The following is a 57,501-nucleotide window of genomic DNA, read 5'->3' as shown; positions in this document are numbered from 1 at the left end:
GGTGCCGGCCCAGGCGGCAAAGCCCTGGAACGGCAGGACCGGCTGGCCGGGCAGGACAAGCTGGCCGTCGACGTACGTGCTGGTCCGGTCGCCGTACGCGCTGGCGGCCACCCAGGGACCGTGGCTGCTGTAGCTGGCCGGTACCGGGCCTTTGCCGCCCGCCTCGACCGCCGCCACGGCGAGCACCCGGTCGAGCGCCGCCGGCCAGGACGGACGGCTGGTGCCGGCGTTGCCGGCGGCGGCGACCACCGCCGTCGTCGCGGGCAGCGCGGCGAGCGCGTTGGCCAGGGGCAGCGGCGGCTGGTCGTCCTGGGTGAAGTAGCCGAGGGAGAGGTTGACGATGGTGACCTCCGGGCTGAGCCGACCGATCGCGGCGACCAGGCCCTCCTCGTCGCCGATGCCGTTGGCGTCCAGGGCGGCCTCCGGGTCGACCCGTACCCCAGGTGCGGCCTGGCGCACGACACCGGCGACGAACGTGCCGTGCCCGCCCTGCATCGCCAGTTGGGTGCCGCTGAGGTAGAGCGGGTCCTCGTCGTCCGGCTCGGGCAGGTAGCTGCCGCCGAGCCACACCGGGTGCACGCTGCCGGCCTGCCGCCAGATGCCGGTGTCGCAGACGCCGACGGTGACACCGGCTCCTTCGCCGAGCCGGGCCGGGTCCGGCGGCGGCAGGGCCGGGGCGCTGCGGGGCGGCCCGCCCGGGTTGCCCATGATGTTGCCGAACCCGAGCAGTACGTGGTGTGGCTGCACCTGCGGCACCCGCCCGTCCGGCCACTGGCGCGGGTCGCGCAGCTTGTCGACCACGGCCGGGATGGCGGTCTCCTGCTGGAAACGCAGCCGGCTGACCCGGGCGAACCCGGCGTCCACGGTGAACCGGTGGCCGTCGGCGCGCAGCCGTGCCGCCACCCGGTCGACGTCGGCCGGGGCGACCAGCAACTGTCGGGGGCGGTAGAGGAACTCGGTGCCGGCGACGGTGTGCCGGCGTACGGCCGGGTGGGCGGCCACGATCTCCTGGAACGCGCGTTGGTAGCTCTCGTCGAGGCCCCGGTCGCCCTGACCACCGGCGCGGCCGTCGACCGGATCGAGCGACCCGGTGGGCCCGGTCGGATCGGTGGGCCCGGACGACCCGAACGCGCCGAGTGGCAGCGCTGCGGCGGCCAGCGCGGACCACCCCATCAGACGCCGGCGGGAAACCTGCCCGGGCGAACCCGGCACGACGGGGTGGTGGTCGGGCGACACCTGACCTCCAGGCGGTGGGAGACGGGGTCGACACCACGGAGGGCGACCACTGAAGGTTACGGGTCCGACACGATTATTTCAAAGCATAGTTAGAAGTCAATTAAGTGACCGACCCCAGGAGGCCGGGATTGACCCGGGGTGCACAGGTGGGGAATTCTCTCTGTCATGGCCGAACGCACCGATTCCGGTGTCGACTTGGCGCAGCGGGCCCTGGACACCGTCCAGCGCTACCCGCACGAGGCCATCTCGATCGCCCACCAGGTGCTCGCCGACACACCGGACGCCCGCGCCCGGTCCACCGCGGAACGCGCCATCGGCCTGGCCCTGCGCGAGCTGGGCGACCTGCCGGGCGCGGCACGCCACCTGCGCCGGGCGGTCCGCGCCGGAGACGACGCGCGGCTACGGGCACTCGCCCGGATGAGTCTCGGGTACGTCCTGGCCAGCGCCGGTCGGACCACCGCCGCGCTGCGGGCGGTCACCCTCGCCCTACCTCAGCTGACCGGAGCGGACGCCGGCCGGGCCCGGATGCAGCGCGGCGTGGTGCTGCACTACCGGGGCCGGTTCGACGAGGCGGTCCGCGACTACGACCTGGCCGTGGAGATCGCCCAACGGGAGGGCGACCCGCTGCTGGAGGCACGCGCCCGCAACAACCGGGGGCTGCTCAACGTCCACCTCGACGTGCCCGCCAACAGCCGTACCGGCAGCCCGCCGAACGGGCACTCCGGTGGACGGCCCGACCGGGACCGGCGGACCGATCAGGGCCACGACGACGACCTGCACCGCGCCGCCGCCATCTTCAGCCAGCTCGGGCTGGACCTGGCCGCCGCCGACGCCCGGTGGAACAGCGGCATCGCCGCCGGCCAACGCGGCGACGTGGCCGGCGCGCTGCACTGCTTCGCCACCGTGGACGCCGAGTACCGCCGGCTCGCCGTACCCCGCCCGGCGCTGCTGCTGGACCGCTTCGAGCTGCTGCTGTCCGTACCGCTGATCGACGAGGCGGTGGCGGTCGCCGGCACCGCCGTGACCGAGCTGCGCCGGCTCGGGATGGCCTCCGACCTGGCCGAGGCACTGCTCGCCCAGGCCCGGGCCGCGCTGCTCGCCGGTGACCCGGCCACCGCGGCCGACACCGCCGCCGCGGCCCGCAGCCGGTTCCGCCGGCAGGGCCGACGCGCCTGGGCGACGCTCGCCCGACACGTCGAGCTGCGGGCCGGGTACGCCCAGGGCAACCGGTCGGCGGCGCTGCTCGCCGCGATGGTGCGCACCGCCGACCAGCTCGACGCCACCGGCTGGCCCGGGCCGGCGCTGACCAGCCGGATCGAAGCCGCCCGGCTGGCCGTCGCGCTGGGCCGGCACAGTCGGGCCGGCGAGTTGCTCACCGTCGCCTCGGAGGCCCGCCGACGCGGCACCGCACCCCGGCGCGCCCAGGGCTGGTACGCCCTGGCGCTGCGCCACCGGCTGGCCGGTGACGAGTCCGGCGCGGCCCGGGCGTTGCGCAGCGGCCTCGCCGTGCTGGACGGGCACCGCACCTCGCTCGGCGCCACCGAGCTACGGGCGCACAGCGCCACCTTCGGCGAGGAGTTGGCCGCCGAAGGGCTGGACATCGCGATCCGGCGGGGCGCGCCGGCGCAGGTCCTGGTCTGGGCGGAGCGGTGGCGGGCCAACGCGCTGCGGATGCGGCGGGTCTCCCCGCCGCCCGACCCGGAACTGGCCACCGCACTGACCGAACTACGGATGGTCAGCACCGCGCTGGAGGACGCCCTGCTGGCCGGCAACCCGGTGCAGGCGCTGCGCGGCAGCCAGGCCCGCCTGGAGCAACGGATCCGGGAACTCGCCAGAGGGGTCAACGGCGGCGGTGAACTGTCCGCACCACCGGCGGTGGCCGAGATCGCCACCGCGCTCGGCGACGCCGTACTGCTCGAACTGGTCGCGCACGGCGAGCGGCTGCTCGCCGTAGCGGTCCGCGACGGCCAGCCGACGCTGCACGACCTCGGGCCGCTGACCGAGGCGATCCGGGTGGCCCGGCTGCACCGGTTCGGGCTGCGCCGGCTGGTCACCCCCGGCGACGGTGGCGACCCACGGGCTGGGGTCGGGGCCGAGGCACGGGCCGGAGCCGACGCGCGGGCCGGGGTCGCGCACACCGCCGCCGCGTTGGACCGACAACTGTTCGATCCGGTACGCGACCGGATCACCGACCGGCCGCTGGTGATCGTGCCGATCGGCGAACTGCACGCCGTACCGTGGTCGGGCCTGTCCACCTGCGCGGGCCGCGCGGTGACCGTGGCACCGTCGGCGACGGCCTGGCTGCGGGCCGCCGGTCGGCAGACCGGCGCAGCGCACACCCCGGCAGCCGACGGGCCGGCGGTGCTGGTGGCCGGGCCGCGGTTGCCGGCCGCCGAGACCGAGGTGCGGCAACTCGCCGCGGCGCTGCCCGGCTCCCGTCTGCTGACCGGAGCCGCCGCCACCGCCGACACGGTGACCGGCGCGCTCAACGGCGCGGCCCTGGCGCACATCGCCGCGCACGGACGGTTCCGGGCGGACAACCCGCTCTTTTCGACGCTGGACCTGGCCGACGGGCCGTTGACCGCCTACGAACTGGAGCGGCTGACCAGCCCACCCGGCGTCGTCGTACTGTCGGCCTGCGACTCAGGACTGGCCGGGGTCCGCCCCGGCAACGAGGTGATGGGCTTCACCGCGGTGCTGCTGGCGCTGGGCACCCGCTGCCTGATCGCGACGGTGCTGCCGGTGCCGGCCGACCTGACCACCGAGTTGATGCTGGAACTGCACCGCCGGATGCGGGCCGGGGACGGGCCGGCGGTGGCGCTCGCCGGCGCGCAGCGGGCCTTCCAGGCCGGCCGGTACGCCGACGACGGTGCGGTGCACGCCACCGCCGCTGCCTTCGTCTGTTTCGGAGCGGGCTGACGTTGCGGAGCGAGCTGACGACCGGCGGCACCGGCGGCGTCAGCCGGTGCCGCCCGCAGACCCGTCAGCCGGTGCCGGTCAGGTCGAAGTCGATGACGATCGGGTTGCGGCCCACCGGCACCGGTGCCGCGTCGCTGAACGCCGTTCCCGTCGGGTGCCACTTGCCCGGTCCGTGGCCGCAGTGACAGCGCAGCTTGACCACCTGTCCGGGCACCACCAGCAGCTGGTACGTGTCACCGGGGTACTCGACGCCCACGAGGTCGCCGGTGACCACGTTGAAGGCGAGCAGCGGACTGTAGTTGCCGAGTTCGTCGATGATGACCTTGCCACTGATCGTCGTCGCTGCCCGCAGGGTCTGGTCGAAGGTGACGGTCTGGCCCGCCCGTACCTGCACGGTCTGCGCCCGTCGGACGTTGCCGACGCCTCCGGACCACTGGACCGCATAGAACGGCGACCCGAAGAACTGCAGGGGCCAGCGGTACGGGCCGAGTCCGGTGACCGTGTACCGGCCGGCGTTGTCGGTGGCCGGCTCGTCCGGGGTGTACTTGGGGTGCGGCACCAACGGGACCACCGTCACGTGCACGCGGGCGGCCGGCGCTGCGGTGACGGAGTCGGTGAGCGTGCCCGTGACGCTGCCCGGCGGGTCGAGCCGGATCTGCGGCGCGGTGGCGGTGGCCCCGGCGGCGACGCGGACCACGGCGGCGTGCTGGCGTTGCCCGGTGCCGCCGAACCGGCCCACCCACTGCAGGCCGTGCAGCTGCTGGTCGTACGGCCTGGCGAAGAGCTGGTAGCGACCCGGTTCCACCCCCTCGACGACGATGTCGCCCTGCTCACCGCTGCAGCCGGAGTGCCGGCCGAGCTGGGTGCCGCCGAGGGTCACCCCGGTGTAGCGGTCCCGGTCCAGCGGTACGAGGTTGACGCAGGCCCGCACCGGCGCGCCGGTGGCGGCGTCGCGGACGGTCGTGGTCAGTGACCCGGTGTCGGCGGCGGCGACCGTGCCGGCCGACGTGACGGGTACGGCGGATGTGGTAGGTACGGCCGACGCGGCGGGCGCCGGGGCGGCGACGAGCAGCAGTGCTGCCAGCAGACCTGCTGCCAGCCAGGGGCGGGCCGAAGCGACGAAACTGTGCATCGTGGACTCCCGGAGGCTGAGGGGAGGTCGACGCTACCGCTCGGCTGGCCGCCGTACTGTCGGATCGAGGACCGTGCGGCCGGTCCGGACCGCCGGGGTCAGGACCCGAAGGGCTTGGACTCCGGCAGCGGCAGGGCCGGATAGCCGTGGTCGGCGGCGTAGTGGTTGAGCCACTTCTCCACGGGGAAGCCCGAGTTCGCGACCCAGACGTCGCTGCCGTCCTTGTTCACCACGATCGGGCCGGAGGCGACCATCGAGCCGAACTCGCCGGAGTCCAGGAAGCGTTGTGAGTTGAACGGAAACAGCCAGCACCAGTCACGGTCGACGGGTGCGTCCGGGTCGACCAGCCGCAGCGGCACCTGGGGATCCTGCACCTCGCCCAGCTTGGCCTCCGCGCGCTCCCGGGCCTGTCGTACGTCCATGAACCTCGTCCTCGTCTGCGGGGGCGGCTTGCCCGGCTGTCCACGTGGCCGCCGGGTCAATGTGTCTGCATGAAATGCAACTCGTCCTTGGGGCCGAGCTGAGGAACGAGGCCGAGGCCGCCGCTCTGACCGTCGACGATCACGATCCTACCGGCGTTGTCCTTGACCACGTTCATCACGTGACCGCTGCCGTTGTGCACGATCCCGACGATGCCCCGGGAACCGGCCGGCAGGTTGTCGACGTGGGCGAGCATGTGCTCGACCGACTGGTGCTGCTGGAAGCCCGGCATGTGCGGATAGTTGGCTTCGATGTCGGACAGCGGTCGGGTGGTGGGAATCTTCGGCACCGGGGTGACCGCCGCACCGCCGGTGTCGAACGCCTTGTCCACGCTCTGTACGCAGAGCGTGCAGTTGACGTCGGCATGGGTGAAGTTCGGGTTGACCTGATCGACCCATCCGAAGTTCCGTTGGACGTAGGTGCCCAGGTCGGCAGCGTTGCCGCTGTTCGAGAAGATGAGATCGACGGTCTTGTTGGTGGGCAGGTTGACGGTCATCGAGGAGGCGTTGGCCAACTGGGTGTCCAGGGCCGCGACCTGCTGGTCGAAGCTGTTGTTCACCTGCTGGGTGACCTGCGCGATCTCCGCCGACTCGGCGGCCTGCACGCTCTGCTGCAAATTGGACAGGTCGGTGGCCTTGGCGGCGTCGAGCTGACTCGTGACGACGTTGATCTCGGCGAGCCGGTCCGCCTCCACCCGCGCCGGCAGGTCCTTCTCGGCCTTGGTGAACTCGTTGTTCAGCCGTAGTTCCTCGGCGTTCTGCTGTTGCACGAGGTTGGGCCGTTCGATGTTGTGGTAGTTGTCGATGAACTCCTGCCGCTGGGCGACCATCTGCTGGTGGCCGTTCTCCAGCTCGATCTTCTTGAGGTCGACCTCCTGGGTGTACCGGGCCGTCGCGGTCGCATCGTCCAGCCGGCCGGCGTTGAACTCCTGTTGGTAGAACGCGAACCGGTCGTTCCTGAAGCGGTCCAGCTCCCCGGGGGCCTCGGCGGCGTACTCGTCGATCTTGCGCTGCGCGTCGTCGGCGATTTTCAGCCCGTTCTGATCCGCCTGGGCGAGGGGCTGACGGGCGGCGGCCAGATCCTGGTTGAGCTTGTCGGTCAACGCCGTGCGCTCAGCAGTCAGCCGTTTGGCGGCGTCCGCGTCGATCCGGGCGGTCTCGACCTTGATCTTCTGGGCATGGTCCGCGTCGATCTTCGCGGTGCCGGTCTGCAGCTGGTTCGCGTACTTGGACCGCACCTGGGCGATGTCGGTGGTCAGTTGCTGGTGACGGGCGACGTCGAGGTCGGTGAACCGGTCCGCGAAGGTCTTCGGTGCGGCGGCGGTGCTGCCGCCGGGGGCCGGGGCGCCGTACCGGGGGACCGACCGGGGCGGCGGGATGATCGGCGGGGCGAGGATCGGGCCGTCGGCGGCCAGCCTCGGCCCGGGCGTCGGCATCAGCTCACCGAGGCGGGCCAGCCCTTGCCGGACCGCGTCGTCGACGGCGACCGCGCCGGACTTGATCGTGCCGATGACGGTGGCCGCCCCGTGGCCGATCTGCTTGGAGATGGTGACCGCGCCCATGCCGGCGGTCTTGACCAGGGTGACCATGCCGGTCAGCAGGTTCTTCATCCCGGTGAGCGTCGCCTTGGCGATCTCCTTGACCCCGCCGGCCTTGTAGAGGGCGGTGAGTTTGGAGATGCTGGTCAGGCCCTTCACCCCCGGGATGACCCCGAGGATGCCGAAGACCAGATCCAGCACGGATCCGTTCCCCTGGGTGAAGTCGATTATCGCCTTGACCAGCAGAATCGCGCCGGCCGCCAGGGCGACCCAGGCAAGCGGCCCACCAATGATCATCGCGATCACGCCGGCCACCAGCGCCACCCACTTGGCGATCTCGCAGATGATGTCCCAGAGTTTCTTGAACGCGTCGCGCAGCTTCTCCCAGAACGAGCGCGGCTGGATCCCCACATCGGACGCTTCGTGGATCTCCCGTTGGCACTGCCGGGCTGCGCCGTCGCGCAGCTGACGGGCCTGCTCGGCCAGCGACCTGGCCAGGTCGAGTTCCTGCGCGGCGGCGTTGGCCTGACCGCGTACGGCGGCGAGCCGCTGCTGCGCCGCCTCGGCGTCGCGCACCGCCTGCCGGACCTGGTCCGGGTCGGGTGCCTCCGGGGCCTCGCTCTCCCGCTGCAGCCGGTCCGCGACACCGGTGGCGGCGGTGAACCCGGACTCGGCGGTGACGAGCTGCCCGCTCAGTGAATCGACCCGGTCGCGGGCCTGCCGGCCGTCGGCCAGCGCCCGGTCCGCCATCGCCTGGGCCCGCTCCAACTGCGGCGCGTACGCGTCGAGCGCGTCGCCGACCATGAGATGCGACTGGTAGAGCTTGTGCACCTGGCCGGGGAACTCACCGAACTGCTCACGGAACGCGTCGCCCGACAGACCGACCCAGGTGAGCACTGCCCCGTCACCCTGCAGCGACTCGACGGCCCGCTTCGCCCGGTAGGCCGTCTCGGCGAAGTCGTGGAACCGCGTGGCGAGCATCCGCAACCGGGCGGGATCGCCGGGGGTGGGGTCACCGTCGAGGTCCAGCACCCACCAGTCCGTGGGTCTCGCCATGTCGCCTCCCCGGGGCACCGTCGACGTCCAGTGTCGCGTGTGTCGGCTCCAGACGACCACCAGTGACCGCACATTGACGACGATTGGGTCCGGACGGTACACGACGACAGGCCTTCGACCGGCAGACTACCGGGCAGGCGTTGCCGACCGGCGGCACCTGGGCCTTGGCCGACGGCGGTGAAACAGCGGTACCCTGGCCTCGTCAATCCTCCGGGCGTACCCGGAGGGCGTACCCGTGGAGATGCTCCCGGAGGGACGCACCCGACGGTCGGAACGGAGGCCCGTGTGAGCGCCGACCGGCTCACCGTCGACCTGCAGGGGTTGGACGAGTTCGCCACGAACCTGGAGACCATCCGGGCCGGCATGGACAGTGCCCGCTCCTGGATGCGCGAGTTCGAAGGCGAGCTGGGTGGACCGGACGTCGACGGCGCACTCGCCCACTTCGAGTCACACTGGCGCGACGGCCGGGGCCGGGTCGACAAGAACTGTGAGCGTCTGATCAAGGCGACCCGGCAGGCGGTCGAGAACCTGCGCGGGGTCGACGACGACCTGGCGCGCGAGCTACGGGAGAGCACGGGCTGATGACCGGAGTCCGCACCGACGAGGCCACCGCGCCGGCCACCCCGACCGGCTTCGCGATCACCGTGCCAGCCAACTGGTACGAGCTGGAGCTGCATCCCGACGTCCGCAACAACGCCATCAACGACCTGGTCACCGCCCGGCTGCGCGAGGTGCCGGAGCTATTCGCGCACCGCGCCGCGCTGTCCCGCGCGCTGCGCGAGGCGGCCCGTGCGGCGTACGACGGCGGGGCCCGGTTCTGCGCCACCATGGTGGAGGGCCTCGGCGGGGCGGTGCTGACAGCGACCGTCACCGTCTCGATCGTGACCGTGCCCGACGAGCAGGCCGGCGCCGACGCGGTAGCCGCCCACCTGACCGGCATCCCCCGCCGGGGCGGTGACGGCATCTGGCGTGACGTGGAGCAGGTGCAGCTGCCCGGCCTCGGTCGGGTCCCCCGGACCCGGGGGGTGGAGGACATCACCGCGCCCGAGGGCGCCGGCTGGGTCCGGTCGATCGTCATGCAGACCTTCGTGCCGTTGCCGGGCCCCTCCCCCGAACAGGTCGCCCTGATCACCGGCACCTCCCCGGTGCTGGCGCTGGAGGCCGAACTGTTCGACCTCTTCGACGCCGTCACCGGCACGTTCCAGTTCACCGGCCGACCGGCCGTCTCCTAGGTGCCACCGGTGGAGCCCGAGGTGGGCCACCGGCGACAGACAGAAGGGATCCGACATGGCGAACGTCAACGTCACGTATCAGGAGATGCGCGACGCGGCCAACCGGCTCACCCGCGGCAAGGAAGAGATCATGAGCAAGCTCGTCGAGCTGCGCAGCATGGTCAACAACCTGGTCAACGGCGGGTACGTGACCGACTCCTCCAGCAAGCAGTTCGACGAGTCGTACACCGAGTTCAACGAGGGCGCGACCAAGATGGCCGAAGGGTTGGAGGGGATGGGCAAGTACCTGACCGCCGCCGCCGACACCTTCCAGCAGGCCGACGAGGAGCTGGCCAAGGCGCTGCGCAAGTAGGACCGAGGATCGGCTGTCCTGCCTGCCCACCCGATGAGGGCGGGCAGGCAGGACCGCCGACCGGTCGGCGCGGCGTCGGCACGCGAGGAGTCACAGCGGCACCTGGACCAGGATCGGCTCGCCGTCGCCCAGGTGCAGCAGTGCCCGGCCGGGCCGCACCGGTTGCCCGACCGCGGTCCGGGGCAGCTTCAGTCCGACCAGATCACCATCGGTACGGTTCTGCGGCGACAGCAGAGCGCCCCGGCGGCTGCGCCGGGCGTCCACCAGCCAGCCGCTGAACCCGGCGCCGAGGTCCTCCGGGTCGCCCGCGTAGATCAGGCCCAGGTGGCGGCTCTCCCCGTTGCGGATCAGGTCCCGCAGTTCCCCGGAGGCACCGCAGTCACGCAACGTCGCCGCGTCGTCGACCACCACCAGACCCCGACCGCCGAGCCCGGCCAGCGCACCGGTGAACTCCTGCTCACTGACGTCGCTGCCAGTGAGCACGGCGACCACGCCCGGCGTGCCGGCGAGCTCACGCACCGGTGAGGTCCGGGGCGCCAGCACGATCACCTGCTGGCCGCCGTCGATCGCGGCGCGGGCCATCGTCATCAGCATGGTGCTACGCCCGGACCGGGCCGGTCCGCCGATCCCGAACGCGGGTACGCCGGTCGCCAGGTCCGGTCCGTACGCGGTCAACTGGTCCCCGCCGACGCCGGCGAGCAGCCAACCGGCGCCGGTGCCGGCCCTCGGCAGGGTCACCGCCCGGGCGTACTCGATCTGGCCCGGCAGCTCGCCGAGCCGGAACGGCCGCAGCGACGCCGGGACGTCGGCGTCCCGTTCGGAGCTGTTGCGGGCGATCTCGGCCAGCGCCGCCGCCTGCGCCGCACCGCTGGGGTCCGGGGCGAGCAGCGCCACCTGGGTCTCGATCCCGGTCTCCGCCCGGAACGCCCGGCCGGGCGGGATCTCCTCCGGCAGGTTGCGCGGATGCAGCCCGATCAGCCCCAGGTCGGCCCGGTCGGCCAGCCGGAACGACAGCTTCTCCTCGGTCAACGTGGCGATCCGTCCGGTCAGCACGGACCGGTCCCCGGTGATCACCAGGTGCACGCCGACGCTGGCCCCCTCGCGCAGGAACCCGAAGATCTCGTCGGTGAGGGTGCCGGCGTCCAGCTCCCCCAGGGAGGTCAGGAAACCTTCCCAGCGGTCGATCAGCAGCACCAGGTGGGCGAGCCGGTCGGCGGCCGGTACGGCGGCCCGCTGCTCGGAGATGTCGGCGTACCCGCCAGCGGACAGCACCGACTGCCGGCGGCGGATCTCCTCGGCGATCCGGCGGATCATCCGGACCGCCCGCTCCACCTCGGTACGGACCACCACGCCGCCGCAGTGCGGCAGCGCCGCCAGCGGCAGCAGCGCCCCGTTGCCGCAGTCCAGACCGTACAGGTGCAGGTCGGCGCAGCTGTGGGTGCTGGCCAGCGAGCCGGCGACAGTACGCAGCAGCTGGGATCGACCGGTCCGGGGGGCACCGGCGGCGAGCAGATGTCCGAAGTGGGCCAGCTCCACCACGGCGGTACGCCGGCGCTGCTGGGCCGGGTGGTCCTCCACCCCGTACGGGGCAGGTGCCGGTCGGCCGGCGGTGCCCGGCGGCGGGTTTAGCTCGGCCAGCTGGACCGAGGTGGGCAGCGCCGGCAGCCACGGACTGTGCTGCGGCGGCACGCCAGCCGTGACGGCCGCCTGCCGCAGCGCCTCGACCAGGACCTGCAGATCGGTGATCTCGTCCTGCCCCTCCGCCCGGGCGGTCGGTGCCGTCTCGATCGGCCGGTCCAGGTCGCCCCAGCGCAGGACGCGCAGCTCGGGCGGGGGTGGGCCGTCGCTCTCGGCCGCACCGGGTCGGCGGCCACCGACCCGGGCGGCCTGGAACGGCACCAGCGACGAGTGGCCCAGCCGGACGTACGCCCGGCCGGGGGTGCTCTTGGCGATCCGGGCGGCGTCGGGGGCGTTGAGCACGTCCTGGCTCTCCCCGGCGTCGGTGACCCGCAACGCGATCCGCAGGTTGGTGTTCGCCCGGATCTCCGGGGAGACCACCCCGCTGGGCCGTTGGGTGGCCAGCAGCAGGTGGATGCCGAGGGAACGGCCACGCTGCGCGATGTTGACCAGGCCGGTGACGAAGTCCGGCAACTCCCGGGCCATCGAGGCGAACTCGTCGATGACGATCAGCAGGCGCGGCAGCGGTGCGGCGTCCGGTTGCCGGTCGGCCGCCCGCGTGTAGTCCTCGATGTCCTTCGCGCCGGCGGCGGCCAGCAGGTGCTCGCGGCGGCGCAGCTCCGCCGAGAGTGACTCCAGGGCCCGACGGACCAGATGTTCGTCGAGGTCGGTGACCATGCCGACGGTGTGCGGCAACCGTACGCAGTCACCGAAGGCGCTTCCGCCCTTGTAGTCGACCAGGACGAAGGTCATCGCGTCCGGCCGGTTCGCCACGGCGAGGGCGGCGACGACGGTCTGCAACAGTTCCGACTTGCCGGCGCCGGTCGTCCCGGCGATCAGGCCGTGTGGCCCGTCGCGACGCAGGTCGATCTCGAACGGACCGTCGAACGACTCGCCGACCACGGCGGCGGTGCTACGTGGCCGCACACTCCACCGGGCGGCGACGGCACCCGCGTCCGGCGGGTCCAGACCGAGCACCTCCAGCAGCCGGCTGCTGGCGGGCAGCGCCGCGTCGTCCTCGTCGTCGCTGACGTCGCGGACCGGCGCCAGGTGACGGGCCAGCCAGCCGCACCAGGCAGCGGAGAGCAGTTCCGGGCGTACCCCGACCAGGTTGTCGGCGCCGGAGCGGGAGACCCGCAGGCCCTCTGCCTCGACGACGGCCACCGCCTGGCACTCCGCCGGCAGCAGCCGCTCGTCGGCGTCGAGGCAGAGGGCGTAGACGCCGACCTCGGGACCGGTGCGCAGCAGCTGCACCACGCCGGGCAGCGACCGTAGCCGGCGGGAACCGTCGAGCACCACCAGCATGTCGGGCTCCCGGAACCCGGCGGCACCGGTCTCGTTGCGCACGGTGCGCCGCTGCTCGATGAGTTCGAGCAGGCCGGCGACCCGTCGGCCCACCGAGTCGGCGTCGATGCCGACGGCGACGGCTGGTCCGCCCGACCCCGCCGGTCGGGCGTGCGGCAGCCAGCGGATCCAGTCCCAGCTCGGGCCGGCCTGCGGGTCGGTGAGGACGGTGATCTGCACGTCGAGCGGGCTGTGCAGGACGGCGGTCTGGATGACCGCCCAGCGGCCGAGCGCCCGCGCGGTGTCCCCCGGGCCGGCGTAGCCGACCACGCCGTGTTCGCGCAGCGCAAGCGCGACCGGTGCGTCGGCGACGGTCCAGTGCACCGTACGCCGGTGTTCGTCCTGTTCCGGATCGTCGAGCGCCACCTCGGCGGGCAGGTCGGCGATGCCGACCCGCAGCAGCAGGTGGTCCTCGTCGCGGCGGCGCCGTTCCCACAGCCGCCGCCGGGGGCCGGTGGCGGTGACCGCGATCAGCGCCGGGTCGGGGCAGCCGGTACGCCGTTCGATCCGCTCCAGGGCGAAGGCCTCCCGCGCGTCCCGTTCGATCCGCTCCTTCCGTTCGCGGTACTCCCGCAGCTGCTCGGCGTGCGACCGGCGGCCCTGCCGGCGGGACATGACATGGTTCGCGACGATGGACAGCGGGCTGAGCAGGGCGAGCAGCAGCAGGGTCCGGCTGCCGGTGAGCAGCATCAGAACCACGGCGGCGACCAGCGGCAGCAGGGCCAGCAGCCAGGGCAGCGGGGACCGGGGCGGCTCCTTGGGCAACGCCGGGAGCCGGAACCGGGTCTGCCGCCGGGGCGGCCGGATCCTCGGCGGACGGTTGTAGTCCAGCCCGATGCCGTCGGCGGACGGGACGAGCGCCGCGTCAGGGCGGGTGTACTCGGCCAGCTCCAGCAACGACTCGCCGACCGCGAGCTGCTGGCCGGGCCGCCACTCGGTCCGCTCGGCGACCGGCTCCCCGTCGAGGTGCAACGGGGTGTCACCGGCCGGGTCCAGCCAGCACCGGCCGCGAATGTCGACGCCGAGGTTCGCCGCGACCGGAGCCAGGTTCCGGTCCGGTACGGTGACCCAGCAGCCGGGGTCGCTGCCGAGTTCCCCACCGCCGACCCCGATGCGGAAGAAGCCGCCGACTCCCGGGCCGGCGACCATCCTGATCTCCAGCAGGCCGGCGCGCTCCGCCGGTGGGCTGCCGGCCGGCGTGTCCAGGCTGACCACGGCACCGTCGCGCAGGCCGGACTCGACCAACGTCGCATTCGGATCCAGCGACGTGCCGTCCACGTAGAGTGGTGGTGTTCCGGCCGGCCCGCCGCTGCGGTCCCGGGCGTCACGCAGCAGGGTCTGTGCCGCCTGCCCGATCTGGGCCACCCGGGTCTGGCCGTCGGCGGTCAGCACCGCGTCGACCGTGTCCCCGTACGGGTCGACGATGGTCAGGAACAAGCGCACGGGGGTCCTCCGGCCGCCGATGACCGACTCGGGCGGGGACCGGAGTCGGGGGTGTACCACAGCTGGTCCGCGCCGGCATCGATAATGGTTCGATCGCGGACCAACCGTAGCGCAGCGGCCCGTCCCCGCCGCGTCCCGCATCCGACGACCAGTCACAGGGAAGACCTCACGATGAATCTATTCCCCCCGCACCCCACGGCCATCGGCGGAGTACGCCGCGAGCGGCGACGCGAACCGGGCCACGGTGCGGGGCTGCCTGACTGCACTGCCGGCAGGCCGGGCAACGGTGCGCGACGGCCAGGTGACGCCGTGGTCCGGCTGATCGGCGTTGGTCTGCTGCTTGCCGCCCTGGGGATCGGTGTACCGACCGTGACCGGCGGGCCGGCGGTGGCGGCCGGGCCGGCATCGGTCACCGTCGCCGCGCCACCGCTCGCGCAGCAGACCCCGTCGGATGAACCGGGCCCGTCGGGTGAGCCGGCACCGCCGACCGGGCCGGTCAAGTACTACCGGGTCCAGCTCAGCTTCAACGGAGAGCCGGAGTTCCTGTTCGCGATCGCGGAGCGATTCCTCGGTGACGGCAACCGCGCCGTGGAGATCTTCGAACTGAACGAGGGTCGGCTCCAGCCCGACGGCAACCGGCTGACCGATCCGGCGGTGATCTCACCGAACTGGATCCTGCAACTGCCCGAGGACGCCGAGGGCGAGGGGGTCGAGTTCGGTGCGCTGCCGACGGTGGCGGCACCGCCGGCCGGCGGGCCCCAGGTCGGGTCGCCGTCGGCCAGCACCGCGCCGACGACCGACGCCCGGCAGGAGGACAGCGGCGGCCTGCCGGTGCTGCCGGTCACACTCGCGGCCGTCGTACTGCTGCTGGCCGCTGGCGTCGGCTTCTGGTGGTGGCGACGTACCCGGGTCCCGGCCGCTGCCGGAAGGTCCGCAGGTGCGGCCGCGACCAGCTCCGGTGGATCGGCGGCGGGCGGGGACGACGCCCGACCGGCAGCCGGTGGGGTGCTGGGCCGGTTGCGCCAGCGCAGGCCGGCTGCCCCTGCCGACACCCGGTACCTGGACATCGCCGCAGGCTGGACGGTCGACCGCGCGCTGCGGGTGCTGGCGAGTGGCTGCGCGCACACCAACCGGGCGGTCCCCCACGTGTACGGGGTGTCGCTCGACGACGAACAGATCACGTTGCGGCTGTCGGTCGCCGACCCGCACCCGGTCGTGCCGTGGACGGCGGGAGAGTCCGGACGGGTGTGGACCGCGCCCCTGCGGGCGACGCAGGAGCTTCCACTCCTGCCGGGAATCCCCCCGCCCTGCCCCCGGCTGGTCACCCTCGGCACCTGTGACGGGCGACGGGAGCTGGTGAACCTCGGGGAGGCCGGCGGCCTGGTGAGCGTCGGCGGTGACCGGGCCGCCGCCCGGGCACTGGTGCTGGCCTGGGCCGCCGAGCTCTCGGCGAGTCCGTGGGCGGACGGGGTCCAGGTGGTGATCGGCGGGGTCCGTGAGGCGGCGACGAACGGCCGGATCCTGTCGGTGGGCACCCCCCGCGAAGCGCTGGTCGAGGTCGATGCCGCGCTGACGCAGGCGCCGAAGACCGTCGGGGTGCTCTTCCTCGCCTCGGCCCCGTCCGGCCAGGAGGCCACCTGGGTGCAGGACCTGGTCGCCCAACCACACGCCCCCTGGGTGGTGGTGGTCCTCGGGCAGAGCCGCCAGGACCGGTGGCGGTTCACCGTCAGCCGGGACGGCCAACTGGACACCGGGGTGCTCGGGATGACGGTGTACGCCGCCGCCGCGGCCACCACCCGTCCGGTCCAGACCTGACGGCTCGGGCGCGGGTCAGCAGCTCCGACAGCGTCCGACACGGTTGACCGGCACTGCGGCTGGGCATGACCTCCGGCAGGACGAAACCGGAGGTCATGGCGATGTCAGTTGCGCGTACGGCGGGATCACCCGAGCGCCCGGACGGCCCGCCGCGGCCGGAACCGACGGTGCCTGCCGAGGAGGAGACCGCGGTCCGGGCGGACCGTCCGCCGGTGGGGCCGGACGAGGGACCGGAGAGCCCCACCGATCTGTCCGGTTCGTCGTGGCGGGCGGTGGCGCGGCGGACGGTCCGTGAGTTCACCGCCGACGCGATCCCCGACCTGGCGGCCGGGCTGACCTACTACGGCGTGCTGTCGATCTTCCCCGGGCTGCTGGTCCTGGTCGCGGCCCTCGGGCTGCTGGGCGACGGTGCCACCGACGACGTCCAGGGGGTGATCGGCGACGTCACGCCGGGCGAGATCAGCGGGTTCCTCGACCAGGCGATCGACCAGGTCCGGGACAACGGCGGTACGGCCGGGGTCGTCGCGATCGTCGGTCTGCTCGCCGCCTTCTGGTCGGCCTCGGGTTACATCGGCGCGTTCATGCGGGCCGCCAACGCCGTCTACGACGTGCCGGAGGGCCGGCCGATCTGGAAGACCCTGCCGATCCGGCTCGGCGTCACCGCCGTCATCGGGCTGATGCTGATCGCCAGCGCGCTGATCGTGGTGTTCACCGGGGAACTCGCCGCGCAGGCGGGCGAGCTGCTCGGCGTCGGGCCGGCGGCGGTCACCGCCTGGGACATCGTCAAGTGGCCGGTCCTGGTGGTGCTGGTCAGTCTGATGTTCTCGATCCTGTACTGGGCGACGCCGAACGCCCGGCACGGCGGGTTCCGCTGGATCAGTCCGGGCAGCGTCCTGGCGGTGCTGCTCTGGCTGCTGGTCTCCGCCGCGTTCGCGTTCTACGTCGCCAACTTCGCGTCCTACAACGAGACGTACGGCACCATCGCCGGAGTCGTGGTCTTCCTGGTCTGGCTGTGGCTGACCAACATCGCGATCCTGCTCGGCGGTGAGGTCGACGCCGAACTGGAACGCGGTCGGGCGATCGCCGCCGGGCATCCCGGGGACCGCGAGCCCTACCTCGAGCTGCGCGACACCCGTACCCTCGCTCCTCGGCAGCGACCGCCCGATGGGCAGGAATGACCAGCCGGGCGCCGCCCGGCCCCACGGCTGGTCCGAGACCGCGCCGGCCCGGCTGGTCCGGCTGTGTCGCCCCGGCTGGTCAGGCCGTGTCGTCGCGCGACGGGACGTCGCGCAGGTACGTCTCGACGGCGGCCTTGGTGATGCCGAGATCGGCCAGTGGCCCGGTGCCGGCGGTGAACTCCAGCAGTGCCAGCAGCACGTGGGCGGTGCCGACGACCCGGTCGTCCAGCCGCAGCGCCTCCCGGAAGGTCAGCTCCAGCACCTTGCGGACGTGGGCATCGAAGGGGACCAGCTCGGGCACCTGATCGACGGGCGGCGGCAGGGCGGCGGTTGCCTGCCGACGTACCTGGTCGAGGTCGGTGACCTGCGCGGCGAGCGCCCGGGCGGCGAGCGTGCCGGGCGCGGCGAGCAGGGCGAGCGCCAGGTGCGGGGTGCAGATCTCGTCGTTGCCGGCCGCGCGGGCCTCGTTCTGGGCGGCGACGATCACGTCGCGCGCCTCGGGGGTGAACCGGTTGAAGCCCTGCTGCGGATCGAGGTCGTTCGGCTCGTTCGGCGACTTCGGCACGAACCGCTTCTGGGCGGCCTGCTTGGTGACGCCGATGGCCCGGCCGATCTCGGTCCAGGACGCGCCTGAGCGGCGGGCCTGGTCGACGAAGTGGCCGATCAGATGGTCGGCGAGTTCGCCGAGGTGGTCGCCGACGACGACCGCGTTGCTGAGCTGCGCGAGGCGGTCGTCGTCGGCCCGGCTGATGCCGGCGATCAGTTCGTCGAGTCGGACCGGCTGGTCGAACTGGAGTCGGGGCGTCGTGGAAGCATCGGATTCCGTCATGCGTCAACCATAGGTTGACGCATGATGACTCGTCAACCCTCGGTTGACGAACTGCCCTCAGAGGCGGAGCTGATTCGCCACGTGCACGTCCAGCATCGTCACCAGCCGCCCGGTCACCGCCCGCGCCTCGATGTGCAGCCGGGCCACGTTCAACCCGTCGGCGCCCAGAACCGCGAGCAACGCCTTGTCGTTGATCGCGTACACGGAGAAGTAGCCGCGGTGGCTACGCACCGTCGACTCACGGAACGGCCCCTGGCGCAGCGCGAGCCCGGTCTGGCGGCCGAGCCCGAAGGTCGCCGCCGCCAGCGCGGCCAGGTCGTGCGGCTGGGTGCCGTCGGTCAGGTCGTGCAGCAGCAACAGCCCGTCGACCCCCGCGACCACCGACCCGATCACCCCGGTGACCGCATGCTTGAGGGCGGCCAGTTCCGCGTACGCGGGATCCGGCGCCGCCGGTCCGCTGCCGTTGGTTGCCGACATCAGTGATCTCCGTTCACCCGCAACGCCCCGTCGCCCACCACGCCCCGACACAGCCGTGGCCCGACTCAGAGCTCCAGGCCGGCTTCGATCTGCCGCAGCTGGTGGCGGGCCAACGCCAGGTTCGACCGCGAGCGGCTCAGCGCCAGATAGATGAACAGCCCCTGACCGGAGCGGGAGGAGACCGGCCGGATCAGGTGGTACTGGGTGTCGAGGGTGATCAGGATGTCCTCGATCCCATCGTCGATCTTCAGCATCTCCAGCGTACGCAGCTTGGCCCGGACCACGTCGGTGTTGCCGGCCGCCGCGACCGAAAGATCCAGCTCAGCCGACCCACCGGCGGTACCCAGGGTCATCCCGCTGGAATAGTCCACCACCGCGGCACCGATCGCGCCCTCGATGGTCATCGCGTCCTTGAGCGCCGCGTCGAGCGAAGCCATGCCCTACCTCCGGATGATTCAGTTGGTCGGCGAGCATATGCCACCGGCGCTGCCGCACGGTCCCGGCGGGCCGCCTGCGACCGCGCACCGGGTGCCGCACCCCTCCGGTGTCACGTTGCCCACCGGAGGGTGACACGGTGCCGGGCCGTCCGCACGTCGCGAAGCGATTACTGGCTGAGCAGCCGACGGCCCGCCGCCGGAGCGCCGTCGAAGCTACCGGCATGACCGATACCGCAGCCCAGTGAGCCAGGGCAGGCGCCACGACCCGGGCAACGCGTCGGTCCGGTACGGGTAGCGGGATGCGACAGCCGTCGAGTGGGTACGGTGCTGATATGGCGAAAGCGGCAGACGGCACCTACGTCAACCCCGGCGGCGAGTTCACCCGCGACCAGCGCTACATCGCGACCCGGATCACCGCAGACGGGCGCGACGGCTACCCGGTGGCACCGGACCGGTACCGGCTCGTGGTCAGCCGGGCCTGTCCCTGGGCGAACCGGACCATCATCGTCCGCCGACTGCTGGGCCTGGAACAGGCGCTGTCCATGGGCGTCGCCGGACCCACCCACGACAAGCGGAGCTGGACCTTCGACCTCGACCCGGACGGCCGTGACCCGGTGCTCGGCATCGAGCGGCTACAGGAGGCGTTCTTCGCCCGGTTCCCCGACTACGACCGGGGAATCACCGTACCGGCGATCGTCGACGTGGCCACCGGCCAGGTGGTGACCAACGACTACGCCCAGATCACCCTGGACATGTCGACCGAGTGGACCGCGTACCACCGGCCCGGGGCGCCGCAGCTCTACCCCGAGCCGCTGCGGGCCGAGATCGACGAGGTCAACGCGGTCGTGTTCGCCGACGTCAACAACGGGGTGTACCGGTGCGGCTTCGCCGGCAGCCAGGAGGCGTACGCCAAGGCCTACCAGCGGCTGTTCGACCGCCTCGACTGGCTCTCCACCCGGCTGCAGACCCAGCGCTACCTGGTCGGGGACACCATCACCGAGGCCGACGTACGGCTGTTCACCACCCTGGTCCGGTTCGACCCGGTCTACCACGGACATTTCAAGTGCAACCGGCAGAAGTTGACCGAGATGCCGGTGCTGTGGGCGTACGCGCGGGACCTGTTCCAGACCCCCGGGTTCGGCGACACCATCGACTTCGACCACATCAAACGGCACTACTACGAGGTGCACCGGGACATCAACCCGACCGGAGTCGTCCCGCTCGGACCGGAGCTGGACAACTGGCTGAGCCCGCACGGGCGCGACCAGCTCGGCGGCCGGCCGTTCGGCGACGGCACCCCGCCACCCCCGCCACCGGCCACCGAGATCGTGCCGGCCGACCACAACCCGCTGGGCTGACGCATATGATCATCATTGCCGGCGCGCTGCACGTCGATCCCGCCGACCGCGACGCCTACCTGGCCGGCTGCCAGGAGGTGATCCGGGCCGCCCGGTCGGCACCCGGCTGCCTCGACTTCACCCTCGGCGCCGACCTCGTCGACCCCGGCCGGATCAACGTCCACGAACGCTGGGAGTCCGAGGCCGAACTGCTCGAATTCCGGGGCACCGGGTCGTCGTCGGAGCAGACCGCCCAGATCCGCGACGCGCAGGTCTGGCGGTACGAGGTGTCGTCGGTCGGCCCGCCGTAACGGCACCGACCGACGACACCGGGGCGCGCCGGCCGACGTCAGTAGGTGCGGCGGCCGGCGTGGATGGCACGAACCGTGTCGATGGTGTCCGCGTCGGCGGCCGACTTGTCGTCGCGGTAGCGCAGCACCCGGGCGAAGCGCAACGCCAACCCGCCCGGGTACCGCCGGCTCGCCTGCACCCCGTCGAAGGCGATCTCGACGACCTGCTCCGGGCGGACCCGCACGACCCAGTCGCCCTCCTCGACCGCCAGTTGGGTGAACCGCCGCGTCTGCCAGCGCAGCGTCTCGTCGGTCAACCCCTTGAACGTCTTGCCGAGCATCACGAACCCGCCGCCGGCCGGATCCCGGGCGCCCAGGTGCAGGTTGGACAGCCAGCCGGTACGCCGCCCGCTGCCCCGCTCCACCGCCAGCACCACCAGGTCGAGCACGTGCCGTGGCTTGACCTTGACCCAGGCGGCACCACGGCGGCCCGCGTCGTACGGCGCCTGCGGCGACTTGACCACCACGCCCTCGTGGCCGGCGTCCAGCGCGGCGGCGAACGCGGCGGCCGCCTGCCCGACGTCGTCGACACGCCACCTCGGTACCAACAGGCCGGCCGGGACCGCCGCTGCCAACGCCGGCCACCGCACGTCGCCAGGCTCGTCGAGCAGGTCCGCGCCGTCGAGGTGCAGCAGATCGAAGAAGTACGGTGTCAGCCGCCCGCTGCCGGCACTGGTCGTGCCGCTGCCGACGCTGGTCTTGCCGGCGGTGCTGGGGCTGGCGGCGCCGGGGCCTCCCACCGGACGGGTCGCGGCCAACTGGGACGTCTCCTGGAACGGCCGGGGTCGTCCGGCGGCGTCCAGTGCCAACGCCTCCCCGTCGAGCACGATCTCGCGGACCGGCAACGCCTGCGCAGCGGCGACCACCGCCGGCACCCGGGCGGTGATGTCGTCCAGGCTGCGGGTGAAGACCGCGACGTCACCGCCGCTGCGGTGCACCTGGATCCGGATCCCGTCGAGCTTGGTCTCCACGACCGCCGGCACACCGGTGGCCGCCACCGCGTCGTCGACCGACGCGGCGCTGCGGGCCAGCATCGGCGCCAGCGGACGCCCCACGGTCAGGGTGAGGGCGGCCAGTGCCGGCGCACCGCCGGTGAGCGCGGCGGCCGCCACCGTGGGCGGATCACCGGCGAGCAGCAGCGCGCGGCGTACCAACGGGAGCGGGACCTCGGCGGCGCGGGCCACCGCGTCGATCAGCAGCCCGGTCTGGGCACCCTGGCGTAGTTCGCCGGTGAACAGCCCGACGAGCATCCGCTGCTCGTCGGCGGTGGCGGCGGCGAACAACGCGCCCAGCAGATCGCGGCGGCGGGCCTGCGCGCCGGCACCGGTCACGGCGGCGATCGCCGTGACCGAGGCGTCGACGTCGGCGACCGACATCGACGCCTCGGACGCCGGCGGCGGCAGGTCACGCAGACCGGCGTACCCGACACCGGTCTGGCGCTGCCGCAGCTCGCCGGCGAGCCAGGCCGCACCCGCGGTCAACTCATCGGCGGTCAACGCCCGCAACGCGGCGGCGAGCAACTCCACCTTGGCACGCCGGCCGGAGGTGGCGCGCACCGCGGCCGAGGTGGCTGCCAGGTCGATGAACCGCACCGCCTCATCCTGGCAGCCACCTGCGACGAGTAGGGGCGTTGTCCGACGACTAGGCCGTGATCAGCTCCGGCTCGCCACGACGCGACGGCGTCGCCGCCGGCGGCTCCTCGACCCGCAGGCCACGGGCACGCACCTCGTCGGCCACCCGGGCCAACGCGGAATCGATGGCGCAGAGCGCGACCGAGAGCTCGCCGAGCTGGGCACGCAGCGACTCCTCGGGCCACGCGGAGACGTCGACGTCCCGCAGAGCACTGACCGCGGCGTCCAGCCGCGCGATCACCTCATTCGTACGCATGTTCGAAATTCTAGCGTACCGGCGCACCCGCAGGCAGCTGAATCGCCGGATCCGCCACCGCCGCGAGCAGGAACGCCTCCGCCAGACAGACCCGTTCGAACTCGCCCAGGTGCAGACTCTCGTCCGGCCCGTGCGCACCCGCGTGCGGGTCCTCCACCCCGGTCACCAGGATCGCCGCCGCCGGGAACATCTCCTGGAAGGTGGCGATGAAGGGGATCGACCCGCCGACGCCGATCTCCACCGGAGCCACACCGTCCCAGGCCGCCGCGAACGCCGCCCGCGCCGCGTCGAAGTACGGACCGGTCGCGTCGATGACGCAGGCGCCACCGTCACTTTCCAGGTTCACCTCGACCTGGGCCCCCCACGGGGCGTTGGCCTGCAGATGCGCGGCCAACGCCGCGTACGCGCTCGCCGGGTCGTCACCGGGTGCCAGCCGCAGACTCACCTTGGCCCGGGCGGTCGGCACCAGCGCGTTCGGCGCGCTGTCGGCGGCCGGGGCGTCGATGCCGAGCACCGACACCGCCGGCTTGGTCCAGAGCCGGTCGGTCAACGCCCCGGTGCCGGTGAACCGCACCCCGTCAACCATCCCGGCCTCGTCGCGCAGCCGCTGCTGCGGCAGGTCGACGGCGGCACCGGTCCGCCCCACCAGACCCGGTACGGCCACGTCACCCGCGTCGTCGTGCAGGGTGGCCAGCAACCGGCAGAGCACCGTCAGCGCGTCCGGCACCGGACCACCGAACATGCCGCTGTGTACCGCCTGGCGCAACGTACGCACCTCGACGAAACAGCTGACCAGTCCGCGCAACGACGTGGTCAACGCCGGTACGCCGATCTCCCAGTTCGCCGAGTCCGCGATCACGATGACATCGGCGGCCAACTCGTCCCGGTGGGCGTCGAGCAGCCGGGACAGCGATTCGCTGCCGTACTCCTCCTCGCCTTCGACGAAGAGCACCACGCCGACCGGCAGCGCGTCGCCGAACGCCCGCAGCGCCGCGATGTGCGCCATCACGCCGGCCTTGTCGTCGGCGGCACCCCGGCCGTACAGCCGGCCGTCGCGCTCCACCGGCTCGAACGGATCGCTGGTCCACAGCGCCGGATCGCCGACCGGTTGCACGTCGTGGTGGGCGTAGAGCAGCACCGTCGGGGCACCGGGCGGCGCGGGTCGCCGGCCGATCACGGCAGGCTGGCCGCCGGCCCGGACCACCTGCACGTCCAGTCCGCAGCCCCGGGCCAACTCGGCGACGGCGGCGGCGGACCGCTCCACCTGGCTGTGGTCGAACCCGTCGAAGGCGATGCCGGGAATCCGGATCAGTTCTTCCAGGTCGGCACGGACCCCGGGCAGCTCACGGGCGATGGCGGACCGCAGGTCGGCGGCGGTAGGGATGGCAGTCGTCATCCGACGATCGTAGGTGTCGGATCTCCGCACCCGGACCGCCGACGGCCGAACCGCCGCCGGATCAGCGGGGTCGCGGGCCGGACCGGCGGATCAGCGGGGTCGCGGGCCGGACCGGCGGATCAGCGGGGTCGCGGCCCCGAGCGACCGGTGCTGCTCGCCGCGCCCATCCAGGACCGGGCCCGGCCGGCCGCGCCGGTGGCCCACTCCCCCATGTCGGCGGCACCGGCACCGAGCCGGCGCAGCAGCCCGACGAGCGGATCCTGGCTGCGGCTGAACTCCTCCCGGTACGCCTGCGCGGCGGCCTTGATCTCCTCGGTCACCGACGCCGTGGCGTCGTCGCCGCGACGCGGATAGTCACCCGCCAGCACCTGCCCGTACCCACCGGCGTCGATCCACTGCCGCAGCGCGGCCGCCCGCGCCACCGGCACCGGATGGGTGCTCCACGCCGTCATCCGCAGCTTGTGCACGCTGTCGCGCAGGTCGCCGCCGCCTTCGTACTCGGCGGCCTGCTCCAGGAAGGCGGCCGTGTCGATCTGGCTCAGGTCGCCACCGCCGGCCAGCTTCATCAGCAGCCGCAGCGACGCCGCCGGATCCTGGGCGGCGAGCAGACCGGCCCGGTCACCGGACAGCTCCGCCTTGCGCCACCATTCGAGCATCGCCGCGATGATCGCCCGCAGCGCGATCGCCCCGACCGGCAGCCAGCTCAGGTTCGCCGCCCAGCGGGTCAGAATGGTGAGAATCGTCTGATAGACGGCGTGCCCGCTGCGCACGTGGCCCAGCTCGTGGCCGAGCAGGGTGCGCAGCTCCTCGTCGTCGAGCTGCTGCACGCAGGCGCTGTTGACCACGATGAACGGCTTGTCCAACCCGATCGCGGCAGCGCCGAGCACCGGGGACTGGGTCACGAACAGCTCCGGCAGCTCCGGTACGTCGAGCGTGGTCGCCGCCTCGACGAAGATCCGGTGCACCCGGGGATACTGGCGGTGATCCACCCGGATCGACGACGCGAGATAGGTCAAGCGGAAGGCGCGCTCGTTCCACATCCCGAAGAACGTCTTCACGACGTCGTCGAAGCCGCGCAGCTCCCGCAACGCGGTCAGCGCGCCCCGGTCGGCCGGGTGCTCCCAGGCCCGGGAACTGATCCCGGTCAGCACGACCCGCCGCCGGGTCGGGGTGGTGGCGTCGGGCGAGCCGCCGCCGGTGGTGGCGTCCGGCGTACCGCCGCCGGTCGTCGGCGTGGCGCCGTCGTCGTCTGCGGTCATCTCGGGTGCCCCCCGGGGTCGGCTGGACTGGCCTACCTCGCCGATGGTGCCCCACCGGCACCACCGGCGTCTACGTCCGCCCGCCCGCCGACCCGCCGGTACGTCGACGGATCCGCAGGTCCCGCCGCCGACGTGTCGACGACCAGATCGACCGCGGCCGCCGTACCGTCGGTGGTGAAGAATCGTTCCTCGGCCCGCCGCCACCGGTCAAGGGCCGGCTGCATCGCCGCCCCGTCGCGGGCCAGCGACCGGGCCAGCCGCACCGGCGCGGCGGCGGTGACGAAGACCGACAGCGTCGCGGCCGGCCGGATCGCCGCGCGGGCCGCGCTCACCCCCTCGATCACCAGTACGTCGGGCGGGTCGACGACGGTCCACTCGTCGCGGAACCGCCCGGCGACCCAGTCGTACCGTCGGTAGCGGGCCGGCCGACCCGCGCCCAGCGGACCGAGCACCCACTCGTGAAGCCGTGGCCAGAAGGTGAACTGGTCGTGCCAGCCGTCGAGCAGATCATCGGTGTGCACGACCGCGACCGCAGGAGGCGTCGGTACGGCCGCCGCGCAGGCGGCGGCCAGGCGCTCGGCGAAGGTCGACTTGCCCGCGCCGCTCGGGCCGTCCACGGCGACGAGTCGGACCCGACCGAGCCGGGCCGGGCCGGCGTACACCTGCCGGGCCAGCCCGGCGAAGGTCGCCAGGCTCCCCGGCCCGCTGATCGGCATCGCCCCCGTCTGCTGTGCGCCGCGCACCGCCAGTCGACCTCCCCGGTGTGTGTGGTCAGGGCGCCTTGGGCGCTCCCGGTGGGATGAACGGTAGCCCGGGCGGCGGCCCGCCTTCGATCAGTCGCCACAACGCGTCGGTGTCGAGATGCTCCTCGACCAGGTCGCCGAGCAGATCCAACCCGCGTTGGCGCAACGCCGCGAAGTCGGTGTCCGGCGCGACGACGAACCCGTGCCGGCCGGCCTGCCGGGCCACTTCGTCGAGGTAGCGGCGGCGGAACTCGTCGGACTCGAACGCGCCGTGCCAATGGGTACCGCAGATCGACCCGACCCGCACGCCCTCCGTACCGTCTGACGTGCCGCTGCCGCTGCTGGTGTCACTGCTGGTGTCACTGCCGCTGCCGGTGCCGCCGCCGCTGCCAGTGTCGGTGATCAGCGGCGCGGTCGACCTGGCGATGCGGGAGACGTACCCATGGTGGATCTCGTACCCGCGTACCGGCACGTCGCCGTAGGCGCGGCCGGCGCTGCGGGTTACGGTCTTGCGAGCGGCGAAGGTGATCTCGACGGGCAGCAGTCCGAGCCCTTCGACGCTGCCCCGACGGCTCTCCACCTCGTCGTGGACGACCCGGCCGAGCATCTGGAAACCGCCGCAGATGCCCAGCAGCGGGCGGCCGGCGGCGGCGTGCGCGATCACCGCCTCGGCCAACCCGGTACGCCGCAGCCAGGCGAGATCGTCCACCGTCGACTTGGTGCCGGGCAGCACGACCAGGTCGGCGGCGGCCACGTCGGCCGGGTCGACGGTGAGCCGGACCTGCACCCCCGGCTCGGCGGCGAACGCCTCCAGGTCGGTGGCGTTGGAGATGCGGGGCAGCCGGACCGCCGCGATCCGCAGCGTGTCGCGGCTGCGCGGCGCCGTGGGCCGACCGATGGTCCGGCCGTACGCGAGGGAGTCCTCACCGTCGAGCCAGAGGTCCGGCCGCCAGGGCAGCACCCCGTACGTCGGCCGCCCGGCGACCTGGTGCAGCATGTCGATACCGGGTCGCAGCAGTCCCAGGTCGCCCCGGAACTTGTTGATCACGAATCCGGCGATGTGCGCCTGGTCCTCGGCGCTGAGCAGCGCGACGGTGCCGAACATCGCGGCGAACACGCCGCCCCGGTCGATGTCGCCGACGACGATCGCCGGAAGATTTGCGTGCCGGGCCAGCCCGAGGTTGACGAAGTCACCGGCCCGCAGGTTGATCTCGGTGGGGCTGCCGGCCCCTTCGCAGACCACCACGTCGTACTCGGCGCGCAACTCGGCCAACGTGGCGTGGACCGTGCCGGCGAGGCGGGACCGCATGGTGCGGTAGTTGGTCGCGGTGACGGTGTCGACGGCTTCGCCGAGCAGCACCACCTGAGAGGACCGGTCGCTACCCGGCTTGAGCAGCACCGGGTTGAACCGTACCTGCGGCTCCAGCCCACAGGCGGCGGCCTGCATCGCCTGCGCCCGACCGATCTCGCCGCCCCGACCGTCGGCCCCAACAACGACCGCCGAGTTGTTGGACATGTTCTGCGCCTTGAACGGGGCGGCCCGCACCCCTCGGCGTTTCAGCCAGCGGCAGATTCCGGCGGTCAGGACGCTCTTGCCGGCGTCAGAGGTGGTCCCGGCCACCAGCAGCCCACCACCGCCACCGCCACCCGTCAGGACTCGACGATCTTGCACTTATCGACGGACAATCCGGACGAAAGCTCTCGATAACTGCAAGATCGTCGGGAGAGCCGGGAGGGCGCGGAGAGCCGGGAGAGCAGCGAGGGCGGGGAGGGTGGCGGCTGCGGTGTGGCTGATCAGCCGGGACAGGGTCGCGGCCCGCTTTATTCGACGCGGTGACGGCCTTGGACCGTCGCCAAGGTACGGACGGACTTCAGAGCGCCCGAAGTAGATGTTGCGTCCACCGAGCCGGACCCCGAGCGCACCGGCGAACGCCGCCTCGCACTGGCCCGCGTTCGGGCTCGGGTGGTCGGCCCGGTCCCGCCGCCACACCCGCAACGCCGCCGCCCGGTCGCCCTTGACCGCCGGCGCCCACCACACGGCGGCCAGGCCGGTCAGCCGTGCCGGCACGTAGTTCAGCAGGTCGTCGAGGCGTGCCGAGGCGGTGCCGAAGCGCGCGTAGCGCGGTGAGCGGTGCCCGACCATCGCGTCGAGCGTGTTCACCGCCCGGTAGCCGACCAGGCCGGGAAGACCGGCGACGGCACCCCAGAACAGTGGGGCGACCACCGCGTCCGAGGTGTTCTCGGCGACCGATTCGACCGTCGCCCGGGCCAGCTCCGGTGCGTCGAGCGCGGCCGGATCCCGCCCGCACAGGTGGTTGAGCCGGGCGCGGGCCGCCGGCACGTCGTCGTCGCGCAGCGCCCGCGCCATCACCCGAGCCTCGGTACGCAGTGTGCGCCCACCAAGCACCGCCCAGGTCGTGCCGGCGACGAGCGCTGCTCGGGCAAGCGGGTGCCGCCGGGTCGCCGCCGCAGCGGCCGCAGCGGCGAGCACCGGCGCGCCGACCGCCACCGCCGCGAAGGCGACACCGGCACCACGGGTCGGCCGGTACATCCGCCGCTCCAGCGCGCCGGCGAACCGGCCGTACCCGGCGACCGGATGCCACCGGCGTGGATCGCCGAGGACCGCGTCGAGGGCGTACCCGGCGAGCAGCCCGCCAGCCGTGGCGGCTGCCGCCGCACTCCGGATCCTGCCTGCGTGGTGTGCCACCACGGCAGCTTACGTCGGCCCGGTCCGCCCGCCCGGTCGCGGTGGTACGGCCACCCGACGCCGTACCACCGCGACCCGACGGTCAGACCTCCGACGGTCAGACCGGCACAGGCGTGCGGGCGCGGGACCGCCGTTGCCGGCCGGCCGGCTCGGGCCGGTCGGTGACCGGCCGGTCCGTGACCGGGAGCGGATCACCTGCCGGCTGGTCGGCGGACGGGTGGTCAGCGGCAGGGCGGTCGTCGGACGCACCCGACGACGTCGCGTCCGACGGCACCGCATCGAATGCGCCGGACGTGGGACCTGACGCGCCGGATGTCGGCTCGTCGGCCTCGTCGGGCGGCTCCTCGTCGAGCGGGTCGTCCGACGGCGTCAGACCGCCGAGTACATCGGCTGACTGTGCGGCGAGTGCGTCGGCCGCCTGTGCGGCGAGCACGTCCACGGCCAGCGTGATCGGCCGCCCGGGGCGGTTCGGCTCGCCCTCCACCGGGGACGGGACGGACGGCTCCAGGAACATCGGGTCGTCGTCGCCGTCGAACAACTCGTTGTGCGTCGGCGGTGCCTCGCCCGGCCGTACCTGCGTGGTGGCCTCGCCCTGCACCCGCCGCTCCGGGTCGTCGCCGGCGACCTCGCTGGTCGCCAGGGTCGGCCGGTTACGGGTGAACCGGCCCCGGCCCCGGGCCAGGTCGTGGCCGACGGCGACGGCCTCCATCTCGTACTGCAGGCGGGGCTTGCCGTCGCCGTCGACCCAGTCGCGGGTGTAGAGCCGGCCGACGACCACGACCGGGTCGCCGAGCATCACCGAGGAGGCGACCCCTTCGGCGAGCTTGCGCCAGCAGTTCACCCGCACCCGCAGGCTGTTGCCGTCGACCCACCGGTTGTTCTCCCGGTCGAGGCGGCGGGCGGTCGAGGCGACCTTGAAGTTGGCGACCAGGGTGTTGGTCTGGGTGGTCCGGCGCCACTCCGGCGTGGTCAGCACGTTACCGACGACCGTCACGTACGTATCGAACATCGCATCTCCGTAGGGGGTTCGTGGGCTGGGTCCCGAGTCGACTCGACACCCAGCCTCGCCCCGCACCGGGAGTGCGGCCAGCGGCAGGCACCTCGGCTGTGGACAACGCAGATGGTTGTGGACAACCTGCGCGCGGCACAGTGGATCTGCTACGGGCGGGGTCAGCCGTGCGTGTCGGGCCCGGCGTGGCTGATCGTCACCCGCACCGCGACCCGCCTGTCCCGCCGCATCGCGGCCCGGTAGTCGTCCCAGTCCGGGTGCTCACCCGAGATCCGCCGGTAGTAGTGGATCAGCACGTCGAGGGCGTCCGGCAGCGCCACCACCTCGGCGGTCCCGTCGATCTGCACCCAGTCGCCGAAGAACCGGTCGGTGGTCACACAGAAGGTCACCTGCGGATCGCGACGCAGGTTGCGTACCTTTGCCGCGCCCTCCCTGGTGCTGACCAGGACCCGGCCGTCGTCGTCGACGGCGACCAGCACCGGACTGGTCTGCCACCGACCGTCGGCGTGCCGGGTGATCATGACAGCCCGGTGGTTCGTCCGCAGGAACGCCGTCGCCCGATCCAGCTCCATGTCCGCCTCCTCCGCGTCGTGCGCTGTCCTCCGCCAAGGACGTGTCGCATCGGCGATCGCGCGCCCGAGGGGCGCCGCGCGGCGCGGGGCTCCACCACGCCGTCGTATCGGATACGCGATGGCAACGACACCATATGCTACCGGGACGGCACGATCCGGTACGGCCAATCCCGGTCTAGCCGCCGGACCGGAACGCCGTTACGCTCTGGTTTCCATCAGCCTCTGCACGCGGGCCGACCGCTTCCGCCAGGGGAAATCAGCGAGCCGGATTCATCAAATCCGGCTGAGCGAGGAGTTGTGTGTGTTGCCCCGACAAGCGCGGTCCGAGCCCGACTCCACCGGCCGGGACAAGGCCACCGAGGCGTCCAGTGCGACCATCGCCGCAGTGGAGCGGGCGGCGGACGTACTGCTGTTGTTCGGTCGGCTGCCCGGCGACGATCTTGGTGTCACCGAGATCGCCGAGGAACTGGGGCTGTCCAAGGCCGCGGTGCACCGGGTCCTGGCGTCACTACGGGGTCGCGGGTTGATCTCCCTGGACGAGAACACCCGCCGCTACTCGCTCGGGGTGGAGGCGCTACGGCTGGGTCTGCGGTACCTGGAGCGCATTGACGTACGCCATATGGGTCGGGCGTACCTGCAGGAACTGCGCGACCGGACCAATGAGACCGCGACGCTGTCGGTCCTGGCCGGTGCCCGGCACCGGGTGTACGTGGACCAGGTCACGCCCGCCCGCGAAGTGATCATGTCGGTGAACCTCGGCGAGCCGTACCCGTTGCACGCGGGCGCGTCGTCGCGGGCGTTCCTCGCCTACCTGCCGGCACCACGGATCGAGGAGTACCTGGCGGCGTCGGAACTGGAGGCGGTGACGCCGCTGACGGTCACCGACGTGCAGCGCCTACGGGAGGAGTTGGCCCAGGTCCGGGCGCAGGGCTGGGCGAGGTCGGCGGCTGAGCGCAAAGAGGGCGCGGCATCGGTGGCGGCACCGGTGTTCGGCCACGACGGGGTGCCGCTCGCGGTGATCAGCGTCTGCGGGCCGATGGAGCGGTTCTCCGACGAGTTCGACGTGTGCCGCGACGCCGTGCTGGAGGTGGCCGCGCGCTTCTCCGAGCGGTGCGGTGGGCGTGGGTCCACCGTCCGGGCTGGTCAAACCGAGCCCTCGACGGGATAATGGAACGGCGTTCCAGCGCTGGACCGCAGGTCGACCGAGAGCGAGGACGCCGCCATGCCCGTCACCCCCACCCGCTCGGCCGTCGACACCCCGGCGCAGATGCTCGACGCCCTCCGGGCGCGTGACCTCGACGGCGTACTCGACTGCTTCGACGGCGGACCGGACACGTACGTCTTCCTGGAGGGCCCCCGGTGGACCAACCGGGGTGGCGACCGGGTCCACGAGGGCTGGCGACGCTACTTCGACTCACCGATCCGGCTGCTCGACTGGCGCTGGGCTGACGGCCCGGACGTGCACGAGAGCGACACCGTCGCCTTCGTCTGCGGCGTCGTCGACTGCCGTTTCACCGGCGGGCCGCAGGACCGCGAGCTGCGAATGCGGATGACCTGGGGGCTACGGCGTGCCTCGGACGGCGTCTGGCGGATCATTCACGAGCACGGCTCGCAGCCGCTGGCCGACCCGTACGGCACCGGCGACTGGTTCAGCGAAGCCGGATCCGGGCAGCCGGCCTAGCCGACCGCCCGGCCCGCACCGGCCCGCGCCGGCCGACCGACCACCGCGCCGGCGGCCAGGACGTCCGCCGGCGCGCAGCCGGCCAGGACGTCGACCACCGCGACGTCGGCCGGCGCACCGGTCGGTCAGGACGTCGGCCGGGCCAGGTAACGCCCGGTCGGCTCGGTGGTCACCGTACCGTCGATCATGATCTGGCGGCCGCGCAGGAACGTGTCGGTGACCTTCGCCGTCAGCTCGAACCCCTCGAACGGGGTGTACTCCTGCGCCGAGGCGGAGTCGGCGGCCCGTACCGTCCAGGTGCGTCCGGTGTCGACCAGCGCGATGTCCGCGTCGAGCCCGACCCGGATGCTGCCCTTGGTCGCGCCGAGACCGTAGCGCCGGGCCGGATTACCGGCGGTCAGCTGGGCGACCCGGTTCATCGGCAGGCCCCGCCGGCCGCCCTCGCTGACCATCCCGGCCAGCAGGTACTCGGCGCCGCCGAACCCCGACTTGGCCAGGAACACGTCGTCGCGGTCGGCACCGAACTTCAGCTCGTCACGACAGCAGGCGTGGTCGCTGACCACCCAGTCGATCCGGCCGTCGAGCAGGTACCCCCAGAGCGCCTCGACGTCGTCGCGTGGCCGCAGCGGCGGGTTCACCTTCCCGCCGATGCCGTGCGCCGTGTCGCAGTCGGCCAGCAGGTGCCCGATCGTCACCTCACGCCGGAAGTCGATGTGCGGGAACGCGTCGGCCATCAGCAGGGCCGCCTCGACCGCCTTGCGGGAACTGAGGTGCAACAGGTTGATGGTGGGCAGACCGGTCTCGTGGGCCAGGTACGCGGCGATGGTGACCGCCAGCCCTTCCGAATGCGGCGGCCGGGACCGGTGGTACGCCGCCAGACCGCTCAGCTCCGGGTCCTGCTCCACCAGCTTGGTGTAGGCGCTCATGATCTCGGCGGTCTCGCAGTGCAGCGACAGGGAGATGCTGTCGGCCAGCTCGGGATACCGCTGCCGGGCCGCCTCGATCCCGCGCATCACGAATTCGAAGTGGGCGTAGTCGTAACGCTCCCCGGGCGGGGTCATCAGGAAGGCGCTCTGGTCCTGGCTGCGCCCGTGCAGGCCGTGGCTGCCGTAGAACATGAACACCTTGAACGAGGTCACCCCGTGCTCGCCGACCAGCATCGGGATCTCCTCGATGTGCTGCTGGCTCATCGGAGCCAGGTGGTAGGCGTAGTCGACCACCGCCCGCCCCTCGGTGGCCGTCAGCACCTCGGGGAAGAAGTCGGCGTACGGTCCGCCCTTGTTCAGGTAGTACTGCCCGGTCCGCATGTAGGTCAGCGCGGTGGTCACCCCACCCTGCGCGCAGGCCCGGCTCTCGCTGTAGGCGTCGTCGGGCAGCGGCCGGTAGATGCCCCAGTGCTGGTGGGCGTCGACGACGCCGGGAAACGCCAGCCGACCCCGACCATCGACGACGCGCGGGCCGGGCCGCGTGCCGTCCCTGGCCGGGCCCGCCGGTCCAGCCGGGCCGTCGCCAGCCGGGCCGTCGCCAGCCGGGCCGTCGCCAGCCGGGCCGTCGCCAGCCGGGCCGTCGCCAGCCGGGCCGTCGCCAGCCGGGCCCGCCGGTCCAGCCGGGCCGTCGCCAGCTGCTGCGGCGGCGGCGCGGGCCAGGCCGGGTGCCAGCTGCACGATCCGGCCGTCGCAGACTCCGATGTCCAGGTCCTGCGGCTGCTCCTGGTCGTCGAGGACGACCTTGACGTTGGTGATGATCAGGTCCAGCTGGCCCATCGTGCCTCTCCTAGCTGCTGGTGGTGAAGGTCGACAACGGCGCCAGAACCGCCCGTACGTTGCTGGCCGAGGCCAGCGCCGCGACCTCGCGGCGCACGGTCCCGGCCGCTGCCGCGTCGAGCCGGCCGGCCACGTTGTCACCGAACTTGCGGGCCAACTCGTCGTCGCTCAGCGGCCGCTGCGGGCCACCCCGGTTGGCCAGCACCTCCTCGACGAGCGTCTCGCCGCTGGTCGTACGCACGGTGACGATCGCCGGGAACTGGTGCGGGTAGATCGCGTCGCAGCGGGCGTCCGGCACCAGACTCACCCGGGCGGCCAGCGCCCGGCGGAGCGGATCCCGTGCCAGGTCGTCGGTGAAGTCGTCCAGTCCGACGCCGAGGCCGCCGCCGCCGAGCAGCCCGGCCACCACCGCGTACGGTCCGCTGAACTGCGCCTGGTAGCCGGTCTCCGGGCGGCGTTTGACCTCGATCGGTTCGCCGATGGTCCGGATCACGGCGGTCGGCACGGCCAGGGTGACCGTGTCGACGTCGGCCGGACGGACGCCGCGGGCGCGCAGTGCGAGGCCCGCGTCGATCGCGGCGTGGGTGAAGTGGTTCGCCGGGTACGGCTTGAAGAAGATGTCCGGCACCGACCACTGCTCGCCCAGCCCGACGGTCACCTCGTCGGGGAAGTACCGGCCGTGCAGCCAGGCCTGGAAGAACCCGAACCGACCTTCCAGCACGGTCGGCGGGCCGGTGAAGCCGTGGGCGACCAGCTGGGCGGCGGTGACCGCGGACTGGGCAGCCAGCCCGCAGTGCAGTCGCTTCACGGTGCCACCGGTGCGGTTGGCCTCGATGACCCCGGCCGCCATCGACGCGGTCAGTCCCAGCGCGTGCCGTACGCCGTCGGCGTCGGCGCCGTAGATGAGCGCGGCGGCGACCGCGCCGCCCATCGCCCCGGTGATGGAGGTGGCGTGCTGGCCGTGCTCGAAGTACACCGAGTTGCCGAGTTCGCGGTCGTAGCCGGCCATGCCGAGCCGGACGGCGACCTCCAGCCCGGCGGCGATCGCCCGCACGGTCCGGCCGCCGTCGGCGCCGGCGTGCTCGGCGGCGGCGAGGGCGGCCGGCACGACGGCGGCGCTGGGGTGCAGCACCGACGGCAGGTGGGTGTCGTCGTAGTCGAGGGAGTGCGCCAGTACGCCGTTGGCCAGCGCCGCGTGGGCCGCGCTGGCCCGCTCGCCGGCACCGACGATGGTGGCCTGCGGGTGGCTGCCCTGGTCACGGACGTAGGCGACGATCGCGGCGCTGGTCGGCAACCGGTGTGCGGCGACGCAGAGCCCCAGGATGTCCAGGATGCGGTGCCCGACGCTGGCCGCCACCGGCGGCGGTACGCCGTCGGTGGCGGCGGCGACGGCGAAGTCGGCGATCCGCTGGGCCAGGGGGGGTTCAGCCACCGGTCACCACCGCGAGTGGGCGCACCGGGGAGCCGGTGGCGCCGTACAGGGCCAGTGGCGCGCAGATGAACAGGAACTCGTACACCCGGTCGTGGGCGAGTCGTTCCAGGTCCATGGTCTCGATCAGGTAGATGCCGTGTTCGACGAGCAGCACCCGGTGCGCCGGCAGCAGTCCGTGCCCGGCGCCGGGGGCGAGCCGCTCGAAGGCGATGGTGTCGGCGCCGGCGGCGTGCACCCGGCGGCCGGCGAGCCAGTAGGCGCCGGCTTCTCCCACGCCGGGCACCCCGCAGTCGAGGCCCATGAACGACTGCCGGTCGCCGCTGTCGAAGTGCTGCCCCCAGCCGCTGCGCAGCAACACCACGTCACCGGCTCCGACGTCGATCTGCTGGCGCTCGGCGGTGGCGGTCAGGTCGGCTTCGGTGATCTCGTAGCCGGGGTCGAGGCGGTCGACGCCGTGCGTGGCCGGTACGTCGAGCAGCACGCCGCGACGGACCATCGGTTCGATGGTGTGCACGCCGAGCTGGTCGTAGCGGCCACCGGACAGGGCCGCGTCGACCGGCAGGCCGCCGTGGAGCCGGCCGTCCTGCGAGACGTGGGCGAGGGCGTCGATGTGGGTGCCGACGTGGGTGCCCATGACGATCATGTCGTTGGCGGCGGATCCGCCGTCGGCTCGCACGGTGTCGCCGTGCCGGCGGGGCAGGCTGTGCCAGTAGGCGGGGTGGTTGGGCGACTGCGGCATCCCGACGGTGAGGCGGCGACCGAGGTCGATCACCCGTAGGCCGGCGCGGGCCGCGTCGAGCAGGACGCTGGCCGGGGCGTTCAGGGGCATGGCCGGTGGACTGATGTCGGTGGTCATGTCTCCTCGTCGGGGTTGAGGACGGTACGTCGAGGTTGCGGGCGGTGCGTCGGGGTTGCGGGCGGTGCGTCGGTGGGGCGCCGGGTGCGGCCGGCGGCTGCCGGTGGGGTGCCGGGGTGCCGGTGGGGTGCCGGGGTGCCGGTGGCGGCACCGGGACGGGGTCGGCCGGGTCACCGCACGATGCGGCGTTCCCGCAGGTCGGCCAGGACTTCTGCGGGTACGGCGAGTTCGTCGCCGAGGACTTCGTCGGTGTCGGCACCGATGTCCCGCCCGGTGAACCGGACCGCCCCCGGGGTCCGCGACATCCGCCACAGCACGTTGTGTTGCAGCAGTGGGCCGAGGTCGTCGTCGGGAACGGTCACCAGCATCGCGGTGTCGCGTACGTGCGGGTCCTCGACGATGTCGCGGGCGGTGTAGATCGGGGCGATCGCGGCGCCGGCTTCGGTGAAGGCGGTGAGGACCTGTTCCCGGGTTCGGGCGGCGATCCAGTCGCCGACGTAGTTGTCGAGCAGGTCGGCGTGCCGGGCCCGGCTGTGTCCGGCGGCGAACCACGGCTCGTCGATGACCTCGGGGTGGCCGACCAGCCGCATCACCCGTTCGGCGATCGCCTGGGCGCTGGTGGAGATCGCCACCCAGTGCCCGTCGCCGGTGCGGTACGTGTTGCGGGGGGCGTTGTTGACCGATCGGTTGCCGTGCCGGCCGCCGACCGTACCGAGCTGCTGGTAGACCGTGGGGCCGGGGCCGACCGCGGTCATGATCGGTTCGAGCAGGTTCATGTCGATGACCTGGCCCTGGCCGCCGTTGCGGTCGCGGGCGAGCAGCGCCATGGACACCGCCGAGGAGGCGGCGATCCCGCAGATCGAGTCGGCCAGGCCGAACGCGGGCAGGGTGGGTGGCCCGTCGGGTTGGCCGGTGAGGTGCGCGAAGCCGCTCATCGCCTCGGCGAGCGTGCCGAAGCCGGCGCGGGCAGCGTACGGTCCGGTCTGTCCGAAGCCGGTGATCCGCAGCAGGATCAGTCCGGGGTTGTCGGCGGTGAGCTGGTCCGGGCCGATCCCCCACCGTTCCAGGGTGCCGGGGCGGAAGTTCTCCACCACGACGTCGGCGCTGGCGGCGAGGCGCCGGAACAACGCGGCGCCGTCGGGGGCGGAGAGGCTGAGCCCGACCGTGCGCTTGTTGCGGGAGATCTCCTTCCACCACAGCGGGGTGCCGGCCTTGGCCGGGCCGTGTCCCCGCATGCCGTCGCCCGCGACCGGGTGCTCGATCTTGATGACGTCGGCACCGAAGTCGCCGAGGATCTGGCAGGCCAGCGGCCCGGCGAGGATCGTCGAGACGTCGAGCACCCGGATGCCGGCGAGCGGTCCGTCGGGCACGGACACCACCCCCTCTCCTGTTCCGTTGTCCGAAACGGCTTTCCGATCAGACCCTAGATCTTCGCCGAGACAGCCGTCAAAGACCAGTCTTGACGGCAGCATGCCGCGTCCCTAGTCTCAGCGAAACAGCGTTCCAGAAGGCGGAATCAGGAGGTCAGCGTGGTTTCACGGTCGTACCTCTACGTGCCCGGAGACGATCCCGGCAAGCTCCGCAGGGCCGGCGGACGCGGTGCCGACGCACTGATCGTCGACCTCGAGGACGCCGTACCCGCCGGCGGCAAGGACCGGGCGCGCGAGACCGTCGCGGCCTGGCTCACCGCGCGGGACCGGACCCCAGGACCACAGATCTGGGTACGGATCAACCCCGGCACGGACGGCCACACCGACCTGACGGCGCTGCCCCTGCCCGGCATCACCGGAGTGGTGCTCGCCAAGACCGAATCGGCGGCCGAGGTGGCCGCCGTCGACCAACTGCTCACCACCCGGGAACGCGACCAGGGTCTGCGCCCCGGCGCCATCGCTGTCGTACCACTGCTGGAAAGCGCTGCCGCGATCCTCGACGCCCGGGAGATCGCCCGCGCCCCCCGGGTGGCCCGGCTGCAGATCGGCGAGGCGGACCTGGCCGCCGAGATCGGGCTGGACCCGAGCCCCGACGGCCGACAGTGGGCCCCGATCCGGACCCACCTGGTGCTGGTCAGCGCCGCCGCCGGAATCGACCCGCCGGTCGCCCCGGTCAGCACCGACTACCGGGACCCCGCCGCGCTGGCCGAGTCGACCCGGGAACTGGCCAGGATGGGTTACGTCGGCCGCGCCTGCATCCACCCGGCCCAGATCCCGGTGGTCAACGCGGTCTTCGACCCGGACCCCGACACCGTCGCGCGGGCCCGTGAACTCGTCGGCGCGTACCGGTCGGCCCTGGCCGAGGGCACCGGCGTCTTCGTCGGCGCCGACGGCCGGATGGTCGACCTCGCCGTGGTCCGGCAGGCCGAACGGACCCTCGACATCGCCCAGCGGCGCTGAGCACAGCGCTGCCGCACACGCCCGACCGACCCGCCGTCGACCGACCGCCACAAGGAGGCAGATGTGCGACCGCACGTCGAACTGATCCAGGAGGACGACTACGTCTGGCACGCCGCCGAGCTGCCCGGCGGCGAGGGCCGGGCCAGTGAGCGCCGACTCTCCGTCGACGAGGAGGACGGCTCGTCGTCGCTGCGCGTCGACTTCCACACCGACTGGGGCCGAGGCCCCGGCATCCACCACGCCAACACCGAGTTCTACGTCCTCGACGGCGCGCTGACCTACGGCGACCGCACCATCGGCAAGGGAGGCTACCTCTACCTGCCCAGAGGGGTGCCGGCCGACGCCGTCCGGTTCGCCGAGGGGACCCGGGTCCTGCACTACCGGGAGTACGGCGACGCCGGCTTCGACCCGGTCGACTCGCTCGCCGCACCCCGCTGGGCGGCCGCCCGTGAGGACGTCATCGTCATCGACTCCGAGGCGATGACCTTCGACGCGGTGCCGAACCCGGGTCCGATGCCCGGCCTGTTCATCAAGTACCTGCACGTCGACCCGGTCACCGGCTTCTACACCCGGCTGGTGTACGCCGAGGAGGGCTGGTCCGACCACCGCCTCGCCCACCACCCCTGCTACGAGGAGGCGTACACCACCCAGGGGCACATGGAGTACAACTTCGGCACCCTGGACCTGGGGACCTACTTCTTCCGGCCGGCGCGGGTCAAACACGGCCACTTCACCTCCATGGAGGGCGGCGCGACCTGGCTGCTGCGCTCCGACGGGGAGCTGTTCAACTGGTACACCCAGAACGAGTGGGTCCGCTGGGGCGGTGAAGGGATCAACTACGGCCCGGAAGGCACCGACCGGCCACTGCGCTGGTCGCAGTCGAGCCACGATCTGGCCCAGCCCTGGCGTACCGCTCCGGACCTGGACAGGTTGCAGCAGGCGTGGAAGTTCCAGAACGAGCAGGGTGCGCCGGACGACCCGTTCGTCCCGCACGGCCTCGGCCCCGACCCGTCGATGATCGCGATCGCGAAGGCGCTGGACGCGGCCAACCTGCAGGGCGGTCACGGGCCGACCGGCGGGCACAGCCACGACCACAGCCACGGGCACGACCACGGCCACGGGCACGACCACGACCACAGCCACGACCGTCCGGAGCCGCCGGCGGCGGACTGGGGCGCGCCGCACGACAGCCTGGCCCACCCCGACGAGCGGACCGGCGAGCACGCCCACAACTGGGGAGCCGGCCGCAAATGGACCGCTGGCGATCCGATCCCCGGACCGATCCTGTCGAGCCTGCCGGTGCGCAGCCGCTCCCGGGGCCGGTGGGACGGCGACGGGATGTGAACCGATGATCTACCTGGTCTACCGAATGAAGCTGTCCGCGCGGGCCCGGCAGCACATGGCCGAGTTCTGGTCCTGGCTGGAACAGCGGGAACGATTCTTCTACGACGACCTGCCAATGGTGGAATCCGTCCGCTGGTACTACAGCGTGATCGGCGACGTCTACGTCATCGAGAACTGGGCGGCTTTCCGGAACGAGGCTGCATGGGGCGAGTACCGCGCCGCGTTGGCCACCCTGAAAAGCGACACGTCCTGGGAGCACGAAAGGGTCAGCCAGGACGAGTGGTGGGAATTCCTGGACACCCGGATCGTCACCGACCCGCCCGTTACCGTCGGCTTTACCCGACAGCCCTGACCCGACCCACAGAGCAGGGTTCCTGACCGACCCGTACCGCACGGATCGACCGACCGTCTCCGCGCTACGGGATTTCTCAGCACTGTCGAACCCGTTCCTCACCGACGTTCCAACATTTGTCCGCCTTTTCTTGGCGAAGATAATCGACAGGAGTCTTGCGATGATTCAGGCTGGACGCGCCGGAAACCGGCGACGCCCCAGATGGCACGGCGGCGGCAGAGCCGCCGTACTCGCCACGCTGACCGCCGGCAGTCTCGTCCTCGCCGCCTGCGGCTCGGGCGACGACCAGGCCGAGACCACGGCCGAGATCACCACCCTGCGCATCGACGTTCTCTCCGAACCGAGCACGCTCGACCCGTTGTCGCTCAACGACACCCCGGCCCAGCGGGTCTACCGCATGGTCTACGACAGCCTCTACGACTGGAACGAGCAGACCACCGAGGTCGAACCGCAACTGGCCGCGCAGCTGCCCGAAGTCAGCGACGACGGCCTGACCTACACGGTCAGTCTGCGCGACGACGTCACCTGGCACGGCGGCGAGGCGTTCACCGCCGACGATGTGATCTTCACCTTCGAGCAGGTCCGCAACACCGACAACGCCTCGGTGTGGGCGTCGGCGGTCTCCGCCGTGGCCGAGGTCGCCAAGACCGACGACCAGACGGTCGCCTTCACCCTGAAGAACCCGTACACGTACTTCCCGGAGAAGCTCGCGATGGTGCCGATCGTCTCGGCCGCCGCCGGCTACCAGCCCAACGACAACCTCTCCCGGGAGATGGTGGGCACCGGACCGTTCTCGTTCGAGTCCTGGCAGGCCGGCGAGAAGATCCGCCTGGTACGCAACGAGACGTACTACGGCGACGCACCCGCTCTGGAGGCCGTCGAGTTCCACGTCGTACCGGAGGACACCACACGGGTGGCGAACCTGCGCAACGGCACCAGCCACATCGCCCCGGAACTCGCCCCGGCCCTGCTCGACCTGGTCCGTGACTCCGGTCAGCAGGCCGAGATCGCCACCGGCAACGTGACCCGGGTCTACCTGTACCCGAACATGCAGGCCGGACGGCCGACCGCGGACGCCGAGGTACGCCAGGCCATCGCCTGGGCGGTCGACCGCAAGGCGATCATCGACACCGTCTACGACGGCGCCGCCCGGTCCGCCTCCACCTACCTGTCGTACGGTTCCCGCTACCACGACGAGGAGCTCGGCAACTTCTACGGCGACGGCGCCGACACGGCCCAGGCGCAGGGCCACCTCGACGACGCCACCACAGCGCCCACCGAGCCGCTGAACTTCGTGGTCAACAATCTGCCCGCGCTGGTCGACGCGGCGGCGATCATCCAGTCCAGCCTGGCCAAGGTCGGCATCGAGGTGGAGATCGAGCCGATGGAGTTCGGTGCCATGGTGCCCCGGCTGCTCGACCAGGAGTACGACCTGCTGCTCACCACGGCACCGGTGAGTGTCACCGCCGGATTCGCCCCCGACTACCCGGCGATCGGCCTGCACTCGACGTCCGTACCGAACTGGAACCGGTTCAGCGACCCCACGATGGACGAACTGCTCACCACCGCCCAGCAGACGCCGGCCGGTGACGCGTCGGCCGCCGCATGGCGGGCCGTCCAGGAGTACGACCTGGTCACCCTCGGCCAGATCCAGCTGGTCAGCGCCCAGTACACCGAGGGTTTCTCGAAGGACCTGACCAACTACACGCCGTCGAACCTGGCCTGGCTGCACAACGTGCCGGAGATCGGGCTCGGCTGACCGCCGACCCTGGTGGGTCCGCCAGCGGCACCGGCGGACCCACCAGGTGACCCGTACGCATCGACAACCCCTCCACGGACGAGAGGCGACCATGACCGCAGACCTCGGGACGATCTTCTACTACCCCCGGCACCGGGGTCCCCGAGACCTGGTGCGGATCAGCGCCGAACTCGCCGGCGGCCCGTTCGACCATCTCTTCCTCACCGAGACCTACAGCGAGATCTTCTCCACCGCCGCCGCGCTGACCAGCGTCGTCGGGCCGGAGATCACCCTCGGCACCGCTGTGTCCAACGTCTACTTCCACCACCCGTACGAGATGGCGATGGCGGTGGCCAACGTCGCCGACCTCACCGGTGGACGGTTCGTGCTCGGCCTCGGCACCGGTCACCAGGAGGTCAACGTCGCCGGCCTCGGGCTGGACATGGACCGGCCGCTGACCTACCTGCGGCGCTACGTCGAGGTACTCCGCGCCTGCCTGACCTCCGGTGGCGCGCCGATCCAGGTCCGCAACCCCAGTTTCCAGGTGACCGGGCTACCGCTGCCATGGGGACATCGGGAGGCCGCCGACGTACCGCTGATCCTGGGTGCGCTCGGCGACCCGATGTGCAAGCTCGCCGGATCCGCCGCCGACGGGGTGGTGCTCAGCCACGCCTCGGCCTCGCGGGCGTCGGACGTCGCCGCGCTGCTCGCCGCGAACCGCCCGGCGGACGCGCCCCGGGCGAAGGTCTACGCGATCGTCAACGTCATCGTCGACGAGTCCCGGGACCGCGCCCGCGACATCATCCGGCCGTTCGTGTCGCGCTACACCCGCTTCCCGTTCTACCGGGCGCTGTACCAGGCCAGCGGAGTCGAGATCCTGCCCGACGGCAGCATCAGCGACGCCGGCATCGACCAGGTCGCGATCGCCGGCCCCCGGTCCTACGTACGGGAACGGGTCGCCGCGTTCCGCGAGGCCGGCGTCGACGTCCCGATCCTCTCCCCCGCCTCGGTGCTCGACCCCCAGGGCGACGGTGACCCGGCCCGCGCCTACGCCGAGTTCGCCGCCGACGTCGCCGGCTGACCCGGTGGCGGAGAAGGAAGGGTGGTGACGTCGTGCTCAGACTGATCGGCGCGCGGCTGGCCGTGTCCGTGCCGGTGCTGCTGATGGTGAGCGTGCTCTCCTTCGGACTGCTCCGGTTCGCCCCCGGCGACCCGGCCCGGCTACGGGTCGGCCTGGAAGCCACACCGGAGGCCGTCGAAGCGATGCGCCGCCAGCTCGGCCTGGACCGCAGCGTCGTCGTGCAGTACTTCTCCTGGCTCGGCGACCTGCTGCGTGGCGACCTCGGCACCAGCTACGCCTCCGGGGCACCGGTCACCGAACTGATCGCCAACCGGTTGCCGGTCACCGCCCAGATCGCCCTGGTGGCGCTGGTCCTGACCATCGCCATCGGCATCCCGCTCGGCGTCGCCGCCGCCGTCTGGCGCGACAGCGTCGTCGACCACGCCGTCCGGGCCGTCTCGCTGATCGGCATGTCGGTGCCGGGCTTCGTGATCGGCATCGGTTTCGTGCTGCTGTTCGGCTGGTACCTGACCAACGTCATGCCCTACAGCGGGTTCGTCCGGTTCACCGACGATCCGGTGGCCAGTCTGCAGCACAGTCTGTTGCCGGCGTTCGCCCTCGCCGCGCCGCCGATCGCGCTCGTCGCCCGGATGTGCCGGGCCAGCCTGATCGAGGTGCTGGCCCAGGACTACGTCTCCGCCGCCCGCGCGTACGGGGTCAGTGGCTGGGTGGTCACCTGGTACGACGCGCTGCGCAACGCGCTGCTGCCGGTCGTCACCGTCCTCGGGGTGATCGCGGGTTCGCTGCTCGGCGGCTCCGTGGTGGTGGAGACCGTGTTCGGCATCCCCGGGCTGGGCAGCCTGCTGATCGACTCGTTCGACAGCCGCGACTACCCGATCGTGATCGGCGTACTGCTGTTCGTCGCGACCGTGTTCGTGCTGATCAATCTGCTGATCGACCTGCTGTACGGGGTGCTCAACCCCCGTATCCGGGCCGGCTACGAAGGCGGTGGACGATGACCACCACACCTGTCCGGGCGACCCCGGTGCCGCCGCCACCGGCGCGCCGGACCGCGCGGACGAAACTGCTCGACTCCGTACGGTCCCGCGCCGGACTGCGGCTGCTGATCGCGATCGCCCGGCGTCCGCTCGGTGCCTTCTCGCTGGCCGTGGTGGTGATGCTGCTGCTGGTCGCGGCCTTCGGCGGGCTCCTGGCACCGCATCCGGCCGACGCGATGCCCGGTGGGTCGCTGCAGCCACCGTCGGGCGAGTACTGGATGGGCACCGACCAGTTCGGCCGCGACGTGTTCAGCCGGTTCCTCGCCGGTGCCCGGGTATCCCTGGTCATCGCGATCGTCTCGGTGACGATCGCCGCCCTCGCCGGAGCCACCCTCGGCCTGCTCGCCGCGTTGTGGGCCGGCAACCTCGGCGGCGGGCTGATCATGCGGGCGATGGACGTCATCCTGGCGTTCCCGCTGCTGGTGCTGGTGCCGGTGGTGACCACCATCGTCGGCGCCCGCCTGGCCAGCGCCGACAAGACCCTGCTCATCTCCAGCATGATCGGCCTGGTCTTCATTCCGTTGTTCGCCCGGGTCGCCCGGGCGAGCGTGCTGGCCGAACTGCGGGAGAGCTACATCGAGGCCGCGCGCGCCTACGGCACGCCGCGGCGGACCGTCCTGCTGCGCCACATCGTGCCGAACATCAGCGCCCCGCTGATCGTGCAGGCCGCGTTCGCGGTGGCGATCGCCGTGGAGATCGAAGCGGCGATCTCCTTCCTCGGTCTCGGGGTGCAGCCACCGGACGCCAGCTGGGGCACCATCCTGCACGACGCCCGCCGGTTCATCACCCTCGGCGCCTGGTGGCTGGCGGCGTTCCCGTGCCTGGGCATCGCGGTCACCGCGCTGTCCTTCAACGTGCTGGCCGATGTCGCCAGAGACGAGCTCGACCCCCGCAGCCGGCGGGCGGCATGACGCCCCGACCGACGACCCCGACGAGCCGAGGAGCAGGTGGAGATGAAGGCGTGGCGGTTGCACCGCAGCGGAGCTGGCAGGCTGGAGTTCGACGACGTACCGGTGCCGGAGCCGGCCGCCGGTGAGGTCCTCGTCGAGGTCCACGCGATCGGACTGAACAGCTCCGAGATGCAGCTGATCCGGGGCGACTGGGAAGGTCCCGACCAGCACCGGCCGTACCCGATGATCCCCGGGATCGAGGCGGCCGGGGTGATCGTCGCCGCCGGACCCGGCGCGCCCGCCGGGCGCGTCGGCGAACGGGTCACCGTGCACTACCGGTGGGCCTGCGGCGACTGCGACGAATGCGTCGGCGGCAACGAGAACACCTGTCAGGTCGCGGCGGCGCTGAACGCGCCGAAGTTCGGCCGCACCATCGACGGCGCCTACGCCGAGTACGCCCGGGTGCCGGCCGGCTACGCGGTCCGCATCCCCGACGAGGTGTCCTTCGTCGATGCCGCGGCGATGACCGTCTCCGGCGGCACGGCCTGGCACATGGCGATCGTCCGGGGCCAGCTCCGGCCCAACGAGACGGTGCTGGTCACCGGCGGCTCCAGCGGGGTCGGTTCGATGCTGGTGCAGATCGCCAAGCTCGCCGGCACCCGGGTGGCGGCCACCGCCGGCGGCCCGGACAAGGCGAAACGGCTCACCGGTCTCGGCGTCGAACTGGTCCTGGACCACCGCGCCGACGACGACTGGTCGGCCGGGTTCACCCAGCTCTCCGGCGGGTTCGGGATCGACTGTGTGCTGGACATCGCCGGTGCCGGCACCTGGCCCCGGTTCATGTCCTCGATGCGCCACCACGGCCGGATCATCGTCGGCGGCTACATGTCCGGCGACCGGGCCAGCTTCGATCTGAAGGAGTCGACGATCCGGGAGATCGCCATCGCCGGGGCGTCCAGCTGGACCCGCAAGAGCATCCGCGACGTGCTCGGTCTGGCCGCCCGCGGCGACCTGCGGCCGGTCATCGGCGCCACGATCCCGTTCACCGAGCTGCCGGACGGACTGACGATGCTGCGGGAACGCACCGCGTACGGCAACCTCGTCGTGCAGGTCAGGTGAGCGTGGTGTCGGCGGTGGGCGGCGTCTCCGAACTCAGGTACGTCACCCTGGGCGTCCGGGACCTGCCCGCGTCGATCGCCTTCTACCGCCGGGCCTTCGGCTACCAGGTGCTGCACCGGGCCGACGACGACGGTGACGACACCGCCGCGCTGTGGGGGCTGGCCGGGCCATGTCCCGCGCAGGTCGCCGTACTCGGCCCGGCCGGGGCCACGTCCGGGCTGCTGCGGCTGTACGGGTGGGCCGCACCCGGCCCACCGGCACGCACCGGCGCCGACCGGCGCGACCACGGCCACTACGCGGTCAACCTGCGGGTGGACCGGATCGACGAGGTACGCCAGCGGGTCCAGGCCGACAGCGAACTGGTGCTGTCGGCCCCGCGCAAGTGGAGCATCACACCGGAGATCACCGTCTGGGACTCGCTGTCGCACGACCCGGACGGCACCGTGCTGGACGTGTTCGAGATCGTCGAGGACCGTACGGGGTTCACCGGCGCGGCGACCGGACCGCACCGGGTGCAGACGATCGCCGTACACGTGCCGGACGCCGACGCCGCGACGACGTTCTACACCCGACTCGGCCTGCGGGTCTGGTTCGACCGGACCATCGACGGCATGGCCGACTTCTTCCACGTGCCCGGCGGTGTCCGGCTCCGCGACGTCAACCTGTACGCGCCTGGCAGCGGCGACGCCGGCCGCGTGGAGATCGTCCAGTACGTCGGCCTGACCGGCCGGTGCACCGACACCGCGCCACCGCGTACCGGGATCACCTCGATCTCGTTCGAGGTCGACGACCTGGCGGCGGCCGGGACGACGCTGTGCGGTGCCGGCGGGCGACCGGTCGCCGACGAGGTGTCGGTGAATCTGCCGGTGTACGGCCCGGCCCGCTCCCGGCTGTTCGTCGGCACCGGCGGCGAGGCGATCGAACTCTTCCAGCGGGCCGACGACGACGGCGGGGCCGGTATCGGGCTCGGGGTCGACGGCACCGCAACCGGGCAGGTCGGTGGCCGGCCGTGACCCGACGCGTCGACCCCACCCCGGACCGGCCGGCGGCGAGCGTCCCGCTCGCGGCGACGACCTGCGCGATCGGCCTCGGCCTGGTGATGCTCGACAACACCGCGTTGACGGTGAGTCTGCCGACGGTGGCCCGTGAGGTCGGCATCAGCGAAACCGCCGCCCGGTGGCTGTTCGTCACGTTCATGCTGGCCAACCTGGCGGTGCTGCCCAGCGCCGGGGCGTTGGCCGCCCGGATCGGCCGGCGGCGCGGCTACCAGCTCGGGCTGACGCTGTTCGCCGCCGGCAGTGGCCTGGCCCTGGTCGCCGGCTCCTACTGGCTGCTGGTCGTGGCCCGGGTGCTGCAGGGCGCCGGCGGCGCGATGATGATCCCGAACTCGGCGGCGCTGCTCGACGCGAACGTGCCCGGTCACCAGCGGGTCCGGGCCGTCGCGACCTGGGTGACGATCAGCTCGGTCGGCATCTTCGTCGGGCCGGTGATCGGCGGGCTGTTGACCGAGACGGTGAGCTGGCGGCTGATCTTCCTGGTGGAGCTGGTGGCCGCCGGAGCCGGGCTGGTCCTCGCCGCCCGACTGTCCGACATCACCGTCGACCGACGCCGGCTGGACCTCGTCGGCATGGTCACCGGCGGCGCGGCGGTCTGCCTGGCCTGCGCCGGAGTGTTGGAAGCCGGCCGGCCCGATCCGGACTGGATCCTGGTGACGACCAGTGTCGCGCTGGCGGTGCCGGTCGCGGTGACGTTCCTCATCGTCGAACGCCGGACCACGTGGCCCGCGTTCGACCTGCGGGTCTTCGCCCACGCCGGGTTCGGCGCGCTGATCGCCGCCGGGGTCGTCTACAACGCCGTCGTCGCCGGCGGCGGCTACGTGGTGAGCCTGTCGCTGCAGGTCGAACAGGGTGCCACCGCGACCGTCGCGGGCTGGGCGGTGTTCGCGACGATGGCGCTGATCCCGGTCGGCAGTCAGCTCGCCGGCCGGCTGAGCCAACGCTGGGGGCTGGGCACCCTGATGTCGGTGGCGGCGATCTGGCTGGTCGCGGCGTACCTGGCCGTCGGGGCGGCCGGCGCCGCGCCGCTGACGGTGTTCGCCCTGTCGCTGCCGCCGATCGGTCTGGCCGTCGGGGTGCTGTTCGCCGGGGACACGGCGGCGGCGATGAGCATCGTACGGCCGAGCGCGCTGCCGGCGGCGCTGACCAATCTGAGCCTGGCCCGGCAGGTCGGGTCGGTCGTCGGTGTCACCGTCCTCGGCAGCGTCTACCAGCAGGTCGGCGCGGTCGGCAGCCCCGGCCGGCTGACGCCGCTGCAGATCACGCTGCTGTTCGCCGGACTCGCCCTGCTCCCGGCGGCCTGGTTGATCCGCCGCCGGGTGGCCACCGTGCTGCCCGGCCCGCAGACCACCGACCGCCCGCCAGAAGCGGCGGATCGAATGCCCGCCCCGGAGAGAGGTGACCGTGAGCGACAGACTTGTGATTGAGAACCTGCAGGTCAGCTACCGCGGCCATGGACAGCACGTGCAGGCGGTCGCGCCGATGTCGCTCGCCGTACCGGCCGGGCAGAAGCTGGGCATCGTCGGCGAGTCCGGTTCCGGCAAGAGCACCCTGCTCAAGGCGGTCCTCGGCCTGATCCGGCCGCCGGGCGTGGTGCGGGCCGACGGGATCTGGCTGGACGGCACCGACCTGCGGTCGCTGAGCCGGCGCGAGTTCCGGTCCCGCTGCGGCTCCGAGATCGCGATGATCTTCCAGGATCCGGTCAACGCCCTCAACCCGGCATTCTCCATCCGCGACCAGTTCCGCCGCTCGTTCCGACTGCACCAACCGGAACTGCCCCGCTCCCGCTACACCGAGACCATGCTGCGGGCGTTGGCCAGCGTCGGCATCGACGGCCGGGACAAACTCGGCCGGTACCCGTTCGAGTTCAGCCAGGGTCAGCTGCAGCGGATCATGATCGCGCTGGCCTGTTCCAGCCCTCGGCTGAAGGTGCTGCTCGCCGACGAGCCGACCTCCAGCCTGGACGTCACCACCCAGGCCCAGGTGCTGGACCTGCTCCACGCGCTCCAGGCCGAGCTCGGTTTCTCGTTGGTGATCGTCACGCACAACCTGCCGGTGGTCGCCGAGCTGTGCGACCGCGCGCTGGTGATGTGCCGGGGCGAGGTCGTCGAGGACACCGACGTGATCGCCCTGTTCGAGCAGCCGGCCCACGACTACACCCGGCATCTGCTGGCGTCGATGGCGGCGCTGCCCCAGTCGGTCGACGGAGCGACGCCGTGACCGGACCGCAGGGTGGACCGTCCGCCCGTACCGCCTCGGAGGTGACCGTGTCCGCGCCGACCACCGCGCCGCCGCTCGTCATGGCCCGCGACATCCAGCACCGGTACGGCGGTGGCCGCCGATGGTGGTCGGCGACCCCGCCGCCGCTGGTGCTACGTGAGGTCAACCTGGACATCGCGGCCGGCGAGAGCCTCGGGCTGATCGGCGAGTCGGGATCCGGAAAGAGCACTCTCGGCCGAATCCTGTTGCAGCTCAACCGGCAGTCGTCCGGCCGGGTCGTCTTCGACGGCCAGGACACCGCAGCGCTCAGCGAGGCGCAGCTGCGGACCGTACGGCGTCGGATGCAGATGGTCTTCCAGAATCCGTACGCGTCGGTGAACCGCCGTTTCACCATCGCCACCGCGCTCACCGACCCGTTGCGGGTCAACGGCATCGGCGACCCTGCCGCGCGCGTCGACCGGGCCCGGGAGCTGCTCGACCTGGTCGGGCTGCCCGACACCATGCTCGACCGCTACCCGCACGAGCTCAGCGGCGGCCAGCTGCAGCGGGTGTGTGTCGCCCGGGCGTTGATCCTGTCACCGTCGTTCCTGGTCGCCGACGAGCCCACGGCGAGCCTCGATTCCAGTTCCGCCACCCAGGTGGTCGACCTGCTCGCCCGGGCCCGCGCCGAGTTCGGGCTGTCGCTGCTGTTCATCAGCCACGACCTGTCGGTGGTGGCCCGCGTCGCGGACCGGATCGCCGTGCTCTACCAGGGCAGCCTGGTAGAGGTCGGTACGGCCGAACGGATCCTGACCGCACCGGCGCACCCGTACACCCGGGCGCTGCGCGCGGCGATCCCCGACCCGGACCCGCGCAACCGGCCGGCGGTGCGGGCCCGCCCGGCGAGCGAACCCGATGCCGAATTCACCGGTGCCGGCTGCCGGTTCGTCACCCGCTGCCCGGTCCGGCTGCCGGTCTGCGCGGACGTGGCACCGCCGTTGCTGCCGGTCGCGCCGGACCTGTCGGTGGCCTGCCACCTGGTGCCGGCCCCCGGCGGCCACGGACCTGACACCGCCCCCGGCGGCCACGAATCTGACACCGCCCCCGGCGGCCACGAACCTGACACCGCACCCGGCATGTCGCCGGGCGACGACGCTGGAACTCAGTTGGAGGAGGGACCGAGATGACCGTGTCCATGCGGGACTATCTGGAACGGGCGTTGGGGATCTGGGACGGGACGTACACCCACCTGTCCCCGACAGGTGACGTGGTCGAGACCTTCCCCAGCCGGCAGGAGCTGCGGCTGGACGGCCCCGACTGGTACGAACGTCTGGTGTACCACCCGGGGACGGAGCAGGAGCGCACCGTCGACTTCCGCGGCCGGCTCGCCGGTGACGGCACGTTGGATCTCGGCATGGCCGGCTTCACCGGCACCGCCACCGTCCTGGACGACCGGGCGCTGTTCTTCACCGGCCACTGGCAGGAGACCGGGGTACGGGTCGACGAACTGGTCACCATGGTCACCTCGGACGAGAAGCTGCGGCTGTGGCAGCGCTTCGAGGGGGACACGCTGATCGGGGTGTCGGTGATCCGGGAGACCCGGCGCGCCGGCGGTGTGCCGGCCGAGTGGCGTTGAGGTGACGACGATGGGGTCCGGCTCCGATCCGGGTACGCCGCTGGGTGCACTGAACACACTGCTGACGGCGATCGTCGCCGGTGACGCCGACGCGATCGTGGACTGCTACGCGGGGATCGACGACCTGCACGTCTTCGTCGAAGGACCACGGTGGCAGACCGTCGGTCACCCGGCGGTGGCCCGGGGCTGGCGGGCCTTCTGCGCCGCACCGATGTCGGTGACCCGGGTGGACCTGACCGACGGTCCGTGGGTGCACGGCACCGCCGGTGACTCCGCCGGGGTGCCGGGTGCGTTGGCCAGCGTGAGCGCCACCGTGAAGATGACGGTGCAGGGCGTCGTCGGTGACGACCGGGGCGTGCCGATGCGGTTGACCTGGGTGCTGCGCCGCGACGACGACCGGTGGCGGATCGTGCACGAGCACGCCTCGCAGCCGCTCACTGATCCGTACGGGGTCGGCGACTGGCTGGTGACGCCGTCGACCTGAGTCCACGGTGCAGTGGTGCCGCCGGCGCGGATCGGGCGGCGCGCGGGTGGTCAGCCGGGCAGGTCAGCGGCGCGGTGGCGGTCAGCCGGGCAGCATGCCCGGCTTGACCACGCCGAGGACGGTGGCGACGACGACCATCGCCCAGACGAAGAAGACCCACGGGACGGCACGCGCGATCGAACCGCTGATCGCCCGCTCGGTCGACGGTGTCGAACCGTCGGACATCAGCCGGGCGAACGCCGGTCCGAAGGGCCGCAGGGTGACCCGGATCATCAGCCCGCCGACGATGCACAACGCGTACGCGGCGACCTTACCGGCGAGCCACCGTGGGTTGCTGTCCACTCCGAACGGTGCGTTGGCGACCAGCGTGTAGCCGGCGGCCGCGAGCAGCACGGCGGCGACGCCGATCCGCACGAGGACGTCCGCCCGTTGGGCAAGACCGCCGGAGGGTCCCCGGAACGCCGTGAGCATCACCGCGAGCCAGCCGAGGCCCATCAGCCAGGCGACGGCCAGCGGCCAACCGGCAAAGATGTCCGCGCCGAGGTCACTGGCGGCCATCAGGGTCACCCCGCTGGGCAGCATCAGCACCAGGCAGATCCGGGGCGACAGGTCGACCACGTGCATGATCTTCGCCGCCACGGCCCGACCGGCCGGCGACACGGTCGGGTCCACGATGAACCGGCTGGCGTAGAAGACACCAAGATCGGTGCCGAGCCAGAAGGTCAACAGCAACAGGTGCAGCAGGATCGCGACGCTGTGCAAATCGAATCCGGACACCGGCTCGATGGCCTGGGCCACGCTCATCACGGTTCCTCCCGTCACCGCGCCCCTGGTTTGTGGAACGCCGTTCCAAGTTATCGGAGGCGACGTGGCGGCACCATCGGCCGGACGGGGTCGTCCCGGCCACCGGGCGTGCCGTACCCGCAGGTAACCGATCGGCGGTACGGTCGAGCCCGTGCAGCCTGACATTCTCGGACCGCCGTACGAGCAGCAGGTCATCGAGCTGGACCCGGACGACGAAGGCCCGGTCGTCGCGACCCTGGTCCGCCGCCGCGCCGACCGCCCCGCCGGACGTGCGGTGCTCTACCTGCACGGCTTCATCGACTACTTCTTCCAGACCCACCTGGCCGACCACTTCGTCCGTGGCGGCTGGGACTTCTACGCCCTCGACCTGCGCAAGTACGGCCGCAGTCTGCTACCGCACCAGACCCCCAACTTCTGCCGCGACCTCAGCGACTACTTCCCCGAACTCGACGCCGCCGCCCGGATCATCCGGGAACAGGACGGCAACGAGACGCTGCTGGTCAACGGCCACTCCACCGGTGGCCTGATCGCCACCATCTGGGCCGACGCCCGTGCCAGCCAGGGCGTCGCCCCGGACGGACTGTTCCTCAACAGCCCGTTCTTCGACCTCAACGCCCCCTGGCTGGTCCGCCGACCGCTGGCGGCGGCCGTCCGCCGCCTCACCCACCGCACCCCCTACCGCGTCGTCCCGGTCGGGCTCTCCGGGGTGTACGGGCAGAGCGTGCACGCCTCCCAGCGGGGCGAATGGGACTACGACCTGGCGTGGAAGCCACTGGCCGGCTTCCCGGTACGGGCCGGCTGGCTGGCCGCGATCCAACGCGCCCAACGGCAGTTGCGCGCCGGACTGCAGATCACCGCGCCGATCCTGCTGGCCTGCTCGTCCCGCTCCTACCGCAGCCGGCGGTGGCACGACGCGGCCACCCTCGCCGACGCGGTCCTCGACGTCGAACACATGGCCCGCTGGGCACCACGGCTCGGCCGGCACGTCACCGTCGTACGCATCGACGGCGGCCTGCACGACCTGACCCTCTCCCGCCAACCGGCCCGTGACGAGTTGTTCAGCGAGCTGGACCGCTGGCTGCGGGCGTACTTCACCAGCGAACCGACCGGGCCGGACCCGGCCCAGCCGGTCGAGGCCCGACGGCCGGTCGACCGAGGCCTACCGGAGACCGACTGACCAGGGAACCGACCTCCCGACACCACCCATGCCGGCTTCGTGGCCACTCGTCACGACCACCAGCGGCCACTACTATGTGCACGCCAGCCGAAGATCGCCACGCGCCCGTAGCTCAGCGGATAGAGCAGGGGACTTCTAATCCCAAGGTCGTAGGTTCGAACCCTACCGGGCGCACTTGATCTCTCACACGGACTCACAACCGCAGGTCAAAGCCCATCCAGCTGGGGCACCTCCGGTCATCGGCAGCAGCCCTGTGCTGTCGTTGCTCAGATTTTGAGCACGGTCAAGCCGGGCATCACGTCGTAGTCGGTGTCCTGTGTGGCCAGCGGGAGGTTGTGCGCCAATGCTGTGGCGGCGATCCAGCTGTCGTTGATCGGAGCCTTGCGGCCTTCGGCGCGCAGTTTCGCCACCAGCAGCGCCCACGCGTCGCTGACCCGTTCGTCGATGGGCAGCGGCTGGAACTGTCTAGCCAGCTCATAGGTGGCCAGACGCCGGGAGGCGGCATCGGGATTGTGGCTGGCGCTGACGACTCCGAGGCGGAGTTCACCCAGGGTGATCACGGACACGCCCAAGTCCAGACCGACAAGTGCCTGATCATCGAAGCGGCGCGCCTCCAGACCGATGAACAGCGACGTGTCGGCGACGGCGCGGCGTGGCGCTACCACGGCAGGTCGTCGGTGGTGTCGGTCAGAGTGTCTCGCAGTTCGTCCCTCATGCCGGTGTGGTCAGGCCCAAGCGCGCTGATCCGCGCCAAGATTTCGGTTGCCGGTATCCATTGGCGGCGGGCGTGTAGCGGGACGAGCCTGGCCACTGGTCGATTGTTGTGCAGAATCTCTATCTCCTCACCCGCCTCGACGCGGCGTAGGACCTCCGCAGTGTGGTTGCGCAGGTCACGCGAGGGAATCACGCTCGTAGCCGGCATGCTACGAGCGTAGCCGAGTACCGGCAGCCTGTCCACCGGCATGGATTGGCACCCAGCCCGGCAAGATCCGCAGGGGGCGGTCATTTCAAGAGATGAGCCCGGCGGCCGCGACCCGCGTGTCCAGCGCCACCCGGACGAGGCCGGCGGCGGGGAATCGTCCCGGTCAGGTAGTGACACTTCGTACAGCCATCAGCCGAACAGGTGCCGCACGGCCTCGTCGACCGCCGCCCGCCCGATCTCCGGGGTCGGCCGCCGTGCGGTCCGAGCTTCCGACCGCCCCGCCTACCCTCACCGGATGAGCATCGACGGCGAGCTGAGCCCATCAGCCACCACCGACGGCTGGGTTCTCACGACGAACGTCCGCGCCCTGATCGAGTCGCTCGCCGAACTGGTTCACTACGAGGCCGACGACTGGGACTGGGACGCCATCGCATCCGGACTCGACGCCACCGACGCCGACGACCCGCACAGGTGGTACGACTATCCGCTCATCGGCACCAGCGCACTCCGCCTGGAGCTGGCCAACGACCTCGGCTCCACGATTACCTCGGCACGGATCCGTCACCCGTCCGGCGAGGCCCTGACCGCCCGCATCGAAACCATCGTGTCGATGCTGGCTCGCTATCAAGTCACCTCATGAGTACCCGGCCGAGCCGGGTTGTCGGCCCGCTCGACGATCCCGAATACCCGGCCAGGCAGCGCAGGGCGAGCTGAGGCGGCCCAACGCGAAAATCGGTGGACCCGCCCGCCAGAGAGGCCTACGGTTCGAGTCAGCAACACGCAACGGCCATCGGGACGAGCATGCCACAGGGGCAGCTATGAGGAAGCCGGAAATGCGGCGAGAGCGACGTGCGTCGCTCGGTCTGCCGCATCGCCCTCATGGCCAGCTTGCCATGTCGGCCGCCGTGGCCGACCGCCGCCGTTGACCGGCTGAGCGACGACGCGACGCATCGCCGACTCCACCGTTGCCAGCTGGCCGCATGCACCAGCACCCTCTATGACTTCCCGCCACTCGTCGCCGGACCCGTACCCGGCGACTCCTCTTCAGCAGCGACGCGCCACGTGCCCGTGGTGGAACCGGTAGACACGCCGCGCTCAGAACGCGGTGCCGCAAGGCATGGGAGTTCGACTCTCCCCGGGCACACGACACTGGTCAGTGCCGGCGGCACCGACCGGCACACCCTCGTAGCTCAGTGGACAGAGCACGTGACTACGAATCACGGGGTCGGACGTTCGATTCGTCCCGAGGGCACACCATCATCGTCCAGTTCAGGCACAAGCACCGTCTGCACCCTCCGATAGACTCCCGTACTCGCAGTCACATCAGCGGAGGTTCGGAACGGATGTCTTCAGCAGCACCGACGTCCGTACGGGATCGATGGATCTTACACTTCACGCACGTGGAGAACCTTCCAATCATCGCCGCGACGGGTCGGTTGGCCTGCGATGTGTCCGCCCGTGCCGGCCTTACCCGCACGGAGGTCGGTGATCCAGCGATCAAGGACTCCCGCCGCCGGCGGCAGATTCCAATCGGTCCGCGTGGATACGTTGGGGATTACGTTCCGTTCTACTTTGCCCCACGTTCGCCCATGATGTATCGGATCGCCTGCGACCACCGTGACAGCATCCCTGGACGGTACGCGGGCGGCGACCGTCATCTTGTCTACCTGGCCGCGACAGTCGGGGCCGTTGTCGACGCCGGCCTGGCATGGGTTGCGACCGATGGCAACGCCGCGAACGCAGCCACCACGTTCACGACTACCCTCGATGAGTTGGACAGCATGGTGGACTGGCCACTGATGTTCGCAGAGCGTTGGAACAGCACCGACGACGACCCGGACCGCCAGCGCCGCCGGATGGCGGAGTTCCTGGTGCACAGGGAAGTGCCCTTGGCTGTGTTCCAGCAGGTAGCAGCGTACGATTTGGCACACGCGGCCCAAGCGCGAGCAACGCTGGGTGACCATCACCTAGCTTCACGTGTGGCTGTCGTACCCGCGTGGTACTACGGATTCCAACGACCTGGGGGGTGACGGAGATGATCGAGGATGGCCATGGCAACCTCCTCACCGCCGACACCGATGCCCTCGTCAACACGGTCAACACGGTCGGAGTGATGGGCAAGGGCATCGCCCTGCAGTTCAAACGCGCCTACCCCGAGAATTTTCGCTCTTATCAAGCTGCCTGCAAGCGTGGCGAGGTTCGATTGGGTCGAATGTTCCTCGTCGATCGCGGCATCATCGGCCCTCGGCGATACATCATAAACTTCCCGACAAAGAAGCACTGGCGTAATCCCTCGAAAATGGAAGACATTCGCGCTGGCCTGGCAGACCTCGTCGATGTCGTCTCGCGGTACGAGATCCGCTCGATCGCGATCCCGGCGCTTGGCTGCGGGAACGGCGGCCTGGACTGGGCCGAGGTCCGACCACTGATAGAGGATGCATGTCGGAGGATGCCCCAGATCCGCGCCGTGGTATACGCTCCAGAAGGAGCACCCCCGCCCGAGAGCATGCCGGACGCCACACCACGCCCCAAACTGACCGAGCTACGTGCCTTGCTGATAGCTGCAGTCGGTGCGTATCTGGACCGCGCCAGGTTGCAGGAATTCCGTGATGGCATCAGCGAGCTAGAGGTGCAGAAGCTGGCTTACCTCTTGCAAATCGCTGGCGCACCGCTCAATCTTAAATTCGTCCGTGGACGCTACGGACCGTACTCCGAGGGCCTGACGCGCGTCTTGGCCACGCTGGAAGGCCACTTCCTCACCAGCCTCGGTGACAGGTCAGCGCGGGTAACTGAATTCGCGCCCATCAGACCCCTGACTGGCAGCTACGAAGCGGCCAAAGAGTCAGTAAAGACGAATCCCAAAAACCTCTCTCAGCTAAATTTGGTGCTCGATGTCGTCGACGGCTTCGAATCACCATACAGTCTCGAACTTCTTGCTACTGTGCATTTCGCGGCCGTGCAACCGCCACCCACCGGCGACGTCGCAGAGCTCACCAGCCGCGTTACGGCATGGAGCCTGCGAAAGGCCCGTCTATTCACCGACGCACATGTCCAGCTAGCCGCCGCACGACTGGCTGAGCATCGCCTTCTGCCCGATTGGTCCGGGATGGGACAGACGAGTCGACCTGCACGGTAGG

At 71.8% G+C, this 57,501-nt stretch carries 52 protein-coding genes and 3 tRNA genes (1 of these 55 cut by a window edge); 31 read left to right on the top strand and 24 right to left on the bottom strand.

Features of this window, described 5'->3' with window-relative positions:
• Positions 1-1,236 carry the 5' portion of a S8 family peptidase gene (locus O7608_RS12130; protein ID WP_289210051.1) on the bottom strand. Its footprint begins 135 nt before the window's first position, so 1,236 of the gene's 1,371 nt are visible here — the first part of the coding sequence; the start codon lies at positions 1,234-1,236; its stop codon lies off the left edge, out of view.
• Between the two features lie 165 nt (positions 1,237-1,401).
• Here O7608_RS12130 and O7608_RS12125 point away from each other — a divergent pair, with 165 nt between their 5' ends.
• Positions 1,402-4,155 (top strand): CHAT domain-containing protein, encoded by a 2,754-nt coding sequence (locus tag O7608_RS12125; protein ID WP_289210050.1) that lies wholly within the window; start codon positions 1,402-1,404, stop codon positions 4,153-4,155.
• A gap of 64 nt (positions 4,156-4,219) precedes the next feature.
• On the opposite strand, the gene O7608_RS12120 is transcribed toward O7608_RS12125, so the two are convergent.
• From O7608_RS12120 to O7608_RS12110, 3 genes are all read right to left on the bottom strand, one after another.
• Positions 4,220-5,287, bottom strand: coding sequence for a hypothetical protein (locus O7608_RS12120; RefSeq protein WP_289210049.1), 1,068 nt, complete (start codon positions 5,285-5,287; stop codon positions 4,220-4,222).
• 98 nt (positions 5,288-5,385) lie between these two features.
• The gene (locus tag O7608_RS12115; RefSeq protein ID WP_289210048.1) at positions 5,386-5,709 is read right to left on the bottom strand and encodes a YrhB domain-containing protein; all 324 of its coding nucleotides are present in this window, start codon (positions 5,707-5,709) and stop codon (positions 5,386-5,388) included.
• A gap of 56 nt (positions 5,710-5,765) precedes the next feature.
• Complete coding sequence (locus O7608_RS12110; RefSeq protein ID WP_289210047.1) at positions 5,766-8,360, bottom strand: toxin glutamine deamidase domain-containing protein; 2,595 nt, start codon at positions 8,358-8,360, stop codon at positions 5,766-5,768.
• A gap of 285 nt (positions 8,361-8,645) precedes the next feature.
• Between O7608_RS12110 and O7608_RS12105 the strand changes: the two genes are divergently transcribed.
• Genes O7608_RS12105 through O7608_RS12095 form a run of 3 tightly spaced genes read left to right on the top strand, consistent with a single transcriptional unit; the run spans position 8,646 to position 9,944 of the window.
• Positions 8,646-8,942: a hypothetical protein gene (locus O7608_RS12105; RefSeq protein WP_282228931.1), complete on the top strand. Its 297-nt coding sequence runs from the start codon at positions 8,646-8,648 to the stop codon at positions 8,940-8,942.
• A complete protein-coding gene (locus O7608_RS12100; RefSeq protein WP_289210046.1) occupies positions 8,942-9,592 on the top strand; it encodes a hypothetical protein in 651 nt (216 codons plus the stop codon). Before O7608_RS12105 ends, O7608_RS12100 begins: the two co-directional genes overlap by 1 nt.
• Before the next feature lie 55 nt (positions 9,593-9,647).
• The gene (locus O7608_RS12095) at positions 9,648-9,944 is read left to right on the top strand and encodes a WXG100 family type VII secretion target (protein ID WP_282228933.1); all 297 of its coding nucleotides are present in this window, start codon (positions 9,648-9,650) and stop codon (positions 9,942-9,944) included.
• A gap of 90 nt (positions 9,945-10,034) precedes the next feature.
• On the opposite strand, the gene O7608_RS12090 is transcribed toward O7608_RS12095, so the two are convergent.
• Positions 10,035-14,408, bottom strand: coding sequence for a type VII secretion EssC family protein (locus tag O7608_RS12090; RefSeq protein WP_289210045.1), 4,374 nt, complete (start codon positions 14,406-14,408; stop codon positions 10,035-10,037).
• A 309-nt stretch (positions 14,409-14,717) separates the two neighbouring features.
• Here O7608_RS12090 and O7608_RS12085 point away from each other — a divergent pair, with 309 nt between their 5' ends.
• Both O7608_RS12085 and O7608_RS12080 read left to right on the top strand, forming a co-directional pair.
• Positions 14,718-16,223, top strand: coding sequence for a LysM peptidoglycan-binding domain-containing protein (locus O7608_RS12085; RefSeq protein ID WP_289210044.1), 1,506 nt, complete (start codon positions 14,718-14,720; stop codon positions 16,221-16,223).
• 167 nt (positions 16,224-16,390) lie between these two features.
• Positions 16,391-17,401 (top strand): YihY/virulence factor BrkB family protein, encoded by a 1,011-nt coding sequence (locus O7608_RS12080; RefSeq protein ID WP_289210043.1) that lies wholly within the window; start codon positions 16,391-16,393, stop codon positions 17,399-17,401.
• Positions 17,402-17,480: 79 nt separating this feature from the next.
• On the opposite strand, the gene O7608_RS12075 is transcribed toward O7608_RS12080, so the two are convergent.
• The 3 genes from O7608_RS12075 to O7608_RS12065 all read right to left on the bottom strand — a co-directional run bounded on the left by O7608_RS12075 (position 17,481) and on the right by O7608_RS12065 (position 19,144).
• A complete protein-coding gene (locus O7608_RS12075) occupies positions 17,481-18,230 on the bottom strand; it encodes a Clp protease N-terminal domain-containing protein (RefSeq protein WP_289210042.1) in 750 nt (249 codons plus the stop codon).
• Positions 18,231-18,287: 57 nt separating this feature from the next.
• Entirely contained in the window at positions 18,288-18,707 is a 420-nt protein-coding gene (locus O7608_RS12070) for a roadblock/LC7 domain-containing protein (protein WP_289210041.1), read from the bottom strand.
• 65 nt (positions 18,708-18,772) lie between these two features.
• A complete protein-coding gene (locus O7608_RS12065) occupies positions 18,773-19,144 on the bottom strand; it encodes a hypothetical protein (protein ID WP_289210040.1) in 372 nt (123 codons plus the stop codon).
• Between the two features lie 299 nt (positions 19,145-19,443).
• Here O7608_RS12065 and O7608_RS12060 point away from each other — a divergent pair, with 299 nt between their 5' ends.
• Complete coding sequence (locus tag O7608_RS12060) at positions 19,444-20,502, top strand: glutathione S-transferase family protein (RefSeq protein WP_421359715.1); 1,059 nt, start codon at positions 19,444-19,446, stop codon at positions 20,500-20,502.
• A 5-nt stretch (positions 20,503-20,507) separates the two neighbouring features.
• On the top strand, positions 20,508-20,792 hold the full coding sequence (locus O7608_RS12055; RefSeq protein ID WP_289210038.1) for a putative quinol monooxygenase: 285 nt from the start codon (positions 20,508-20,510) through the stop codon (positions 20,790-20,792).
• A gap of 38 nt (positions 20,793-20,830) precedes the next feature.
• On the opposite strand, the gene O7608_RS12050 is transcribed toward O7608_RS12055, so the two are convergent.
• The 9 genes from O7608_RS12050 to O7608_RS12010 all read right to left on the bottom strand — a co-directional run bounded on the left by O7608_RS12050 (position 20,831) and on the right by O7608_RS12010 (position 30,404).
• On the bottom strand, positions 20,831-22,423 hold the full coding sequence (locus O7608_RS12050; protein ID WP_289210037.1) for an ATP-dependent DNA ligase: 1,593 nt from the start codon (positions 22,421-22,423) through the stop codon (positions 20,831-20,833).
• 49 nt (positions 22,424-22,472) lie between these two features.
• Positions 22,473-22,718 (bottom strand): hypothetical protein, encoded by a 246-nt coding sequence (locus O7608_RS12045; RefSeq protein ID WP_289210036.1) that lies wholly within the window; start codon positions 22,716-22,718, stop codon positions 22,473-22,475.
• 10 nt (positions 22,719-22,728) lie between these two features.
• Positions 22,729-24,114, bottom strand: coding sequence for a dipeptidase (locus O7608_RS12040; protein WP_289210035.1), 1,386 nt, complete (start codon positions 24,112-24,114; stop codon positions 22,729-22,731).
• 119 nt (positions 24,115-24,233) lie between these two features.
• Positions 24,234-25,373 (bottom strand): M48 family metallopeptidase, encoded by a 1,140-nt coding sequence (locus O7608_RS12035; protein ID WP_289210034.1) that lies wholly within the window; start codon positions 25,371-25,373, stop codon positions 24,234-24,236.
• Between the two features lie 32 nt (positions 25,374-25,405).
• Entirely contained in the window at positions 25,406-26,116 is a 711-nt protein-coding gene (locus O7608_RS12030; protein ID WP_289210033.1) for a uridine kinase family protein, read from the bottom strand.
• A 28-nt stretch (positions 26,117-26,144) separates the two neighbouring features.
• Complete coding sequence (locus tag O7608_RS12025) at positions 26,145-27,737, bottom strand: cobyric acid synthase (protein WP_289210032.1); 1,593 nt, start codon at positions 27,735-27,737, stop codon at positions 26,145-26,147.
• Positions 27,738-27,788: 51 nt separating this feature from the next.
• Positions 27,789-28,802: a cobalamin biosynthesis protein gene (locus O7608_RS12020; protein ID WP_289210867.1), complete on the bottom strand. Its 1,014-nt coding sequence runs from the start codon at positions 28,800-28,802 to the stop codon at positions 27,789-27,791.
• A gap of 118 nt (positions 28,803-28,920) precedes the next feature.
• The gene (locus O7608_RS12015; RefSeq protein WP_289210031.1) at positions 28,921-29,832 is read right to left on the bottom strand and encodes a single-stranded DNA-binding protein; all 912 of its coding nucleotides are present in this window, start codon (positions 29,830-29,832) and stop codon (positions 28,921-28,923) included.
• A 161-nt stretch (positions 29,833-29,993) separates the two neighbouring features.
• Positions 29,994-30,404, bottom strand: a complete 411-nt coding sequence (locus O7608_RS12010) for a PPOX class F420-dependent oxidoreductase (RefSeq protein WP_289210030.1) — start codon at positions 30,402-30,404, stop codon at positions 29,994-29,996.
• Between the two features lie 301 nt (positions 30,405-30,705).
• Between O7608_RS12010 and O7608_RS12005 the strand changes: the two genes are divergently transcribed.
• Together O7608_RS12005 and O7608_RS12000 are read left to right on the top strand one after the other, a co-directional pair.
• Positions 30,706-31,572 (top strand): IclR family transcriptional regulator, encoded by an 867-nt coding sequence (locus O7608_RS12005; RefSeq protein WP_289210029.1) that lies wholly within the window; start codon positions 30,706-30,708, stop codon positions 31,570-31,572.
• A gap of 54 nt (positions 31,573-31,626) precedes the next feature.
• Positions 31,627-32,085, top strand: a complete 459-nt coding sequence (locus tag O7608_RS12000) for a YybH family protein (protein WP_289210028.1) — start codon at positions 31,627-31,629, stop codon at positions 32,083-32,085.
• 125 nt (positions 32,086-32,210) lie between these two features.
• Here the strand turns inward: O7608_RS12000 and O7608_RS11995 are convergent, their stop codons facing one another.
• From O7608_RS11995 to O7608_RS11980, 4 genes are all read right to left on the bottom strand, one after another.
• Positions 32,211-33,848: a dihydroorotase gene (locus O7608_RS11995; protein WP_289210027.1), complete on the bottom strand. Its 1,638-nt coding sequence runs from the start codon at positions 33,846-33,848 to the stop codon at positions 32,211-32,213.
• A 10-nt stretch (positions 33,849-33,858) separates the two neighbouring features.
• Entirely contained in the window at positions 33,859-35,280 is a 1,422-nt protein-coding gene (locus O7608_RS11990) for an MmgE/PrpD family protein (RefSeq protein ID WP_289210026.1), read from the bottom strand.
• Positions 35,273-36,136: a cyclase family protein gene (locus tag O7608_RS11985; protein ID WP_289210025.1), complete on the bottom strand. Its 864-nt coding sequence runs from the start codon at positions 36,134-36,136 to the stop codon at positions 35,273-35,275. The genes O7608_RS11990 and O7608_RS11985 overlap by 8 nt, the downstream gene beginning before the upstream one ends.
• Before the next feature lie 170 nt (positions 36,137-36,306).
• On the bottom strand, positions 36,307-37,512 hold the full coding sequence (locus O7608_RS11980; RefSeq protein WP_289210024.1) for a CaiB/BaiF CoA transferase family protein: 1,206 nt from the start codon (positions 37,510-37,512) through the stop codon (positions 36,307-36,309).
• A gap of 153 nt (positions 37,513-37,665) precedes the next feature.
• On the opposite strand from O7608_RS11980, the gene O7608_RS11975 reads away from it, so the two are divergent.
• The 14 genes from O7608_RS11975 (at position 37,666) to O7608_RS11910 (ending at position 51,461) form a co-directional block, all read left to right on the top strand.
• Positions 37,666-38,526: an HpcH/HpaI aldolase/citrate lyase family protein gene (locus tag O7608_RS11975; protein WP_289210023.1), complete on the top strand. Its 861-nt coding sequence runs from the start codon at positions 37,666-37,668 to the stop codon at positions 38,524-38,526.
• A 63-nt stretch (positions 38,527-38,589) separates the two neighbouring features.
• Positions 38,590-39,870, top strand: coding sequence for a DUF4437 domain-containing protein (locus O7608_RS11970; protein ID WP_289210022.1), 1,281 nt, complete (start codon positions 38,590-38,592; stop codon positions 39,868-39,870).
• A gap of 4 nt (positions 39,871-39,874) precedes the next feature.
• Positions 39,875-40,222, top strand: a complete 348-nt coding sequence (locus O7608_RS11965; protein ID WP_289210021.1) for a hypothetical protein — start codon at positions 39,875-39,877, stop codon at positions 40,220-40,222.
• Between the two features lie 160 nt (positions 40,223-40,382).
• A complete protein-coding gene (locus O7608_RS11960; protein ID WP_289210020.1) occupies positions 40,383-41,981 on the top strand; it encodes an ABC transporter substrate-binding protein in 1,599 nt (532 codons plus the stop codon).
• Between the two features lie 91 nt (positions 41,982-42,072).
• Entirely contained in the window at positions 42,073-43,041 is a 969-nt protein-coding gene (locus O7608_RS11955; protein WP_289210019.1) for an LLM class flavin-dependent oxidoreductase, read from the top strand.
• A 32-nt stretch (positions 43,042-43,073) separates the two neighbouring features.
• Positions 43,074-44,039 carry an ABC transporter permease gene (locus O7608_RS11950; protein ID WP_289210018.1) on the top strand — a complete coding sequence of 322 codons (966 nt, stop codon included), beginning with the start codon at positions 43,074-43,076 and terminating at the stop codon, positions 44,037-44,039.
• On the top strand, positions 44,036-44,989 hold the full coding sequence (locus O7608_RS11945; protein WP_289210017.1) for an ABC transporter permease: 954 nt from the start codon (positions 44,036-44,038) through the stop codon (positions 44,987-44,989). The genes O7608_RS11950 and O7608_RS11945 overlap by 4 nt, the downstream gene beginning before the upstream one ends.
• 42 nt (positions 44,990-45,031) lie before the next feature.
• Complete coding sequence (locus O7608_RS11940) at positions 45,032-46,087, top strand: quinone oxidoreductase family protein (RefSeq protein ID WP_289210866.1); 1,056 nt, start codon at positions 45,032-45,034, stop codon at positions 46,085-46,087.
• Positions 46,084-47,100 (top strand): VOC family protein, encoded by a 1,017-nt coding sequence (locus O7608_RS11935; protein ID WP_289210016.1) that lies wholly within the window; start codon positions 46,084-46,086, stop codon positions 47,098-47,100. The genes O7608_RS11940 and O7608_RS11935 overlap by 4 nt, the downstream gene beginning before the upstream one ends.
• Positions 47,097-48,569, top strand: coding sequence for an MFS transporter (locus O7608_RS11930; RefSeq protein WP_289210015.1), 1,473 nt, complete (start codon positions 47,097-47,099; stop codon positions 48,567-48,569). The genes O7608_RS11935 and O7608_RS11930 overlap by 4 nt, the downstream gene beginning before the upstream one ends.
• Positions 48,547-49,362 carry an ABC transporter ATP-binding protein gene (locus O7608_RS11925; protein WP_289210014.1) on the top strand — a complete coding sequence of 272 codons (816 nt, stop codon included), beginning with the start codon at positions 48,547-48,549 and terminating at the stop codon, positions 49,360-49,362. The genes O7608_RS11930 and O7608_RS11925 overlap by 23 nt, the downstream gene beginning before the upstream one ends.
• Positions 49,359-50,528: an oligopeptide/dipeptide ABC transporter ATP-binding protein gene (locus tag O7608_RS11920; RefSeq protein ID WP_289210013.1), complete on the top strand. Its 1,170-nt coding sequence runs from the start codon at positions 49,359-49,361 to the stop codon at positions 50,526-50,528. Before O7608_RS11925 ends, O7608_RS11920 begins: the two co-directional genes overlap by 4 nt.
• Complete coding sequence (locus O7608_RS11915) at positions 50,525-50,977, top strand: hypothetical protein (RefSeq protein ID WP_289210012.1); 453 nt, start codon at positions 50,525-50,527, stop codon at positions 50,975-50,977. Before O7608_RS11920 ends, O7608_RS11915 begins: the two co-directional genes overlap by 4 nt.
• 10 nt (positions 50,978-50,987) lie before the next feature.
• Complete coding sequence (locus O7608_RS11910) at positions 50,988-51,461, top strand: YybH family protein (protein ID WP_289210011.1); 474 nt, start codon at positions 50,988-50,990, stop codon at positions 51,459-51,461.
• Between the two features lie 81 nt (positions 51,462-51,542).
• Here O7608_RS11910 and O7608_RS11905 read toward each other — a convergent pair whose 3' ends face one another.
• On the bottom strand, positions 51,543-52,265 hold the full coding sequence (locus tag O7608_RS11905; RefSeq protein WP_289210010.1) for a hypothetical protein: 723 nt from the start codon (positions 52,263-52,265) through the stop codon (positions 51,543-51,545).
• A 151-nt stretch (positions 52,266-52,416) separates the two neighbouring features.
• Here O7608_RS11905 and O7608_RS11900 point away from each other — a divergent pair, with 151 nt between their 5' ends.
• Together O7608_RS11900 and O7608_RS11895 are read left to right on the top strand one after the other, a co-directional pair.
• Positions 52,417-53,442, top strand: a complete 1,026-nt coding sequence (locus O7608_RS11900) for an alpha/beta hydrolase (protein ID WP_289210009.1) — start codon at positions 52,417-52,419, stop codon at positions 53,440-53,442.
• A gap of 101 nt (positions 53,443-53,543) precedes the next feature.
• A tRNA-Arg gene (locus O7608_RS11895) sits at positions 53,544-53,616 on the top strand.
• A 92-nt stretch (positions 53,617-53,708) separates the two neighbouring features.
• Here the strand turns inward: O7608_RS11895 and O7608_RS11890 are convergent.
• Positions 53,709-54,107 carry a type II toxin-antitoxin system VapC family toxin gene (locus tag O7608_RS11890; RefSeq protein ID WP_289210008.1) on the bottom strand — a complete coding sequence of 133 codons (399 nt, stop codon included), beginning with the start codon at positions 54,105-54,107 and terminating at the stop codon, positions 53,709-53,711.
• Entirely contained in the window at positions 54,101-54,364 is a 264-nt protein-coding gene (locus O7608_RS31985) for a type II toxin-antitoxin system Phd/YefM family antitoxin (protein WP_353850527.1), read from the bottom strand. Before O7608_RS31985 ends, O7608_RS11890 begins: the two co-directional genes overlap by 7 nt.
• A 295-nt stretch (positions 54,365-54,659) precedes the next feature.
• On the opposite strand from O7608_RS31985, the gene O7608_RS11885 reads away from it, so the two are divergent.
• The 5 genes from O7608_RS11885 to darG all read left to right on the top strand — a co-directional run bounded on the left by O7608_RS11885 (position 54,660) and on the right by darG (position 57,500).
• Complete coding sequence (locus O7608_RS11885) at positions 54,660-55,004, top strand: hypothetical protein (RefSeq protein WP_289210007.1); 345 nt, start codon at positions 54,660-54,662, stop codon at positions 55,002-55,004.
• 422 nt (positions 55,005-55,426) lie between these two features.
• A tRNA-Leu gene (locus tag O7608_RS11880) sits at positions 55,427-55,508 on the top strand.
• A gap of 36 nt (positions 55,509-55,544) precedes the next feature.
• A tRNA-Arg gene (locus O7608_RS11875) sits at positions 55,545-55,616 on the top strand.
• A gap of 91 nt (positions 55,617-55,707) precedes the next feature.
• Positions 55,708-56,394, top strand: a complete 687-nt coding sequence (gene darT / locus O7608_RS11870) for a type II toxin-antitoxin system toxin DNA ADP-ribosyl transferase DarT (RefSeq protein WP_421359693.1) — start codon at positions 55,708-55,710, stop codon at positions 56,392-56,394.
• Positions 56,395-56,399: 5 nt separating this feature from the next.
• Positions 56,400-57,500, top strand: coding sequence for a type II toxin-antitoxin system antitoxin DNA ADP-ribosyl glycohydrolase DarG (darG, locus tag O7608_RS11865; protein ID WP_289210865.1), 1,101 nt, complete (start codon positions 56,400-56,402; stop codon positions 57,498-57,500).
• The last annotated feature ends 1 nt before the right edge of the window (position 57,501 follow it).

Origin of the sequence: Solwaraspora sp. WMMA2056, from assembly GCF_030345095.1 — a bacterium.
GTDB lineage: Bacteria > Actinomycetota > Actinomycetes > Mycobacteriales > Micromonosporaceae > Micromonospora_E.
The sequence above is the reverse complement of the archived record's forward strand: the minus strand, read 5'-3'. Positions and strand labels throughout refer to the sequence as shown.

What these genes read in the sequence shown, in the direction of transcription:
- O7608_RS12125 (WP_289210050.1), top strand. Translation starts at nt 1,402, where the DNA reads ATGGCCGAACGCACCGATTCCGGTGTCGACTTGGCGCAGCGGGCCCTG.
- O7608_RS12120 (WP_289210049.1), bottom strand. Translation starts at nt 5,287, where the DNA reads ATGCACAGTTTCGTCGCTTCGGCCCGCCCCTGGCTGGCAGCAGGTCTG.
- O7608_RS12115 (WP_289210048.1), bottom strand. Translation starts at nt 5,709, where the DNA reads ATGGACGTACGACAGGCCCGGGAGCGCGCGGAGGCCAAGCTGGGCGAG.
- O7608_RS12110 (WP_289210047.1), bottom strand. Translation starts at nt 8,360, where the DNA reads ATGGCGAGACCCACGGACTGGTGGGTGCTGGACCTCGACGGTGACCCC.
- O7608_RS12100 (WP_289210046.1), top strand. Translation starts at nt 8,942, where the DNA reads ATGACCGGAGTCCGCACCGACGAGGCCACCGCGCCGGCCACCCCGACC.
- O7608_RS12095 (WP_282228933.1), top strand. Translation starts at nt 9,648, where the DNA reads ATGGCGAACGTCAACGTCACGTATCAGGAGATGCGCGACGCGGCCAAC.
- O7608_RS12075 (WP_289210042.1), bottom strand. Translation starts at nt 18,230, where the DNA reads ATGACGGAATCCGATGCTTCCACGACGCCCCGACTCCAGTTCGACCAG.
- O7608_RS12070 (WP_289210041.1), bottom strand. Translation starts at nt 18,707, where the DNA reads ATGTCGGCAACCAACGGCAGCGGACCGGCGGCGCCGGATCCCGCGTAC.
- O7608_RS12065 (WP_289210040.1), bottom strand. Translation starts at nt 19,144, where the DNA reads ATGGCTTCGCTCGACGCGGCGCTCAAGGACGCGATGACCATCGAGGGC.
- O7608_RS12060 (WP_421359715.1), top strand. Translation starts at nt 19,444, where the DNA reads ATGCGACAGCCGTCGAGTGGGTACGGTGCTGATATGGCGAAAGCGGCA.
- O7608_RS12055 (WP_289210038.1), top strand. Translation starts at nt 20,508, where the DNA reads ATGATCATCATTGCCGGCGCGCTGCACGTCGATCCCGCCGACCGCGAC.
- O7608_RS12045 (WP_289210036.1), bottom strand. Translation starts at nt 22,718, where the DNA reads ATGCGTACGAATGAGGTGATCGCGCGGCTGGACGCCGCGGTCAGTGCT.
- O7608_RS12040 (WP_289210035.1), bottom strand. Translation starts at nt 24,114, where the DNA reads ATGACGACTGCCATCCCTACCGCCGCCGACCTGCGGTCCGCCATCGCC.
- O7608_RS12035 (WP_289210034.1), bottom strand. Translation starts at nt 25,373, where the DNA reads ATGACCGCAGACGACGACGGCGCCACGCCGACGACCGGCGGCGGTACG.
- O7608_RS12015 (WP_289210031.1), bottom strand. Translation starts at nt 29,832, where the DNA reads ATGTTCGATACGTACGTGACGGTCGTCGGTAACGTGCTGACCACGCCG.
- O7608_RS12010 (WP_289210030.1), bottom strand. Translation starts at nt 30,404, where the DNA reads ATGGAGCTGGATCGGGCGACGGCGTTCCTGCGGACGAACCACCGGGCT.
- O7608_RS12000 (WP_289210028.1), top strand. Translation starts at nt 31,627, where the DNA reads ATGCCCGTCACCCCCACCCGCTCGGCCGTCGACACCCCGGCGCAGATG.
- O7608_RS11995 (WP_289210027.1), bottom strand. Translation starts at nt 33,848, where the DNA reads ATGGGCCAGCTGGACCTGATCATCACCAACGTCAAGGTCGTCCTCGAC.
- O7608_RS11985 (WP_289210025.1), bottom strand. Translation starts at nt 36,136, where the DNA reads ATGACCACCGACATCAGTCCACCGGCCATGCCCCTGAACGCCCCGGCC.
- O7608_RS11965 (WP_289210021.1), top strand. Translation starts at nt 39,875, where the DNA reads ATGATCTACCTGGTCTACCGAATGAAGCTGTCCGCGCGGGCCCGGCAG.
- O7608_RS11960 (WP_289210020.1), top strand. Translation starts at nt 40,383, where the DNA reads ATGATTCAGGCTGGACGCGCCGGAAACCGGCGACGCCCCAGATGGCAC.
- O7608_RS11955 (WP_289210019.1), top strand. Translation starts at nt 42,073, where the DNA reads ATGACCGCAGACCTCGGGACGATCTTCTACTACCCCCGGCACCGGGGT.
- O7608_RS11945 (WP_289210017.1), top strand. Translation starts at nt 44,036, where the DNA reads ATGACCACCACACCTGTCCGGGCGACCCCGGTGCCGCCGCCACCGGCG.
- O7608_RS11940 (WP_289210866.1), top strand. Translation starts at nt 45,032, where the DNA reads ATGAAGGCGTGGCGGTTGCACCGCAGCGGAGCTGGCAGGCTGGAGTTC.
- O7608_RS11915 (WP_289210012.1), top strand. Translation starts at nt 50,525, where the DNA reads ATGACCGTGTCCATGCGGGACTATCTGGAACGGGCGTTGGGGATCTGG.
- O7608_RS11910 (WP_289210011.1), top strand. Translation starts at nt 50,988, where the DNA reads ATGGGGTCCGGCTCCGATCCGGGTACGCCGCTGGGTGCACTGAACACA.
- O7608_RS11905 (WP_289210010.1), bottom strand. Translation starts at nt 52,265, where the DNA reads ATGAGCGTGGCCCAGGCCATCGAGCCGGTGTCCGGATTCGATTTGCAC.
- O7608_RS31985 (WP_353850527.1), bottom strand. Translation starts at nt 54,364, where the DNA reads ATGCCGGCTACGAGCGTGATTCCCTCGCGTGACCTGCGCAACCACACT.
- O7608_RS11885 (WP_289210007.1), top strand. Translation starts at nt 54,660, where the DNA reads ATGAGCATCGACGGCGAGCTGAGCCCATCAGCCACCACCGACGGCTGG.
- darT (WP_421359693.1), top strand. Translation starts at nt 55,708, where the DNA reads ATGTCTTCAGCAGCACCGACGTCCGTACGGGATCGATGGATCTTACAC.
- darG (WP_289210865.1), top strand. Translation starts at nt 56,400, where the DNA reads ATGATCGAGGATGGCCATGGCAACCTCCTCACCGCCGACACCGATGCC.